A 57,671-nucleotide genomic window follows, 5' to 3' on the forward strand; every position below is an offset into this window, starting at 1 on the left:
CCGTCCATGAAGGACTGAAATGGCTTTTGCCACAACTGTTTTTACACCGAGTTCCTTCAGTAAAATAGCAGTGAGAATACTGGTCTGGATATCAGCCCCAATGGCAACAACACAGCAGTCAAAATTACGGATGCCCAGGGAGCGCAGCACTTCCTCATCAGTTGAATCCGCGACGACGGCATGGGTGACCAATTCACTCATGTCTTGGACGACTTCTTCATTTTTATCGATACCCAGCACTTCATAACCAAGCTCCATTAATTCCTGTGCCAGACTGGAGCCAAAGCGCCCTAGCCCAATTACCGCAAACTGCTGTGTTTTCATTGTTCTTCACGAACCCCTTATCCAATAATCATTTTGCCTTCCGGATACCTGTACAATTCTTTACCCTTTTTCTGTCCGAGTGCATACGCGAGCGTAATTGGTCCAAGACGTCCCGCAAACATGGTGAAACAGATCAAAAGCTTGCCGATCGTGGTCAGCTTCAGTGTAAGCCCCATAGATAAACCAACGGTACCGAAGGCGGATGTCGTCTCAAATAATATCATCAAAAAACTGCTGTCTTCCGTCGTACTAAGCACCATCGTAACGGCAATAATGAGCAACAGGGCAAGCAGTGTAATCGTCAGTGCTTTGAAAATCCGTTCCTGTAGGAGCCGATATCTGAAAAAGACGATATCTTCCCGTCCACGCATCATGGCATAGACAGCTCCGGCCATAATCATGAATGTGGTTGTTTTAATGCCGCCTCCAGTAGAACCGGGGGAAGCACCAATAAACATTAATATAATGATGAAAAATTGCGTTGCCTGTCTCAGGCCAGCAATGTCTACCGTATTCGCCCCTGCTGTTCTTGGGGAAACCGACTGAAAGAACGAACCGAGAATTTTACCACCCCAGTTCAAACCACCCAGTGTCCGGGGATTGCTGAATTCAAAAACAAAAATAACCAGTGCGCCAAATACGATTAACAAACCTGTCGTCAGCAATACCACTTTGGAATGCAGCGAAAGCTTCTTCGTCCTCCGATACTCCACCAGATCAGATAGAACAACAAAACCGATACCGCCTGCAATAATCAGGAACATGGCAGTAAAATTCACGAGCGGATCATACACATACCCGGTTAAGCTGCGGAATTCCCCGAACATATCAAACCCAGCATTGTTAAACATGGAGATGGCATGCCAATATCCATAATAGATGGCCTGCCCCATTGGCATATCAAACGACCACCGAATGGCGAACAACGTGCCACATATGCCTTCCAATATGAGGGAGTAGATCACAACTTTGCGAATAAGACGGACAATCCCCTCCATCGTACTCTGGTTCATCGCTTCCTGCAAAATCAACCGCTCACGCAGAGAGATCCGCCGTTTGAATGCAATCGCCACCAGTGTCGACATCGTCATAAAGCCAAGACCGCCAATTTGAATCAGGATTGCAATTATAATCTGACCCAACGTCGAAAAATGAGTACCTGTATCCACCACAACCAGCCCCGTTACACAGACTGCAGAAGTCGCAGTGAAGAGTGCATCAATAAAAGGAAGGCTGACTCCGCTTCGACTGGATGTCGGGAGCATCAACAGAAGTGTCCCGAGCAATATAATACCCGCGAACCCTAGGACCAGAATTCGGGGTGGCGATAGACGCATCCATTGAACATTCATTTTCACTTGAGTATCATCCACCTCTGCCAAAAAGAAAATGACCCCACGACGTGGAGCCTTTCTCCGAAGTGCTTTTCCATATCACTTGACGGAATAGCCAAGCCCTTTGAAAGCCCTATTTCGGAGCGTAAACATGTATGATTTTCGCTGTAATACATATACATTAGGTTGGAATGCCTTTTATACCTTCTATTCGTTCCCTTGTTAGCCTAAAGACATGCGGAATATTGGACATTTGATTCAAAATTATAAGCGCTGCGACGTTTGTACACAAAACGATTTTTGTGTAAATAGCATCGAATTCCGTCAAAAAGGGAAAAACTCAGATATGGCGACGGATAGATCAGATTGTTTCGATCATTTTCATTCGTTTTCATGCATTTGCACCACTTCTCGTTTCGCCATTGGCATTCGGGGCTTGGGCTGTGCTATCTTTACTTTAATATCCACATTAATAAAGGAGGAACAATATTAAATGAATCCCTTAGGGCAGCCTTTGGTACTCAAAGCTAACTTCAAGCGTTTAGGGTTGCTTGCGGCGATTGGTCTGATTCTGTTTTTCGTTTTTCAAATCTTTCCTGCCACCTCATCGCAAACGACTGATATCCAGTCTACTTCCTTCATAAGCAAGGAGAAAGCGGCGGAGTCGGCACGATCTTTTGCAGCTTCTCTACCTGATTATACCCTTCCGACGGATACCGGAAACGAGCTGGTGACGTACCAAACCCATTCCGATATTTATGGGTATATGGCCAAAACCAAACAGTTAGAAACCTATAACAAGAAATGGGAAACAACCTATCCTTACGATGTGTACCGCGTTCGTTTGCCCGATCAGGACAAAGGCGGTTATTTGAATGTTGACGTACATATGAGAACAGGAAAAGTTGTCGGTTTCAAGCGCGAACTGCCTTCTTCCCTGTATGCATCCATTGAGGCTGAGCAGGACAAAAGCAAAGTGAATGCTGCCCAACGTTTAGCTGAAGATAACCTTTCTCTAAATGAAAAAGAGCAGCTTGCCGCTAGCGTCCTTGGCGAATTCGGGTATACTGTACCGAAACTTCAACTGGACACCCGTGAAGAAGAAGCGGGGCTGCAATACACAGATAATGAAAAGCAAATTGGAGATTCCAAGCTGGAACTGAATTTTACGTTTGAAAACGGAGCCGTTCGCTCCTTCGAATCGGTCTTCTCAGTCCCTGACTCCCATACTGACTATGTAGAAAATCAGACTCGGCAAGCCAACTGGATGACTTACGGCGGTTATGCTTTCCTGACCTTTGTGCTTGGCGTGCTCGCGATCATCTACAGTATTCTGACGAGGGCAAACACGTCGTTCAAACGCGGAATCGTTCTGTCCTTGGTATACTTTGCGGCTTCCGTGATTGGCACACTGAACATGATCCCGCTCTTTCAGGCGCAGGGGCTATCTAATTTTATGCTGACCTTCCTGATGGTGATGCAAGCTGGGATAACGCTGGTTATGAGTGCAACCATCTATCTGTCGCTCGTTGCCGGTGACGGCATGTGGCGCAAAATCGGTCTGAATCCTTGGCCTCGGGCCAAAGAACCCGGATACGGCAAATATGTACTGCACAGTATGTATACAGGCTACTTATGGGCGTTGATTCTACTGGGTGTGCAATCCGTACTGTTCTTTATTCTGGAGCGCAGTATTGGAAGCTGGTCAACAACATCGGCTGACCAGTCCACATACAACATGAGTTATGCCTGGATCTTCCCGATTATGGCTTGGATGGCCGGGATCGGTGAGGAAACGGTCTATCGCCTGTTCGGGATTCGCATGATGCAGAAGGTGGTACGAAATACGTTCATCGCCTGCCTTATCCCAACATTGATCTGGGCTCTGGGACACACCCTGTACCCGATCTATCCGGTGATCACACGTCCAATAGAGCTTACTGTCATCGGACTTTTGTTCAGTCTGATCATGCTGCGCCACGGCTTCATCGCCGTTGTATTCGCGCATGTTATCTTTGACAGCCTGTTGATGGGGCTAAGCCTGATCTTCATGGGTGATGCACTGAACATTTCCGCAGGACTCTTCTGGATTGTGCTTCCGGCCATCGTTGGTTATGTCATCTATAAGATGAATCCAAAACAAAAAGAGAAGCCGTATGTCACGACTCCTCATCACGAAGTGCTGCAATAATCTGATTCGCAAGCTTGTCACCAATAGATAGAGGCCGGAAGTCTTCGACGCTGGCCTCTTTTATTTTGCGTAAAGAGCCAAAATGCTTCAGCAGCAGCTTGCGCCGCTTTTCTCCGATCCCCGGAATGGCATCCAGACGGGAAGTCACCATCGATTTACCACGTTGCTCGCGGTGGAACGAAATCGCAAAACGGTGGACCTCTTCCTGAATCCGCTGCAACAGGTAGAACTCCTGACTGTCACGCGGCAAGGAGATGACTTCCGGCGGGTTGCCGATCATCAATTGTGAGGTCTTGTGCTTCGCATCCTTCACCAGACCACATACCGGAATAAACAGGCCCAATTCATTCTCCAAAATGTCCACGGCTGCCGAAATTTGCCCTTTACCTCCATCGACCACGATCAGGTCAGGCTGGGTTAAGTTTTCCTTCAACACCCGTTCGTAACGACGACGGATGACCTCTCGCATCGTTTCATAATCATCTGGACCTTCAACAGAACGGACCTTGTACTTCCGATATTCCTTCTTATCCGGTTTTCCATCGGTAAATACGATCATGGCAGATACCGGGTTCGTACCCTGGATGTTCGAGTTATCAAACGCTTCGATACGGTGAAGCTGATCCAGTCCAATAAAACGTCCCAGTCCTTCAGCAGCTTTCGATGTCCGTTCTTCATTCCGCTCAATCAGGCGGAACTTCTCTTCCAGTGCCACACGTGCGTTATCCACGGCCATCGTGATCATCTGGCGTTTCAATCCACGCTGCGGAATGTGGACTTTGATTTCCAGCCATTCCTGCAATGCTGCTGCGACTTGAGAAGGATCTTCAAGACCTGGGGGCTGTTTATCAGCCGATACATCTTCCTGAGCAACAGCGTCTTCCTGGATAACCATCGTAGCTTCTTCCGCTTCTGCTTCGGGTTGGCTATCACCATAAGATGCACGGGCCTCGGCAACACGTAGCTCAACCACAGAATCTTGCGCCAATCGCGTTGTCTCTTCTGACTCGGCTGTCACCGCCGCAGGTACCGCTCCAGCAGCATCGGATATATCATCCGCACCACCGTCATCAGCTGCCATATCTTTTGGCATTTCCGGCAGTAAGATCTCCTGTGGCAACGCTGGATTATCACTGTAGTACTGGGTCACGTAAGACATAAAGTCACTGTATGCCTCACCGTAAAATGGAAACGTTGATACATGTCGTTCAATCATTTTCCCCTGACGCATATATAGAATCTGGACACACATCCAGCCTTTATCAATGGCAAAACCAAACACATCGCGGTCTCTGGCATCCGCCATCGTAATTTTCTGTTTTTCCATCATCGCATCAATGGCAATGACCTGATCCCGAAGTTCCTTGGCACGTTCAAAATATAGATCCTCAGCCGCTTCCTGCATTTTGCGCTGTAAATCCTTCTTGATTTCCTCATGGCCTCCACTCAGAAAAGAACTGATCTCCTGGGAGATCTCATCATACTGCTCCTTGCCCACTTCTTGCACACAGGGAGCGAGGCACTGTCCCATATGATAATACAGGCATACTTCCTTCGGCATCACACCGCATTTGCGTAACGGATACATCCGGTCAAGCAGCTTTTTCGTTTGGTGTGCCGCATATGAATTCGGATAAGGTCCGAAGTATTTGGCTTTATCTTTGAGCACCCGCCGGGTCACTTCGAGTCGAGGATGCTTTTCATTCGTAATTTTAAGGTAAGGAAATGTCTTATCATCCTTGAGCAACACGTTATACCGCGGCATATGTTTCTTGATCAGGTTACACTCCAGAATGAGTGCTTCCATATTGCTGCCGGTAACGATATATTCGAAATCACGGATTTCGGACACCAGGCGCTGTGTCTTCCCATTATGACTGCCGATAAAATATGATCTTACGCGATTCTTCAGCACTTTGGCTTTACCTACATAGATAATAGTACCTTCACTATTTTTCATCAGGTAACAGCCGGACATGTCAGGCAGCAAAGCCAGCTTGTGGCGAATCTGCTCTAGTGCCTTCTCCTGCTCCTGCACGTTTGTAATGAATTCATCCATAATTCGGTGGGTCCTCCTTCCCGATTACTGAGAAAGCTGATAGCTTCACCTTACATGAGGCTTTCCGATGACAGAATGACCTTTCGATCGCTGTTATCCCCAGATTTCTTTGATTCTTTTCTTATAACGTATAAATCCGGGGATAGGGCATGCTTCCGAAGTAGCTTTCTTTCAGAAAGCTTTTAGGCGACCACTTCGTTTCTACAAGTCATTTCTGCCCTCTCCGTTGTTCATGTAAATTTCAGTTTCACCTTATAATAAATAGTATATCTTATATTGTCCTATATGAAAGTATTCGACGCAAAACGCCCCCGGCGCATAACCGGAGGCGTATGTGAAATCTTGGTTAATTATTGGTGTTTTTCGATAATTCCTTTGAGAGCATCTTTTGAGTTCAGACCAACCACTTTATCAACCGGTTGACCATCTTTGAAGAAGATCAATGTTGGAATGCTCATTACGCCGAAGCGGGAAGCGGATTCCGGATTTTCGTCCACATTGACTTTAGCAATTTTCACTGCATCGCCAACTTCGGTGGACAGCTCTTCCAAGATTGGAGCGAGCATTTTACAAGGACCACACCAAGGCGCCCAGAAATCAACAAGAACCGTTCCTTCGCCTTCGACTTCAGCGTTGAAGGATTGATCGGATACGTTAACAATAGCCATGAAATTGTCCTCCTTATATATACTTACGGTTTATTTTAACCTGTAACGTCGCGAACGACACTTCCAGTATAACACAGCAACTCTAATGTTGTGAAATGAACGCATCAATGTTCATCTTCCCAACATCAAATCTTCACAATTGGGGAACTAGCGGGTTCACTGCAAAATCTTTACAAACGCTTTCTTTTCCAAGTATACTAAAATTACTCCGGGCTTCAGTTCCCTGTAAGGGCAAGCTGTTATCCCCATAAGGAGGCAATACCATGGATGCAAATGTGCGGATCAACGACCCGCGTGAACATGTGAACGAGGAACCCCGTAACGATCTGTTTGATCTGATTGCGGGTGTTGCTGGCATGGCCGGCCTGATGACGGTTATCTTTTTCGGAATGGTGATTTTCAAATTTATCACCGAATAGGATCTTCAGGCTGCACGCAGGCCAGAAAAGCCCGGTTTTCGCGACATTGCGAAAGCCAGGCTTTTTTTGGGACTATATGAGTAAAAAATAGATCAGATCGGTAACATAAATAGAAATTAACGTTTACCCCGTTGATTCTCACCTCGAACCGAGATGACATCAACAAACGGACGAATCCGGTCCATCAAACGCTGGCCTTTGTTCATTTCCTCGCCGTCCCTGCTGGTGAAGCTAAGATGTTTCTCCAGCCCATCCAAGTTGTAATTAGACGTGTAGAATGTAGGTTTGCGATTCATACGGTAATTCAGAATGGAACCCATCACATGATCTCGAACCCATGGGTTCAGATTCTCTGCCCCAATATCATCAAAGATGAGTAGATCACAGCTTTTCAGAATATCCGTCGTTTCCTTCAGCTTGTTTCCTTCACTAATCATGGATTTCAGATCCTCCACAAAATCAGGCATATAGATAATAACACCTGTGTGGCCCACAACCGCGAGTTCATGCAGCAGATAACACATCAGAAACGTCTTGCCCGTTCCAAATGATCCTTCCAAAAACAGTCCTTGCGGAGACAATCCATTCTCCTTGGTGTCGTTAATATAACGCAGAACCTGGTTCACCGCCGGAGCACGCATCCGATCCTTGCCCATAATTTCCACATCGTTATATCCTGCATTGAGCGCACGCTCGTCCACATAGAAGCTGCGGATTCTTTGCTTGATAACATGCTCATTCTGCCGGGCGATATGTTTGGAACAAGGTGCTTTTTTATCTATAATTTCGGGTTTACCGTTAAAATGCTCTACTTCCAGTTTGCAAAAGTGACCCTGGAAATCGTTAGGACAGTTGTCGAGCCCCGGACAGTTCGCACAGTTCTTCGAATCTTTGGCATACTGATACAGCTTGCTCAGATCGGTAATAAGCTGTGCATCTTTCAGTTCAGGATGACCTGCGCGGAATTCGCGTACGTACGGATCTTCCATCAATTCCGCCGCAATCCGCCGCGACTGTTCACGAAAGGAAGGATTCAGCTGCTGAAGCAGTCCTCCCAAGGATTCCATGGCTTCAAGCCCCCTTAATAGTTTCAATATAGAATGAACAATTGAATTTTACGATGACCATCATGATGGCAGGGTAACCTTCGATCGCTTGTAATTCTACTGTTCATTCTATATAAACTTGAGGAATAACTCAACATTTTCAGCTGGAAAAAGCATTATCCATTCCATGACAGTGCGCAGAACTTCGGTTAGACATTACACAAAAAATATATCCGATCACGCTTGGAATATTAACGACGTAACCCCACCGTAACAATCTCACAAGGTCCCGCTTGAAGAGCCCATTCTTTGCTGATTAAGGCAGTGGAAGATCCATTTATCATCGAAGAATTCAGTTTACCTGTCTCTTCTTCCAGAATGTTGCTCTGATATGCATCTTCCAATGCTTGCGGGATGGACTCAGAAGCAGCAAACTTCAACTCAGTCGTATTCGACCCCATATTATACCAACGCAACATCAGATCACCCGAATCTTCGTTCACCTTCAGTGAAGAAAACGCAAGACCGTCCCCTTGCCACTCAAAAGGTGTGTTGCTTGGCGTCAGGAATCCCGGGTGTACGTTCGTCTGAGCCAAAGTCCATGGAATCTGGAACTGATAAGCTTCAATGTACGCTCCGGATGTTGCTCCGTTCCCGTCATGAGGGATAATCTCCAGTTGGAAGGAATGCTCGCCAAGACACTGAGCTTCCGGTGTCGGGAACAATCCCCAGTCTCCAAGCTCTCCCACGGCACGAAGCAATGTCACCGCAATCGTATTCCGTCCATCCTCAAGAACCTCATATTCATTCAGACCGAGATTGGCTACAACCAACCCGGCCTGATCCTCGCTCACATCAACAAAACTTTGCTGATGCTGGGTGTTGCTCGGATTCTGCCATTCCGGTGCAGGCGTATTATCGCGAGTAGCAATTTCGAACATCGAGTCAACGTGATGAACAGCAGCTGTCAGATCCGTCGGGAAGAGTGCCCGCACCCGATGATCCTTCGCCTGATTGTTGAAGGTTGTTTCGAGCTTGATGCCTTTTCCACTGCGGCTTAACGACACAATGGTTCGGATCTTGAGCGTAACCATTTGTTTGGAACGTTGAGCTTTACGATGCGGATAATAGATAAGTTCCCGCTGCTCACGATCAAGCGTTTCGTCGGCGGATTCAGGAATCTCCCAATGATGAACAATTTCGTACGAAGCTCTGTAAGGCGCATCTTCGATAACTCGAATTTCTGCCCGAAGATCCTTCGTAGTCAGTGCTACTTCGTTCTCCGGTTGCTTGAACATGTACTCATTGCCGATATCACCGACATTTTCATACACGCCAAGATCTTTATACGTTCGGCCTGTCCGTTTATCCGTAAGTGCAAAAGATCCATTGTCTGCAATATTTACGATAAAATATTCATTTTCCATGCCACGTTCACCACGCAGCAGTGTATTTGAATTCGCGGCATTGCTGTCCATGCGAACCAAGGCATACGTCTTCAGGCCAAGTGCAGGCACATTCTCTGCTTCAAACGTAATGCTGACCCGACGGCAGCTATATGGCTGACGGAATCGATCATCCGGCAGATCATAGCCGAATTGCAGACCCAGATCCTCTACCGTACACGGAACTGGTTTGCCTTCTTCATCCACCAATATACGACCTGACAGGTCGATGGCATTCATTTTGGCTGCCATATCTTCCAATGAGAAACCGTCGCGGAAGTACAAACGGGCCGCATCCAGTTCAATCTGAACCACACCGCTGCGCTCCCATCCCGAAGTGTTAAACACAACCACAGGCCGGGCTTCATCACCATATCGTTCAAAGGTTGAAGTATCCACAGCTGCAGCGATTTGGCTGGTGCTATCCTCAATCAGGGCCTCAGCGACATGACGGCTCTTATCAAACCGTGTGACCATCTCGCGATGTACTTCGTCTACGCTACAGCCACAGATGCTGTCATGCGGATGATTCTGCATCAACGTTTTCCAGGCATAGGTAAACTGATCATGCGGATATGAATGACCCAGCAAATGCGCGAACGAAGCCAGTGGCTCAGCCACTTTTTCCAACATGGCTTGGCCCAGTTGGTTCATCTGTTTCAGATAAACGCGTGCGGAAGCCGTGTTGACCAGAGTGCCCCAGCCATCAGTACGCTGGCTGCGCAGCTCTCCTTTTACAACAGACAACTCCTGAACCGCAGATGCTTTCAACGCTGACAGATAATCCGGGAAGTTGGAGTGAACAAACTCGATATCGGGATACAATTGTTCAGCCATACGGATGGCTTCAGGCAGATCCTTCTGGATCGGCTGGTGATCACATCCATTCATGTACAGCAATTCATTGGTCGAAGCATATTTCTCCGCGTCAGCCAGCTTGGTTTCCCAGAACTTCCGAGCTGAAGCTTCGTCCACCGGAACCTCATTCCCGTTAGAGTACCAGTTGGCAAATAAAACACCGAGCACTTTAGATCCATCCGGACCTTCCCACATTAGCTCTGAGAAACTGGATTCGTATCCATCGTCAGACACCATGTTGTTGAAGCCCGTTGGCTTCACGCCTCGCCCAAAAAAGACATTATCGATGCCCGATTGCAGCATAAGCTGCGGTGTCTGTCCTACAAGTCCGAACGTATCTGGGAAGTATCCGATCTTTGAAGGTGTTCCGTAACGTTTGGCATCCCGATGTCCAACCTGCATATTACGTACGTTTGCTTCACCACTGGTCAGGAAGGCATCCTGCAAAATATACCAAGGCCCAATGACAATCCGGCCATCACGAATATGCTTCTCCAACCGTTCCTTCTGCTCAGGTCTAACCTGAAGATAGTCATCGATGATGATCGTCTGGCCGTCCAGGTAAAAGCTTTTAAAATCTGGCCCCTGATCGAGCTGATCCAGCAAGGCATCCACCAGTTGCACCAATCGCATATGATGCTTCTCATACGGCAAATACCATTCCCGATCCCAGTGCGTGTGAGAAATAATATGCGCTCTTTTCGATTTGCTTGTTGGTTTGGTCATTGTATTATTCCCCCTCTACCTCTTGTTGTACAATCTCTACTTCATCCGGACGATATACGGCTTGCAGCTGTCCGGCATCATCTGTGGCAAACAGCACCGAGCGATTTTTCTCCAACAGGAACGTATATATGACTCCCGTACGTGTATCTCTGACTTTCACCTCATGATTCAAAGCGAACTCCGATACAAATACGTACAGATTCCCTTTCGGGAAGCTCAGCTTCCGGCCATAAATCCCTGCCAGATCACCGCCAGATATCCATTCCAGTTCATTTTTAATACCAGCCACTTCTGACGCATATCGATACAGGTCAGCCAGCGGCTCATCCCGGCCATTCAGCTCCAGCGGCAGCGGGCTCCAGATCAACTTGCCTTTGCCTAATGGCAGTACTTCTACTTCATCAGGTGTATGATTCTCCGCATGAAGCAACGTTTCCTTTGCCACCTCGGCAATCCGGCGACGACCATACGTGACGCGGTGATTCACCCCGTTAATATTCAGCATTTCTTCTCGCTGTACGTTGCCCAGACTGCGCTGGCCAACAAGATGATCTGCTCGATCACTTCTCTTCCAATAAGCATCCAACCCGAGCGGGCCAGTAATAAGCAGCGTAGCTCCTTCATTCTCCGCGAAGTTGAATAGCTCACTTAAGGCATCACTGTCCATGTTGTGCGGACTCGGAACCATGATCAGCTTCGGTGGTTGCTGCTTCAATGCTTCCAGATGATACTCGGATACAGCCAGGAATGGCTGCTTCAGCTCATAAGCCATCACACGGGTCAATTTTGTAGTTGCATCGTAAGCCAGGGAACGGTTCGAGAAATCGTTGGAATACGGGAAGACCACCGCAATCTCCTCCAGCTCGCGATCGGTAAACAAGTCCCGAATCTGCTCCATGAATCGGCCAAAATCGTAAGACACATCGGCTTCAGGTTTTTCCGTACCATCCGCTCTCAGCGCTCCAATATGAGATTCATTGGCATTATCCATATAGAAGTTTGTATTCCAGATCCATTGCACTGCTCCTGCACCGCCTGTTGAGAAGGCATAGGCGTATTTGCGCTCCAGAATGCTGTGAAGCTCTTCCTCTGTACGTTTGGCCCGGCCATCCGGGGTTTCCACATACATGATGCCTGTCTCCTGAATGAGATTGGGTTTATGTGGTGTTTTGGCGAAAATGCCATCCCAGATCAGGTCATCGTTGAGCCACCAGGAATGCACGGTTGTATAATCCACTTCACGCTCGTAGAAGAACGGTGAAGGGCGCTGTGCTCCGAGAGCTTCATCCTGCCCTACGGTAACCAAATGATGGGGAACAAGATCCTTGATCGTGCCTACAAGCTCTCTCGCCCAAACATTATGCATCTCCATCGAGAAGAGACAGTAATCAAGCCAGCGTGTTCCTTTTTTAGCCTTGTGCATGTCCTGTACATCGAAATTGATCTCTTCCGGTTCAGGAATGACTGCTGCGGTGAAGTCAGGGAGCTGTTTAGGTGACATGTTCCATGCCTCCTGCAACGCTTCAATCGTCTGATGCCGCTGCTGAAGCCACTCGATAAACGCCTGCTGCTCATACGAATCTCTTGCCGAACGTGGCCCATCGGAGAATATGCGCACAGGATCAAACATCGACGGTTCATTAATCAAGTCCCAGTCCACATGTGTGGAATGTCTGTGACGACTAACAATGCTGCGAATGAAGCGTTTCTGTGCATCTACGCTCTGCGGGTCCAAATATGGATTTGTTCCTTCCCACGTCTCGGGTGTAAAGGAGAAAAAGGTGAACGTCACTTGAAGGCCGTGCCGTTTTGCCGTTAACAGGAACGCATCAATAGCACGCAGTACATCCTCAGACATATGACCATCCACCTGCATCATGTTGCGATAGGCAGTCCAGATTCCGGTCCGAATCCAGTTAATGCCGGCCTTCGCCATCTGTGCCATATCCCGATCCCATACATCCGCATTAGGAAGGAACAGGAATTTCCGTGCCACATCAGAGGTCATGTAGGTCATACCAACCACAGGCAATGGACGACCGTCTTTGATAAAATAATCTCTGCTGCGTGTAATGACTTCCCCTTCTGCCAACAAAGCTGCGTCCTGACCCCAGAAGCCTTGCCGCAGTATGCGAACTTCGCCATCCGGTGCCTGAACACGACCCACGATTCGGTACAGCCCGCTCTCGATTGAAACCGGAAGAAGAATGCGTTCAAAACGCTGTTCGCCGGAAAGTTCCAGCTCCAGTTGATGATTCCATACCTTCTCTACCGTGCTGTTTGTGCGATCTTCCCGTTCAACGGTTAAATCAAACGTCCACAGCTCCGGCTCACTTCGTCTGCTTCCCGCACGCTGTAGAATTTGAGTTTGGAGGATCAGTGAAGCTCGTTCACCCAATTCATACGAAGCATAGTTCGGCTTCAGAGATAGCTCGGTCACACCTTTGGCGCAATACTGCGCCCAGTTCACGATTTCGGCTGCTCCGTTCTGATCCCAGAAGGTAGCCGTCAAAGGCAGATGCACAAACAGCCAGCGCGAACCGGCAAACGTACTGCGGGAGTTTTCCCATAATACGATTGGGGCAGCGATGTTGCGACCATCCTTGCTGCGGCCGCGGAGCAGCGGAGAAATCTGCGTGCTCATCGGACCTGAGGAACCCATCTGATGTGGCAAATCGCTTGTTTTGGTTGTATGAGGTACCAGATTCCACGTATCCGCATTCTCGAACAGTCTCTCTTTGCCTGCAAGGAGTGGAATATCTTCTGAGGAAGTTAGTGAATCCACTTTGGCTGCGGATACCTTTAACGCCTCATGAATGTAAAGTTCCTGGTGATACGCCGTTTGTTCCGACTCGGAAATCCATGCCCCATTCTCCTGACGAACAGGACGTTTGAATGGTGCGCTACCAATGCTGATCAGACTTCCCCCCTGATGAAGAAAAGCTGCGATTTCGGTCCAAGCGGATTTAGGAAAATAAGGCGCATGCAGGTTCACGAAACACCCTTCACCTGCCGCTGTGCTCAAAGCCGAAGCCAATTCATCCGCGCCCACAACGATGATCTCTTCCGATGCTTTCCATGAATCAAGAGCACCTTGCGTTGGCAAAGTACCCTCCACTGGAAACGTTGGATCAGAGAAAATAATCAACTTGGTTCTCTTCACCTGTGCGCTACTCATAGCAAACCATCCTTCATGGATTTATAGACCAACTGGGAGAACAGGCTGTTGGACCAAGCAAACCATTTTCTCGTAAAAATCGTCGGATCATCGGCATGGAAACCTTCATGCATATATCCTGTATCCGCATCCGTTGCTTCCAGCATCCGAATGATTTCGAGCTTCTCTTCAGCAGACTGGGCCGTCAATCCTTGCATGGACAGACCCATATGCCAGATGTAATCCGGCGGTGTATGCGGGCTGCCGATTCCTTTGGCAACTTTGCCTTCATAATAGAACGGATTCTCTTTGCTGAGCGCAAAACGTCTCGTATTCTGATAGATCGGATCATCCGCTGTGACGTAGCCAAGATAAGGAATGGACATCAGTCCCGGTGTACCCGCATCATCCATCAGGCAGTAGTTGCCGAAACCATCCGTCTCATAGGCATAGATCGGGCCAAACTCGGGATGACGGTAAATACCGTACAGCTGAATACCATGATCTACTTCGGCTTCCAGATCCTTAAGCTCCTGTAGGAACTCCATATCCCGGAATACCCACTCCGCGAACTCCTGCATCTGACGCAGGGCAACCACGGCAAACATATTGCCTGGAATGTTGTAGTGGAAATCACACGCATCATCACTGGAACGGAAACCGGACCAGATCATGCCTGTGTAATTGACGGGCATACCTCGTCCGTTATTGCGAATTGAATCCGTAGCAATGCCGTTATTGCGGGTAAAGCTGTATGGTGACTTCTCCATGTGATGCTGCTCCACCCGGAACAAATCCACGATTTTGCGCATGGCGGCTTTGAAGCTGGAATCGAAAATATCGGTCAGTTCGGTTTCTTTCCAATATAAATAAGCGAGACGCACAACAAAGCACAAGGAATCAATCTCGAATTTGCGCTCCCACACCCAAGGTGACATCTCGGTCACGTCGGTGGTGTTCCAGTGCCAATCATTGGCTGTCTCGTTGAAGGCGTTGGCATACGGATCAATATGAACGTACTGGATGTGGCGCTTAATCAGACCACCAATAATGCGTTGCAGGTCTTGATCTTCCTTGGCAAATGGAATGTAATGCACCACTTGCTCCACAGAATCCCTTAGCCATGAAGCTGGAATATCGCCAGTGATGACAAATGTTGTGCCGTCGTCCATTAATTTAGTTGTTGTTTCAATCGTATTCGGGAAACAGTTCTTAAATAGTTGAAGCAGCTTCGGTCGATGTGACAGCTTCTGCTCTGCTTCTTTCATTACAGCCTGTACAGCTTGTGGCAATGCAACAGGTGGCATCGGTATTTTGGGTAGTCTGAATTGTTCCATGAATGAGTGCACTCCTTAAACAAATTGAATGGTGTAGCCGTAGCAAGATAAACTCATTAACTGTACACTGGACACTACGATTGCAGTACCATCTTCCGATCGCTGTTATCCCCAGATTTTTTTGATTCCCTTCTCCAATGGGAAAATCCGGGGATAGCGTATGCTTCCGATGTAGCTTTCTTTCAGAAAGCTTTTAGGCGAACACTTCGTTTCTCCATCTGGTTCTGCACTCTCCGTTGTCGTGTACATGTTTTAGTTCATCTTACATAGCTCAATATATTTCAAAAAGGTTTACCGTAATAGCACGGTTTTTATTTCGTAAGGTTTAAAAGATAATGTAATCTGACCATTGGTGGTATCCAAAGGCTCGCCTGCTTCTTCCAAAGCATTGGAGAGATAAGCTTGCTCAAATGCATGCGGCCATTGCAGCGTCACTCGTTCACGTGTGCCCGAAGACTCATAGAAACGGAGTACTGTACCGTTTCCTGCCTCTGCCGGTTTGACCGTATCCAAGATGACATGGTTGCTATCGAATTCAATCCATGATCCAGTTGCCGGGCGTACGCCTGCGTTCTGGTCCACCTGATGCACAGGCACTTCATGGTTTAATTCGGCTGCCTGACGTACCGTATGTGCACTTCTCCAGTCGCCTTCATGTGGATACAGGGAATAGGTGAAGTCATGTTCTCCAATATCCGCAGTCCGGTCAGGCCATCTCGGTGCACGCAACAAGGAAAGGCGAATCGTGCTTCCCTGTACGTCGTATCCATATTTGCAATCATTGAGCAGACTGACGCCATATCCGTGCTCGGCGACATCTGCGAAGCGGTGTCCGCACACTTCATACTGAGCTTGCTCCCAACTCGTGTTACGATGAGTTGGACGCTCCAATGCACCGAATGGAATTTCATAGGTCGCTTTGGAACTCACTACATCGATTGGGAAGCCCACTTTGAGCAATTTATGATCTTCATTCCAGCTTACATGGGTCTTGAAATCGATCCGTCGATTGTCATGATAGAACACCATATCCTGTGTTATCACAGACTGGTGAAGCTTCCACTGAAAACGAAGTACATCCTTCGTAGTACCTGCCAGAACCAGTTTTTTCTCCAAGAGTTCCACTTCTCCAGCAATCTGAGCCTCATAACGACTGTCGATATCCCAGGCATCCCAGAGCGTCGGACGGTCATGGAAAAAGTGAAATTGATTGCCGCGCTCACCTGGCTTCAGAATCTCGCGTTCTGCTGTCTTGTCCCACAAGCGGGATATCTCGCCACGCTCGCTGAACTGAACATGGTAATGCGCGGTTTCCCATGTATCTGTAAAGTTCTTTTGCCCGGCAATGCTCGCCATTTCCCGTACATTCGTTTCCCTTGCATTTTCCGGTACGAGCCAAATCGTCTTATGACCAAACGCTGGAATATCCGTCACCAGAACCGAAATTTGGCCATCTTCCTGATCCATGCGCAAACGCTGACCTTCTTCATCTATAACGTAACGATCCAATCCATCTTGCATTTGAAGTTGAACGACTTCACTTCGATTCCAACCAAGGCTGTTGAACACAACATAAGGAACAGAACCCTCTGGCCCCTGCGTGTTAATCCCCCTCGTTAATGCAGCAACACCTTGATTCAGTCCTGCTCTACCCAATTCGAATACCCGAATATACTCCTCATCCGACGTTACATAGGATTCCGTTATGGCCGAACCAGGGATAATATCATGGAATTGATTCAGTAAAATCAGCTTCCATCCATCATGCAACGCCAAACGCACTTCAGCATCCTGCTGCGGCTCCATATCCGGTAAGGCAAGTGTGTTCCAGAGCTCCGCTTCGCGATAAAGCACCTCAGCCTTCCGGTTGTTGCGCTTATTGCGACCATGGGTCGTATAGGTACCCCGGTGAAGCTCCAAATACAAGTCGCCATGCCACTTCGGAAGATCAGGCTGCGCCTTCTCGATTCCGTCAAAAAAGGCACAGGCGGTACTATAACCATTCTTCGGTTGGCCCACCATCAACTCAGAACGATCCACGTACTCCAACATCTCTCGCGTCACGCCGCCGCCACCATCGCCATGCCCGTACAGAAGCATATGCTCAGGATGCGCCGCCTTCTCGCGGTAAGACTGCCAATGATCATGAATGTCCTTCGGCAGCGTATGCTCGTTAACACCATGATTGAGATAAGACAGGATGGACGTGCCATCAATACCTACCCAGTGGAAAAGGTCATATGGAAATACGTTCGTATCATTCCATCCGAGCTTGGTCGTCATGAAGTACTCCACATTGCCATGCTTCAAAATCTGAGGCAGGGAAGCACAATAACCAAATGTATCTGGCAGCCATTCAATCTGTGATGTTTTGCCGAACTCCTCCATATAGAAGCGTTGACCATATAACATCTGACGAATCAGGGATTCCCCACTCGGAATGTTCAGATCCGGCTCAACCCACATCCCGCCAACCAGTTCCCAGCGTCCTTCGGCAATGCGCTTCTTCACCCGTTCATATAGCTCGGGATCATGTTCCTTCAGAAAAGCGTACAACAAAGGCTGGCTCTGGGAATAAACATACTCCGGGTATTCATTCATGAGTGCATCCACCGTGGAGAATGTACGACTGGTCTTGCGCACCGTCTCACGTACAGGCCACAGCCAGGCAATGTCAATGTGCGATTGCCCCACCATATGCTCCAAGCCTTCGGCGTTTCCACCAATCTCTCGCACTTCATGGATCAATCCTTCTTCGATACTGTGGATGCCATTCCCCTGCTTGACAGCGTCTTCTGTCAGACCTACGAATTGATCCATCGCCCGATAGATCGCTTCCAACAGTCGCACACGGCGAAAATCACTTTCCGGCAGCAGCACTGCGGAATCACGCACAATCGTGACCGTGTACATCAGGCTGCGGACAGGTTCATTCGGTCGCACCAACAAACTGCTAATTGATGTAATCGGCGGCTGAATAACCGCTTGTTGGTTCAGTGGATCTACAGGCTCGGGTACCGGATCGAATAACTCAATCTCAAGTTCAGGCTGAGCCCCTACTCGGGAAGGGTCGAGTGTTACATACGTATGATTACGATCCAGCCCCTGATAGGAATGTCCATTCACCCGAAGCAAGCCTTCCCCACCGGATTCAAATACAAGTCCGTAAGGTTCTTTCTGCCAGGAGGCAGGTACATCCAACCGTGTCCGGAAGAAATAGGTCGTTCCCTGATCACTCGGGAAACGATTCAACCCCTCGCCTTCTGGATAAGCCTTCTGATCTTCATATTGTCCTGGCACTTTATAATAAGCGCGGGTGATGTCCCAGCTGCGCAGCTCCATTTGCTCCAACCACTGACGTTCGGACAACTCGCGAATAAATCGTCTGATGCGTTCCAATTCCTTACGCCTCCTCTACCGTCAGCTCGGCGAACTGCGTATCTTTCACATGTCTTCCGATATGAATATGGAATTGTCCTGGTTCAACGACAGGCGTGAGATCACGACCGATATATTGCAGCTGCTCCGCTCCAATATGGAAGGCTACCGTCTTCGTCTCTCCAGGTTCCAAATTCACTTTTTCAAACCCCTTCAGCTCTTTAGCTGGACGTGCCACCCGGCTAACCACGTCGGATACATACATCTGAATGACTTCTGCACCTCTGCAAGACCCTGTATTGGTGACTTCCACTGATACGGTGACTGTCTCGTTGGCCGTCATCGATTCTGTACTTAGCTTCGGCTCACTGTAATCAAAAGTAGTATAGCTAAGCCCATATCCGAATGGATAACGAGGCTCCAGATCCTCTTCCAAATAACGCTTGCCGCGTGAACGTTTGCCATTATAGTAAATCGGTAATTGACCCACATGCTTCGGAATGGATACCGTCAGTTTACCGGACGGATTCACTTCGCCGAACAAAATGTCCGCAATGGCATGCCCACCCTCTTGACCTGGGTACCATGCTTCCAGAATGGCATCGGCATGTTCATCCACCCATGGCTCGGTGATCGGGCGACCGTTGATATAAACAATGACAAGTGTTTTGCCAAGCTTGTGGATCTCCTGAATCAGCTCCAGCTGGACTCCGGCGAGTCCAAGTGTCATGCGGTCAATGCCTTCTCCACACTCCATGTCATTCCATGAGTTATCGGACACATTGGAAGCACCTGTCTTCAGATCGATCGTTCCTTCACCAAAATCACGGGCACTCGAGCCGCCAACGACCATGATGACCGTATCGGCCTGACGTGCAGTTTCTATTGCGTGCTCGAACCCTTCTCTCGAATCACCCTTGATGCGACATCCCGGTGCATAGAAAACCTGATTTTCACTATTCGAATGTCCAGCTGAGCCATCTCCTTCGTGCCCACTCTCACTTACAGCAAGCTTACTGCGGATGCCATCCAGCACCGTAGCCACTTTGGACTTCGGTTGGGGGGAAGTATAATCGCCCAACTGGTTGTAGGCTTGGTCTGCATTAGGACCAATGACAGCAATTCGGCCCGCTGTTGCCGTCGACAGAGGTAACGTTGCAGCTTCATTTTTGAGCAATACCACACCTTCTGCAGCCAATTGGCGTGCCAGTTGAATATGCTCTTCACTGCCAATGACTTCTGCCGCTCGATCGGCATCCACATAAGGCTGCTCAAATAATCCCAGCTTGAATTTCAGTGCCAGCACACGGCGGACAGCTTGATCCAGTACATGCATTTCAAGTTTGCCTTCCGAGATCGCTTGCACCAGATATTGTCCAAACATCTCACCGGACATTTCCATATCAATACCAGCCTGAATGGCCTGTACGGATGCTTCCAATCCATCTGCCGCCACATCATGCCCACTTGCGAGCATGTTGATGGCTCCGCAGTCCGTAATCACCAGACCGTCAAAGCCCCAGTCTTTTCGCAGAACGTCATCCAGCAGTTCCGTATTAACCGTACACGGGATACCGTCGATTTCGTTATAAGCCGGCATAATGGATTGAGCGCCTGCTTCAACAGCTTTGCGGAACGGATACAGATCTACTTCCAGCAGCTCACGCCAGCCCATATGCACCGGTCCCGCATTGCGTCCACCTTCCGAGCTGCCATAACCGACAAAGTGTTTCAGTGTAGCCGCTACCGCATCCTCTTGGTCCAAACGCTCGCCCTGAAGTCCTTGCACGGAAGCAACAGCTAGCTCACCAATGAGATACGGGTCTTCACCAAAGCATTCCTCGGTACGCCCCCAGCGTGGATCACGTACAACATCCAGCACCGGAGAATACGTTACTGCACCCCCTTGAGCACGCGTCTCGCGAGCGACCGCCCGGCACATGTCACGGTACAGATCCACGTTCCAAGTACTTCCTAAGAGCAGGGGAACTGGATAGACCGTACCGTCAATCGCCATATGTCCGTGAGAGCATTCCTCTCCGATCAGAATGGGAATCCCCAGTCTGGAGTGCTCTACAGCATGGCGCTGAATAAGGTTTACTGCTTCTGCCCCTTCTCTGGCAGACAGTCCATTTTCAAGCGTAACACCCGTCCATGGATCTGCACGAAGTGCACCGTACAGGGAGCCTACGCCCCCGTTTTCCACCTGCTGCTTAAAGGATTCATTCAGCGTAATGTTCCCTTGATTATTGGTATATGTCTGCCAACCAAAAGGCTGGATGAGTTGACCCGCCTTTTCCTCCGTCGTCATTAAGCCCAGCAGATGTTCTACTCGCTCTTCCACGGATTTACTTTTGTCCTTATATATCATCATCCTTCGATACCTCCACCCTATAGAAGTGATTCGGTTACTCTTTGACAGCTCCGACCGTCAGACCCTGTACAAAGTAACGCTGGAAGAACGGATAAGCGAAAATAATCGGCAATGTAGCGAGAACCACCATGGCCATCCGTGAAGTATCCTGCGGGATGGATTGCATCGCCGCCAGACTCATCGAGCTGTTCGCCGAGTTCTGCTGGATGAACTGGATGCTGGACTCGATCCGCATCAGCATTGATTGCAGCGGTACGAGGTTGGGGTTATCGATATATAACAGCGCATTGAACCAATCGTTCCAGTAACCGAGCGTACTGAACAATCCGATTGTCGCCAGCCCTGGCAACGATAATGGAATAACAATCTTCATAAACGTATAGAATTCTCCGGCTCCATCAATTTTCGCGGATTCAATGACTGCATCCGGCACACTGGTTGAATAGAACGTACGCAGGATCATGATATAGAAGGCATTCATTGCAAGCGGCAGAACCAGTGCCCATATGCTATCTTTTAAATGAAGAAGTTGGGATACGACCATATAGGTCGGAATCATCCCGCCGTTGAACAACATGGTCAGAATGGCAAATATGGAGAAAAATCTCCGATAACGGAAACTCTTGCGGGAAATTGCATAAGCATACAGCGACATTAGAATCAGACTTATGATGGTACCCAGCACTGTCACCAGAATGGTTACCCCATAAGCACGCAGCAGCGTGTCTCCACTCTGCCACACAAACTGATAGGCTGCGAGACTCCATTCCTTCGGAATCAGTCGATACCCGTCACGGGCCAGTGCTTTCTCGTCCGTGAACGAGATGATAACTACAAACACGAAAGGAAATACACAGATTAAAGCGAATAGTCCGGCCAAAATATTCATAATGACGTTCCAACCATTGGATACATGATGGAAGTCGCGTTTTTTTACGATTTGAGCCACAGTGGTTCACTCCTTTCCCTTGTCCTAGAATAGGCTGCTATCTTTATCGATTTTGCGTACAACATAGTTGGAAATGATAACAAGCACGAAGCCTACAACGGATTGATACAATCCGGCAGCGGTACTCATGCCAATCTCACCACTTGTTTTCAAGCCACGATACACATAGGTATCAATAACATTGGTAACGGCATACAACGTACCCGAATCCCTTGGAACCTGATAGAAGAGACCAAAGTCGGCATAGAAGATGCGACCCACAGCCAGCAACGTCATAATAATAATGATAGGTGAGAGCAAAGGAATCGTAATGTTGCGGATCTGCTGCCATTTATTGGCGCCATCGATCATCGCTGCCTCATACAGCGACCGATCAATCCCCAGAATGGAAGCGAGATAGACAATGCTGTTGTACCCGATCGTTTTCCACAAAGCTACAAACACCAGGATATACGGCCAATACTTCGCTTCCGAATACCACTGAATCGGTTCCACACCGAACCACCCAATAATCTGGTTCAACATCCCCCGGTCCATGCTCAGGAAGCTGAACGCGAAATAACCGACAATAACCCAGGATAGGAAATACGGCAGGAACATACCTGTTTGATACAATTTGGCTAATCGTTTATTGACCAGCTCCGAGAGCAGAATTGCCAAACCTACAGCGAATACCAGCCCCAGAATAATAATGGCAAGGTTATAAAAAAGCGTGTTTCGAGTAATGAGCCAAGCATCGTTAGTGCTGAACAGGAATTTAAAGTTATCCCAACCCACCCATTCGCTCTTCATCAGACTGGCCCAGAAGCCTTCGCGGCTGAAACGATATTGTTTGAATGCTGCTACTGTACCAACCAATGGCAAGTAGGAAAAGAAGAAGAACCAGATGGCGCCTGGCAGCACCATGAACAGCATGACTCGGTTTCTAATCAGATTTTTCAAAAATGCGGTCATATGAAGATCCTCCTTCAGGCTTGAATGAAAAAGGATCGGGCGCAACAAGCAGCGGCCCGATCCCTGAATTTACCCTTACTTATTTGCCGCTCTCCAGGCATCAAGCTGGGTTTGGGCTTCAGCCATCACTTTTTCAAGTCCGGCTTGATTGAACTTCTCAATCACTTGCTCCAAATTGTTCTCTGGGTCCAGCGTACCTGTCATCAATGCGGCCCAGTATTGCTCTTTGACATTCTGCACAGCTGTCAGTTCCGACGACACCTTACTTGAGTCAAAGTTAAAGCTCAGAATTGGGGAATTTACACCCTCTGCATTAAACTTCTTAAACTCATCCCATTTGTTATCCGGGTCATTGTTGTTCAGATACAACAACATGTTGTTACCGAGGGAGTAAGAAGGCATATCGTAGTTCTTGGATTCAGCGAGATTTTCCATGTGCGTGTCATCCACTTTTTTGTAGTGAACGCCTTCAATACCGGAATCAACCATATTGCGCAGGACTGGATCTGTATTCAACAGGTTCAGAAACTCCATTGCTTTCTCCGGATATTCGGAGTTAGCCGAGATGGCCATGATCGAACCTTGTACAGACGTGTTAGTGATGATCGCATCACTAGCTGGTGTGGAAACTACCGGATATCCGTAACTTGCCGACCATTGGTTGTCTGCAAGCGGTTGAGTCTGTGCACGATCCAGGAACCAGTTGCCTGATGTAGTCAGGTCATTGGTAGAGCCTGTTGTTGCTGCCTCTGCAGATACATAACCAGCTTTATAGTATTTGCTCATCGTTTTGAGTGCTGCTTTCATTTCCGGAGTATCCAGAATGTTCACGATCTTGTAATCCGTTGTATCCAGTTTGATCGCCATTGGCAAATTCTGAATGACATAGTCATAAGGAACATAAGGAACGAAGTTTTTATCCATTCCAAATGGAGTCACGCTTGGCTCATTTTCCTTGATTGTTTTGAGCAAAGGCTCCAGACTGTCCAACGTACGGATATTGGAGATGTCCATTTTGTATTTATCTAGCAGCGTTTTGTTGAAACGCCATACCTCTTGTTGAGGCAGCTCCTTGTTGGCCGGAATTCCGTAATTGTGTCCGTCTACTTTCGAACCACTCAGGAATGCAGGATCAATCGTTTTAATAAGGTCCTGACCATATTTAGGGAGCAAGTCATCCAGTTCCAGGAATGCACCCTTTCTGGCATTTTGAACATAATCGAATCCGCCGGAAGAGGTGAACAGGATGTCCATTGGCTCGCCGGATGCTACGTTAACTTGCATTTTTTGCGGATAGTCACCCCAGTCAACCATTTTCATCGTTACTGTGGCATTGATTTTTTCTTTCGTGTACTTGCTGACTTCTTCCATCACTTTATTAACATCTTTCTGAGGGGTACCAATGGTGTACCAGATCAGCTCGACAGGAGCTTCTCCTGCTTCCCCTGATTCTGAAGCATCCTTGCTTCCTCCACAGGCGCTAAGAACGAGTGTAACCGCCATCAATAATGCAAGTACGAGAGAAAAACTTTTTCTTTGTTTACTCATTTCCTTGATCCTCCCTTTTCGTGTTCCCTTTAGCTCTACAAACTAACTGCTTTAACCTTATCGAATGAAAGCATTTTCAAAAAGAAGATAAACTTAATATTTCGAGGTACAAATTAAAGAGAAATCTGTACTGATTCATTAATTTGTACCTATTTGAATAAATCGCTTACATCAAAAAGACATGCTGAGTAACATTTGGCATCAACTCCATTGCATGCCCTCCTGTCCCCAGAATGTCTCATTCATTTCAGTCCACTGGTCCAATCGGTGATCCACTGAACATTATCCAAAAACCTTAAAATCGGTAGGTGAAATTCCCACATACTTGCGGAACTGTTTATAGAAATATCCGGTCTCCCAGTACCCGACATTCCTTGCAATCTCATGTACTTTCAGATTCGAATTGCGCAGCTGTTCCTTGGCACGTTCAATCCGGTATTTATTGATATATTCGGCAAAAGTCTCCCCGGTCTCCTTGTGGAACAGTTGTCCCAAATATACTGGATGAAGATGATAGTGAGCACCCAGCAGCTTCAGGGAAAGCTCTTCTGCGTAATGTTTGTCAATATGTTGAAGCACCTGGTTGACGATCGGATTCTTTAAATCCTGAAGCAGAGACTGAATCGTCTCCGTACCAACCTGCTGCAACGCCTGCACGAGTTCATCAAACGTTCCGCTGTCCAATACAAGGCGAAGTCCACGTTGGTAAATAGCCGATTCATCCGAATGTTTGATGCCCTCCAATTCCATCTTGAAGCGAATGACCACTTCCAGTGCGATGTTCTGCAACTCAGCCGGAGTAACCCCGTCGCGGTGCTGTTCAAAATCGACCCGAATCCGCTCCGCAAGCAGCTCTGCATTACGGGATAGAATGAGCTTCGCGTACTCCTTCCAATCGATCGAGAAGGAAGAAGCAGAGCTTCCACCCTTCTCCAATATGGCATGATCGATCACTTTGAGATCGGGATAGATCATCACATACTGGAGCGCCTTTTTCGCCTCCTGATAGCTTGTCGGCGCATGGTGAAGTCCACGTATCAGACTTCCTACCCCAATCAGAACAGCAGGATGTGTCTCACATAGCGCAGCGGATAATGCCTGAAGGCACTCCATAAACTTCTCTTTCTCGTCCTCGCCTGCATGCACATTGGCAACGATGACGATGTCCCCATCGATGTCATGAAATATATTCACATAGGACTTATCCTTCAGCATGTCCTCCACTCGCTCGAACATGCCGGATACTTCCCCTTTAGTTCGCAGGATAGCTACTGCAACATCGGGTGCATCCAGCGAAAGGTTCAAGAACTGAGCCCGTTCCTCGAATTCCGTGGCGGCAATCTGTCCCGTCAACCATCGGTGAAGAATGTTGTCTTTCAGAATCTGAACACCATAAGCATCATCCGTTTGAGGAGACAACGCATGGTCCAGCTTGGAAGCCGTATTGCGAAGCGTCGACTCCAGCTCTTCCACATTGATCGGTTTGAGCAGGTAATTTTCGATGCCTAGCTGCATGCCCTCTTTCAAATATTCAAACTCATTAAAACCACTTAAAATAATCACCTTGATCTCAGGCTGCAACTGCCTTGCTTCCCGAATCAGATCCAGACCATTCATGAATGGCATCGATATATCCGTGATCAGAATGTCCACAGGCTGCGCAGACAAGGCGTTTAATGCGGCCTGTCCATTGCCGGCATGACTTACAATTTCCATATCAAACGACGACCAATCCAAAATATCGTACAATCCTTCAATGATGAACGGTTCATCATCCACAATAAATACCTTGTACATATTAAAAACCTGTCCCTTCTGTATGAGGATAACGAACCCTGATCAGGGTTCCTTCTCCGAGTGTACTTTCTATCGTGATGCCGAATTCCGGTCCATACAGGAAACGCAAACGGGTGTGTACGCTGCGCAGTCCGAACATTTTACCCGACTCTTCCGGACGTTCCAGTTCTTCTAAAATTTCAGTCAGGCGCTCAGGATCAATGCCTTTACCGTTATCTCTAACCTCTACCTGCAAAGCGTCGCCCAGTTCTTCAACAACAATCGCTAATTGATTATCCGAACGTTCTGTCTGAATGCCGTGCACCACATAGTTCTCAATAATTGGCTGTAGGGACAGCTTAACCACCGGATGCTGATTATGCACAGGGTCCAACTGAATCGTGTACATGAAAATATCCTTATACCGGATTCGGAACAATTCCAGATACAGACGGCAAGCTTCCATCTCATCCTTGAGCGTATAATTTTTCTTCTGTTGAACAAGGCTCTTGAATAACACGGATAAACTGTAGATCATCTCCCCGACATCCTTCGCCCCCTGCGAAATTGCCCTCATTCGGATGACCTCCAACGTGTTATAGAGAAAGTGAGGATTAATCCGTGCCTGGAGAGCGACCAGTTCTGTCTCCTTTTGTTTGATCTCGGCTTTGTAGACGCGTTCAATATATTGATTAAGTTCATCCAGCATATCGTTGAAACTGTGTGAGATCTGTCCAAGCTCATCATCACGGGCATCATCGATGCGTGCTGTCAGGTTGCCGTATTTCACCCTTTGGGTGAAACGAATGATTCTGCGGGTGCGTTTGGCAAAATTAATAATGAAAAACGCCGGAACCAACACTGCAAACAGGATACATATGATGCTAATCGAAACGATTGTGTTGCGTGTACCCGCATAGGCCTCAGCCATCTCATCCACAGGAACCGTGCCAACGACCACATAGCCCTGATCCGCCGAGACAAACTTGTTCACATACATATTTCGCTCCTTTTTCATCGAGTCCATATCCGTCTGATCAAACAGGGAATCGGCCACATTGATATAGGGGTACTTCTTGCCGTAATAGTTACTGTTGGAATCGAACAATACTGTACCTTTGGCTGACAGCACCACAATTTCTCCCTTGAGATTACTTTCGTAACTATCCAAAGCGTTGCCAATACCTGCTGAGTCAAAGAAAACAAGGAACTGACCCAAATTTCGAAGGGTCTGTGTATCGTTGATAGGCACCCGAATCGCATACAGCGCCGGGTCCCATTGATCAATTTCTTTACGAATCCAATAGTTTGGTGCGCTGATATTCGGTGTCTCCATCGCCATCACGTCAGGAATATAGGAATGAGCCACATTGGTGTTCAGCTTTCTGAACTGCTTATGTTGATTGAAGGAGGACAGATCCTGCCGCTCGGCACTATATAACATCACTTGATTGATATCCGAATTGCGATCCATGATATTTTGAAAATGTTTCAGTACATCAGCTGAATAATCATCCTGATTCGCATAATAGCCATTCGTCAGATGCTGTACATACTCGGCGTACGTGTGGTTCATCAGATAGGTGATATTGGCTGATAAGGCCTCATTCTGATGCATGTCCCTCACCATGTTTTGCACCGATTCATACTGCTGATGAATATATCGGTCAACACTCTCCATGGCCGCTTTCTGGATCGCCAGTTCTCGGCGAATTGTGGCATCGGACACCGACAGGAAAATGATATAGGATAAGGTAATAATCGTTACAATTGAGATCATGGAGAAGATGAACAGCATCTTCATAAACATATTATTTTTAAAGAATTTTTTGTAAACGCTAACAATTTTCAAGTCACATGTTCCCCCCGATGCTGTTTTCCTGTCTAAAGTATATCATTTGCCTTCTAACATTAACTTGTCACCTCGAACTTTTCTTTAGTTTATACCTTCCTTTCTTTAATTTCTCCCTATTTGAAAATGCTTTCATGCCCTATCGTTAACCATAAGTTTATTTTTGTGTAAAAGAATACCTTACATTCATTCGACTTGAAGGAGGAACAACATGACACGCAAACACAAACCCAAAGGCCTTATCCCCAAAGTAACCGCAATGGTTCTCACTTCGGCTCTGCTTGGACAAGTCATTGCCTCATCCGTTTATGCAGGAGACACGCTTCCTTACACAGGTGACAGCGCCAAGGGAGTAAATCAGCCTTATCAGCATGGCTACACCGCTGCCCAGATTCTGAATTGGACACCCAAAAGTGATATCCATGGTGATCTGCTTCGTGCTCATGTACCTTTGCAACCACGTAACGATGCCTTTGCGGCCACGCAGGCTTATCCCGAAATCAGCCCGGACACCAAGCTGTTTACGATGAGTGGCGATTATGGCAACTCATTCTTCGATAGCACCCCTTACACGAATGAATTCAGCGAGTACCTCTTTAATTATTGGCAGTACACAGACTATTATAGCTATTGGCATGGTATGGCTTCTGCTGGCGTGCCTGAGGAATTGTATGACCCCAATAAGGAATGGACGGAAAAGTACTTTGAGTTTGGCATTTTGAACATTCCGAATCCGGCTTACACCAATGCTGCACACAAAAACGGTGTCCGTTCCATCGCCAACATCTTCTTCTCAGACAATGATCGTGGACCACAAACCTACAAGCAGATGCTTGTGCAGGATGAAAAAGGGAATTTCCCTGTTGCTGCAAAGCTGGTCGAGATGGCAAAGTATTATAATTACGACGGATACTTCTTCAATCAGGAAGAGGTTGCCAAAGGCGTTGCACCTGAAGACATCGCTTCCTACAAGAAATTCATGAAATATTTAAAAAACGAAGGACTATATGTTCAGTGGTATGACTCCACCATCAATACAACGGGCAAAATTCAATACCAGAACCAGTTTAACGGACTCAACAGTCCTTTTGTGCAAGATTCTGCTTTAGGCAGAGTCTCGGATTCGATCTTCCTGAATTACGTGTGGAACCATGACATGCTGCATGATTCACGCGATCATGCCATTGGTTTGGGACTTGACCCACTGGAAACGGTATTTGCCGGTGTCGAAGGTGGGAATGACCAGTTTGGCCGTTGGAAGCAGCTCTACGATCTGCGTAACAATCTGGACGAGAACGGTCAACCGATGAACAGTATTGCAACACTTGGTGCTGACTTTACCCATAATGCCCTGGATGAAGAAATGGGCGATGGCAGCACGAATCATAGAGCCGATGATGAGTACCAATGGATGACCTTTGTGCGTGACCGCGCTTGGTGGTCAGGTCCAAATCAGGACCCAACTAACGCACGCCGTACGGCATCCGTCGATCTGTCCGATGTGTATGCTTCGGGTGCAAAGTGGGACGGCATCGCCGCTTATCTCACCGAACGCTCCGTTATTCACGGCTCCAATTTTGTGACCAATTTCAATACAGGCCACGGTCTGAATTATTATGAAGGAGGAACCGTCTCCAATGCAACCGAATGGTCCAATATTAATATTCAGGATATCCCAGTCACCTGGCAGTGGTGGATGGATAGTCAAGGTGACAAACTCACTGTTGATTTTGACTATGGTCCAACCTATGAAAAAGGTGCTCGTTATACGTATGATTCCGTTGGTGCGTTCACTGGCGGCAGTTCTCTTGTGGTGAACGGAAGTCTAAATGCGGACAATTTCCTACGTCTGTACAAGACGGATCTGTCGATCAACGCCCAATCCAAACTGGAACTCACCTATAATAAACCGTCTGTCAACGACGCTTCCTCCATGTATGTCGGACTGATATTTGAGGATGAACCAACCAAAGTAGTCAAAGTCAAAGTGCCAGATTCAGGTCAGCACACGGCAGGCTGGAAGACTACTTCACTCGATCTAAGTGCACACCAAGGGAAGACCGTCGCAGCTTTTGGTCTATCCTTCGACCCTAATGGTACTACGATTGAAAAATATCAGATGAACATTGGTGAAATTCGTATATCCGACGGTTCTGCCGCCAAACCGAATGCTCCAACCGGATTCCATATTACCAAAGCACTGACCAACACCGATGAGTTGGTTGTCGAATGGGATATCGAGGACTATTCAAAGGTTAAGCAATATAATCTGTATGAGAACGGCGCTTATGTCGGCGGCGTGTATGACTCCACATTTTATATTAAAACGCTCAAACATCCCGCTGGCGAATTGTCCATTCGTGCTGTAGGCGCAGATGGTACCGAGAGTGAAGCAACCGTCCTGTCCTATGATCTGAATGCAGCTGTTCAGGACATTGATGTGAAATTCAAGAACAATGGCGATGCTATTGTCAGTTGGAAAAACCCGAAGAAGAACCCAGGTAAAGAGCCGATCCAGCTTACACTCCAAACGGAGTACACGAAGGAACCTTTCACCAAGACACTTCAGGTCAAAAAAGGAAAACAGTCTGCCATTCTGACAGGCCTTCCGACCAATGGTGAACATTACGTCCTGGATATTGCCATTGGCAAACAGAATCCAGTCACTACGACCGGACAACTGGCAGATACTCAGATTACACCATATGCCAAGGAAAAGGTTACGGTAAAGGATGGAAAGTATACCCTCGCATTGCCTGATTTGGAGGATTGGTACAAAATCTATGTCTATGAAAATGAGGTACCACGCGAATTCGGAGTAACTTACGTTTCGCAGAAATTCCCTTATATCATTCGGGGCAGAACGAAGCTGGGTGAACTGACCTTCACGCCTTCGTCTAGTACCAGCTCCCTGAAGCTCGTTATCGAAGATTATGCTGGCAATAAAGCAACGACGATTCTGCGATAAAAGAATCACAAGAAATCAATTCAGCCCTTTCGCTTCCTCACAGGAAGTCGGAAGGGCTGAATTTATGTTTGGCACTTTTAATTTAACCCTACAATACGCCGTTCATCCCACCAAATATCCGACCTAAAACATTAAAATAGATCATAATAAATGACAATATAACTGCTATCGATAGAATGGATAAAAATTGTTTTTTATTTATCGGTATGATCAGCAACAACACAACAATCATGATTAAATATATTATCATAAGGACTGGAATTAAATTGTAATGAGTGTGAATGGGTAAGTAAGCGTGACGTAATTGAAACCCTTCTGACAGTAATAATGTAATGGGGAGAGCTGCAACAACATTAGATAACAGCCCATTCCCACGTGCATACCACATAATATAAGCACAGATCGGAGATACCACCGCGCATATTCCCCAAAAAACCATAGCTCTTTCTGGATAAAAATGTAGAAATAACACGGTGTAAACATAATACACGGTCAGCATTGATCCAAAAAAGATGAATATTTTTACTGCCGCCAATTTTGGAGAATAGCTAAAAACCGCTATTATCGCTGCAACAAATATCCATACGCCCAGACGTCCACCAATATCATCAAATATAGGATTGATTCCCGGAGCATCAACAATTTTGGCTGCAACCCCCATGATAACTCCGATCAGCATGGCATACCCTATCGATACACCTCTTTGTTTTGTGGTTGATTCGCTCTTCACTCTAATCTGATTCATTTACCCTTGAACTTTCTGCTGTTCCAACAAATAAAATATATAATCGGTTGGCACACCGCTATAACCCTGCTGTCTCAACATCGCCGTCACATTGCCCCGATGATACGTCCCGTGGTTGACAACATGCTGTAGGATGTCGGAAAAACGTGTTTCCATTTTAACGTATTTCGGATGCTCAATCGTCATCTTCTTGTCCGGTTCAGGCGTATTCCGCAGTAAATCGCGGAAACGTTCAGCAACGCTGCCAAACAGCTCCTGCATCTCATTCACAGTTTTACCCTGCGCTTCCTCTGTCCAGCCCGACATTTTCGGGAAAATCTCCTCGTTCGGAACTTCCGCGAGCACGAGCATATAGAGCTGTTCGAACAAGTACATGTGTGCACATGTTTGTGATACAGATGGGAACACGCTCGTCACTTCCGCATGGAATACCTCCTCCGGGAGTTGCTCCAGGTGTGCAAACAATCGATCGTTTGCCCAAACATGATAGTCATACTGTTGGTATGGTTGTTGAAGCATCGATAAATTCACCTTTCCCTTCTTCGCATGGTTTGGCTGCCGCTGCTGTGTCCTTATCATATAACAAGTTCGCTGACAAATGTTGTCAGCAAACTTCAATTCGGATCGTTTTCATAATGTTTGGCGATACCGTATGCCTTTTCCTGAATCCGCCGCTTCAACTCCAGTGGTTCGCGGATGCGAATGGCCGTGCCGAACGTCAGGAGATATGTTGGAAGGTACTTGTTCATCGTCGGAGCATCGATCAGAAACCGTGCCTCCCGATCGGTTCGTTCCGTCAAATAGTGGCGCAGATGCCAGTGGTTGCAAACCGCATTAAGCGTGTCAGGCTGTCCCTCGATACGGATAACGGTTAACGGCCCATCTGCCTCCCGTCTCTGGTTGGACTGCTCACAGAAAAACGCGGACGCAGAGAAAGACTCCGGCTTGTCAAACCTCGCTTCGGTTGACTCCAGCTGTTCGATTCGTTCGACGCGAAACGTCCGCATCGCCTGCGACCGATGGCAGAACGCGACAGCGTACCATTCATTTCGGTCATATGCTAGCCCATATGGATCGACTTCACGTTCGTCAGCCTGCTCCGCATTCGCTTTACGATAGACCATACGGACCGTTCGCCCGTCTTTCGTCGCTTGTTCCAAGTCCCGCAACAACGGAACTACAGAAGGTGCACGCGCTGAAGAAACGACGTCCAAGCTGCTCTGCTGGCGAGACAGATCGTGGCGCTGCTCCTCGTGCAGTCCGTTCTCCACCTTCTTCAACGCATACTCCAGCTCCTGCACATACGGATAACCAGCACCTTGGGCAAATTTAAACGCATCCACAAGTGCCTTCAACTCTACAGAGTTGAAGAACAATGGCGTTTCCTTAAAACTCTCCAGAATACGAATACCGCCATCATGGCCCGATTCCGCAACGACCGGCACGCCACTTGCGCATAATGCGTCGATATATCGGTACACGGTGCGGACGCTAATCTCCAAATTGTCTGCGATCTGAGCGGCGGTGAGCTTTCTTCCGGATCGCAGCATCCAAAGCATGGACAGCATGTTATCCCATTTCGCCATCGGGAGTCCCCCTCTTTTCTTGAAAGAATAAAAGGCGAGTCTCCTTTAATTTAGGTGACTCGCCTTTTGGATGTATATTATGAAAATTATGAAGTTCCCTTTTGTTTGCTTGCCTGCATCTGCTGGGCAAACCTCATCATCTCTTCAAACTCTTCTTCGGATACGGCATCGCCGTCGGCGCCTATGTCTTGTACAATCGGAATTTCGGGTTTGGCTTTGGTTCCTTTGCCGTATGTACGGGAACGGGTTCCAGCTGCACCAGCAGCCTGTTTGCCTTTGACCTTAGCTTGGTCACGAATGTATTGTACCGCCTTCTCATAGGAATTCACCTGCTTGAGCAGCATGTTGGAGGCAATAGCCTCAACAAAGTTACGGTTAATTCTTTGCTCACCGCCGGATACAAGCAATGCCATCAAATAATGAATCAGCACATTGATCACTTCACCAGGCAACTTGTAACTGAGGTCGATCTTCTCAAAAATGTCCACCAGGTTGTCCGGTACGGCACCAGGGAAGAACGTCTGAAGCAATCGTGTGTAAGGCTCATTACGCAGCATCATATTGTATTGATGAATATCACACTTGGTCGAAAATTGCGGAGGCACTTCGACGTAGTATTCCATCTGTACCACATGTTCGACAGGCGGTTCACCGGAATCCTCTTTATGCTCAGGCTCCTCCATATGCTGTCTGAGAGCAACAACCTTCGCTGCCTGCACCGTCTGCTGCTCATGTCGCTTCTTGGTCTGTCTGAACTGCAGGCTTGCCTTGTGTTGAAGATCATCCAGCACCAGCTGCCCCTGTGGGTTAAAGATATCATCTTCATCCAACAAACGACATACATCCTGTACGCTGAGATTGAACTTGTTCACCACATAATTCACAATGCCGAGCTGTTCGTGATCGAACCGCAATTGCTCCACATGACGGCGATTGACCGACTCACGCGGAAAACGCAATATAATGTCGGCATAATTCAGGCTGTTCTCTTCGGCCGCACCACTTATCCCGCTGCGCTGGGCCGAAGTCGAAACTTCCGACAACGCTTGTTCCAGTTCATAATCAATGACATGGGTATTCAATTCAAATATATCGTAAAAAGGAACGGAAATATTCTCTTTATTCGCTGCTGGGTAAGGCGCGTCACCGCTCTCTATCGCCGAAAAACCGGAACGTAGTGAGAGTACGGCGAACTTGCCGATTTTGTCACGAAGCAACAGTGTCAAATGCTGTGTACGGAAAAATTCTGCCGGAGAGAGCGGAGGTTGCAGCTCATATTCATAAATGTAATCGTCATTTTCCGGAATATACAGCCGAGAAGTCTGAAGCAAACCAACGGCTTCAAGCTTGGATGCCTGCTCCACCAAATACTTGCGCCCTTTCTCGCTGGGCTCGAGTCCCAACGTCATGAACAGCCTCCGTTGCTGTTCAAGCGGGGAGTAACCGACCTGTTCACCGGGAAGATGCTGAAATAGCAGTCGATACAAGCCTATCGCAAAGGCACCTACCATTGGCTGATACGCTCCGGTGAGCATGCGGTCATCCAGGGCACTAAGTCCAAACTCCCTGTATACGCAGTAGCGATGATGTTCAGTATAATGGTGCAAATTCTTCATGCGCATAGCTTGATCTCCTTCTCCCCAAAAGTATGTTTATCTATTCTATCATAAATGTCCGATCCTCAAATGCTCAAAAACAGGTAAAAAACGGACCTGTTCTCGCTCCGTTTCGTCCTAGGTCGACAGCATTCACGTTTTCGCAGAGTTGCTAGATTACTATAAAAGCTACAGCCTTAGAACACAAGTAAACATATGGAGAAATGTTATCCAGATATATATGAGACATGTCCGCATTATCATGCACAATTTTTTGATGCATGCCAAAAAGCCTTCCCTTTGCACTCGTAAGCGTTTACGACAAAGGCAAGACCTTTACGGAAAATGCAGTCCAGCGTTTGCTGCCAAATTGGCTAGCCGATTAAAACATTTTGTACCCACCCAGACGAAGTTTGCGAATGGCCCAGCCACTGATGACCGCTCCAGCAAGTCCAGCTACGCCCGTCATATAGTCTACAATATGGAAAGAACCCAAATGCGACATCAACGAAGCCGTATGATCCCATAAGGAATACACGACGACAGGCAGAATGACAATAATGAACAGATAGGAAGGAAACCAGGTTGTCTTCATCAGCATATTCAGAATGAAACCGATACCAAACATCATAACGAAAAATAACACCATTAATACCAGCACAGGTATAAACTGCATCGGGTGACGTTCACCTCTTCTTTCACTGACTCGGTTTCTCTTACTACGGATAGTAGATAGTGTACCGCAAAAAATGTGGCGAAGCAACGAACTTTCTGGACAAATTTCCCTATATTCACCTTCTCTTCATTTGCCCTTCTGCTTCCTGTTGGGATACAATGAAGACGATAAAGTACTCAACCGTCCCTTACCGGGATTTGGAAATATAACCTGCAGGAGGAATCAATTCAATGAACGAAGCCGCATCAACACTGGAGGGCTGGTACGCCCTGCACGACTTCCGCTCGATTAACTGGGCCGCCTGGAAAGCAGCCGATGATGAGGAACGCGCCGTAGCACTGGACGAGCTTCAGGCATTCTGGAAGGAATGGAAAGCAGTAGAGGATTCATCCAAAGGAAGCACTGTCGTTTATACCGTTGTGGGACAGAAGGCTGACCTTGTCATGATGCACTTGCGTGAAACGCTGGAAGATTTGAAAGCCGTTGAGAACGCGTTCAACAAAACAATGTTTGCCCAATACACCACCAAATCATATTCTTATGTCAGTGTAGTGGAATTGAGCAATTATCTTGGCAAAGAGGGCGAAGACCCTATGCAGAACCCGGAAATTATCGCCCGTCTCAAACCGGTTCTGCCACAGCGGCAATACATCTGCTTCTACCCGATGAACAAAAAACGCGAGCTGAACGACAACTGGTACATGCTGTCGATGGACGAGCGTCGTACGATGATGCGCAGCCACGGCATGATTGGTCGCAGTTACGCTGGCAAAGTGAAACAAATCATTACCGGTTCCGTTGGTTTCGACGACTGGGAATGGGGCGTTACGTTGTTTGCGGATGATGCACTTCAGTTCAAGAAGCTCGTTTACGAGATGCGTTTTGATGAAGTCAGTGCCCGTTATGGCGAATTCGGCTCTTTCTATGTAGGAAGCCTGCTGAACGAAGGAACATTGGAAGAGATGCTCAAGCTGTAAATCGGATAAATTACAAAAAGCACCGCGATACCTCCATTAAGGAGAGGATCAGCGGTGCTTTTACTTTTTCGAATGAATATGAAATGTTCAATAATAAATGGATGACTCATGATCTTTGGGATAACGTGAATGCTTAATCCTGATCCTCTTCATCAACCGCTTTCAGAGATTCCAAAAACTCAGCCGTTGCCCGGTCACGGTCACGTCCCTTCTCCTTAAGCCGCTCAATGGCAGGCAAAATGAGAATATCAACTTCCTTCTGAACGATATAAGCCAGATCATACTGATCCTGTTCCTCCAGATAACCGCCAACCTGCATCAGGGCGTTGTAACGATCCAGTTCTTCGCGTGTGAGTAATCCTCTGACCTGAACACTGCAATGTCTCATCCAAAAAACCGCCCTTTCTTCAGTACCAAAGGAATGCCACCGATGATAAACAAGTACCGGAGATCCACCAGTTTTTTCAGCTGAGCAGCCTTCCATCCCTTGTATTTCTTACCGCCTACAACGGCGATAGCTTCACCTTTGCCTAGTGACGCAACCGTACCTTTACTTGTAAACACAAAAGGTTGAGGCTGCTTTTTGCGGATGGCAGCGACAACGTTTTTGGCACAGTTAACACCTTGCTGCATCGCAATCTGAGCTGTTGGTGGATATGGGCGCCCTTCGTTGTTGAACACGAGGGAATTGTCACCGATGACATAGACGTGCTCATGCCCTGGGGCACGAAGGAATTCATCGACCTTCACCCGTCCGCGCATCACTTCAAGACCTGCCTGCTCAAGCAGAGCATTCCCACGAATACCGCCGGTCCATACGACCGTTGCTGCATCGAGTTTTTCTCCTTCACCCACAATGACTCCGTCTGGCAGACATTGTTTGATCGGAACACCGATTTTAAAAGTAACACCTTTTTTCTTCAACACGTTCATTGCATGCTCAACCAGTTCTGGATCAAAGCCCGGCAGAGCTGAAGGCGCTGCTTCCACATTATAGATGTGCACATTTTTGGGATTCACGTCGAATTCCTTGCAAAGCTGAGGAATGCGATCCGCAAGTTCAGCCACGAATTCGACACCACTGAAGCCAGCCCCACCCACAACAAAACGAATGCGGTTACGTTTATTATCGTTTTTGTACATAGCAAACTGATATTCGATATGCTCGCGAATCATTCTGACCGAGTTAATGCTGCGAATTGTCATCGCATGATCGAGCATGCCTGGAATACCGAAGGTCTCCGGTTCCCCACCCAATCCAATAATCAGATAATCATAGGATAACGTGCCATCCTCCAGAATAATCTTCCGATCCTGCAGGCGGATCTCTTTCACCGAGGATTTGACCAGATCAATCTTGAACTCGTCAATCAGCTTCGAAATCGGGACCCTTGCATGTTCAATGGTATCTGTGCCGGCTGCCGGCATATGTAGATGTGTAGTGATATAATGATAATCATGCCGGTTCACCAATGTGACATCGGCCTCGTTATAGTTCAATTCCTTCTGCAGCCGCTGGGCTGTCAGAATCCCGCCATAGCCCGCGCCGAGGATGACGATTTTGGGAATACTGCTCATGTCTATACCCCTTCCGGTTTCGTTGCATCAGCCATTCGATTGTTTTGTTGTAAAAAGGCTCTTACTTACCCATATTGATGAGGTCTTATCCATTATGACGACAAATGTTAACTTCGCGAATTTATTTGAACTTTTTGCATGCAAGTTATCGATTAAAATTGTGAAATTATACACAAGATTCAACAAAACGCGGGTATTGTCTTCACATTACAAATTGGGGCTAAATTAGACAAAAAAACACATAGTACAGGTCAAGGATATCTGTATTTCTGGCAAATATCAAGGTTTTTTTTGTTATTTTTCATAACCTTTCATTTCCAATTTCATCCTATTCTCACCTGATCTTCATCTATTGTTCCCAGATTCATCAAACTGCCAACTTTGCAACCCAGTTTACACCGTTTATAATGAGAAAGACAGTTCAGCAACAAACGCTGGTTACCATACGTACCCGGCTTTATTATTTCTGTTAACTACCTATTAAAATAAGAAAGGTGTTGTTGATTCTTGACTGCACAAACTGCCGGTCATGACATGACCGATTTACTTATTATTGGTGGCGGCCCTGCGGGTCTGTTCGCCGCGTTTTACGGAGGGATGCGTCAGGCATCTGTTACTCTGGTTGAAAGTATGCCACAACTTGGTGGACAACTTGCCGCCCTCTATCCCGAAAAATTCATCTATGATGTAGCCGGGTTCCCGAAAGTTACCGCTCAGGAGCTGGTGAATAACTTGGTGGAGCAAATGAGCCATTTTAACCCGAACATTCGTCTTGAGGAAAAGGTTGTATCCGTAGAGAAATTAGAAGAACGTCACTTCGTCGTAAAAACCGATGTGAATGAGTATCACGCCAAAGCCGTAATTATCACTGCAGGTGTGGGTGCATTCGAACCCCGTCGTCTGGAGCTTGAGGGTGCGGCCAAATTCGAAAAAACCAATCTGCACTACTTCATCAGTGACCTGAATGCCTTTGCAGGCAAAAAAGTACTGATCAGCGGTGGCGGTGACTCCGCTGTAGACTGGGCGCTTATGCTTGAGCCAATCGCTGAGCAAGTAACCCTGATTCATCGCCGCGACAAATTCCGCGCGCATGAGCACAGTGTCGAAAACCTGATGAATTCCAAGGTGAACATCGTTACACCTACCGAAATTACGGAGCTTCATGGTGAGGACAGCATTACCAAAGTTACTTTGGCTCACGTTAAAACCAAGGAAACACAGGAAATTGAAGTCGATGATGTAATCGTCAATTTCGGCTTTGTCTCTTCCCTGGGACCTATTGCAGAATGGGGCATCGAAATTGATAGCAATTCCATCGTGGTCGATTCCCGCATGGAAACTTCGATTCCGGGTATCTATGCTGCCGGAGATATTACAACTTATCCAGGCAAGCTGAAGCTGATTGCTGTCGGATTCGGTGAAGCACCAACCGCAGTGAACAATGCCAAGGTTTACTTCGACCCAGACGCTAAGTTGTCCCCGGGACACAGCAGTAACATGAAGCGCTAATTCCTTATGGAATCAAATAGAACATAAAAGACACAAAAAAGGGTATCTTACTCCTGAATGAATTGAACATCAGGAGGGATACCCTTGTCTTATATATGCCCGCTGTGTAACGGTCTGGTTGTACCGGAGCAGGCTTGTCCCCACTGCCTTCAGGGACTGTCAGAATGCGGCAAATTGGACGATTACACCGGACCATACAGCCCCTACGTCATTCACACTTCCTCTGACACGGCAGACGAAGCCGAAAACGTTTGCAATCATATGATGTACTGTCACCATTGTCAGACAAGCACGCTATGGCCTGTCAATCTATGGGACATGTCCGGAAACCTGTAGCATTGCCTGCAATGAGGATCTCTAGTGAAGAATGGCAGATACGTCGGTACCCAGTTTGCGCTTATGGATTTCTGCCAACAGCAGTGCGATGAAATCTCGTTCGAGATCCAACTCAATCGCCTTATGGTAGGAATCCAACAACATCTCATCGGATAACATAGCCATTTCCCGCCACAACCTTTCCTTTTTTTTCCTCAAAACTATCATATCAGAGATTTATAAAGAGAACAAGCGTTCTTGTTATCCACAACGTTATGTGGAAATCCTGTGTATAGTTTGTTGATAAATGGTAAAAATGTTGATTGATCAACGTGGATAGTGTGGACAGTATTTATACACAGGATCGTAGCTTACCGAACAGAACGATTATCAGAGCATTTTTTTTAGAATAAATTCATAGTTTCAAGAGTTGATGCGAGTAAATTACCCTTAATTGTTAAATTTCAAACGTTTTCCATCTAGTTTCCTACTATATTACTATCGGATTTTCTTTGGATTTTTTTAGCTTTTTTAACCATTTTCATTGCGGTCTGGTGTTCACTTCCAAAATCCATATCTTGCCTGAATGATCCAGTCCATAATCGAAGCCGAGCTGCCCCACACCTTGGAACTGACTTTCCATGATATGTGTACAGGTGAGTGTCAGTGAACGCATCTCGCGACGTTTATGTTTACCGGAAATATGAGGTAAGGACAGAGCGAGCGCTCTCCTACCGGACAGCATCGTCCCTCCTTTGCTAAGATTGGTCACGACAAGTCCCGGACGAGCGAGCCGTCCCACCATAGAACGAAATACCCAGCCTCTTTCCGTCTTGACAACTTTGACTCTGTAATCGATTGGTCTGCCTTGAATGGTTGCGAGATGAATGCCTTGTTGAATAAGGTATCTCCGTCTGGCTTTTACACGGATTAGGGAGCGGTACATCTGATCAAACTGAGTAAATGAACGGGTTATCTTCATATGAGTATAACGATAGGCTCCTCCGCTTGCTGATACTCTAATGACACCGTAACCTCCACCACCGACAATAGGTTTGATATACACCATTCCATAATGACTAAGCATGTTTAGCAGATTCCCCGAGTTGAACGCCTTCGTCTGTGGAATGTGGACAGCAGCTACCGGATATTTTAACAGCGCCGCTGTCTTCAGCCATTTGCTTGCAAGCTGTCTCGACATGGGTTGATCTCCTTTCGTGAACAATAGTCCTTCCTTATACATACTCAACAGAAGCCGTGCTTTCTTGGATGTCTGTCCAAGGCTGGGGCCCCTTTTCCGTTGATATAGTCCATCAGCTTGGTTCAAGGCCGGAACAGGCGCCTGGTTTGCTTTTCAAACGCATCAATCTATCGTATGCTACTAAGGAATGGTTTGGAGAGGCTTAAATATGAGGATCTAAGGAGCGTTCAGAAGACATGGAATCATTTTTCAAATCACTGTATGGCGTAGCCTATTTTGCAATTTCTATCGTTCTGGTAGCCATTACGGTACTTCTATTCGTTACAGGTATTCGACTGTTTATGAAGAAAAGCAATCGCGGTTTTGCTGTAAGTTGTATTCTGTTTGCCTGCTTTATCGTCTTCATCATTGTGGTCATGCTGACCACGCCCTTCTCCTCGACGCCTCCGGGTTCACCGGAAGCCATGGCTGCCTTGCTAAAAGTCGGGTAGATTAACCTCTGTAGAAGGAGATGCTTATGACACATAACGAAATACTCGGAATCATCGATATCGGCTCCAATTCCATTCGTCTGGTTATTTATGAACTCGACCAGGATGGAGCCTATCGCATCATTCATGAAGACAAATATGCCGCTCGTCTAAGCAATGTGGTTGAACAAGACGGAACCATCCTGCGACATTCACTGGATAAGGCCATTACGATTTTGCGACAATTCAGGGCTACTTGCGAAGCATATCAAACCAAGCTTATCCGGGCTGCAGCTACGGCTGCCATTCGGAATGCAGGTAATGCCCCAGAAATTATAGGTTGGTTGGAAGCCGAGACGGGACTTACCATCGAATGTGTATCCGGTGATCAGGAAGCCTATTACGGTTTCCTAGGTGTCACTCAATCGATTGATCTGGCGGATGGTTATGTCGTGGATATTGGCGGCGGCAGTACCGAGATCACTGTATTCCGTAATCGAAAAAGACTGCACAGCATCTCTCTGCCTATTGGTGCGGTTAACTCTCATGCCCGTTATGGTGGGGAAGATCAGTGGACTGAGGCAAATGCGGCTGCACTATGTAATGAAGTTATACAGGCATTAAGCGATCAGGATTGGGTTACACAGCATCCCGGACTACCTCTCATTGGACTTGGTGGCACCATGCGTACACTGGCCAAAGTGGAGCAGAAGAGAACACAATACTCACTACCGGTTACGCATCATTATGAAATCGGTGCAGAAGAGATGGAAAATATCGCTCGTTCTTTGCCACATCTAACCTCGGCACAACGCAAGAAAGTACCCGGACTTGCCAAGGATCGTGCCGACATTATTGTTCCAGGTGTACTCATATTGCGGACGGTCTTCCGAATCATCCAAGGGGATCGTTATGTCGTGAGCGGAGCGGGATTACGCGATGGTTTGCTAAGGGATCTCCTTGCTGAAGGTAAGCCAGTCGTGCCAGATGCGCTGCGGGACAGCATTCGCAACTTCATTCATTTTGGTCCACCCATTCCGGAGAAACGTCTGAATCGGATTCATCATGATGCACTTACTCTGTATACTGCCCTACAAGGTAATGCTCCCGATCCAGCGGATGCCCGAATTCTGTATACGGTCTCCATGCTGCACATGGCTGGAAAACAGATTAACTACTTCCGGTATCCCCAGCACTCGGCTTATTGGATCATGAATGCAAGCATCTACGGACTATCTCACCGGGAGACCATCCTGAGTGCTGTTGCAGCCGATTATCATCCCAAAAAAAGAACGCCCCAGCTGCTGCATAAGCACAAGGACATTCTCAAGGATTCGGACGAACGGCATGCCCATCGTTTGGGCTCTCTGCTGCGCGTGACTGAAGCGATTAATCGATCTGAAAGTATAACCGCCATAAAGGCGGCAAAAGAAAACGACTCGCTGCAGATACAATTCATCTGTACAGCCGAGCCGTTACTGGAACTCAGTGGCCTTGACGATGCCGTCAAGGATTTACAGGAAGCTTGGGGAGTTACGTTAACGCACTCCATTCAGCAGGCTTCCAGGGAATAATGCCCATCGCCTCCGTCTGACTTCTCAGCGGGGGCTTTTCATTTTGTACAAAAACATAATTGCCGCCAGGCATAAGCTCTCTTGCCTTCACATTATCCATGAGCGACAGATTCAATATATCTACCAGCATCTTCTTCAACTCCGGATCAAACACGGGACACATCAGTTCTATTCTCCGCTTCAAATTACGGGTCATCCAGTCTGCGCTGGATAGATACACATCCGGATTCCCGCTATTTTCAAAATAAAACAGTCTGGAGTGTTCCAGAAACCGGTCCACGATGCTGATCACCCGAATATTCTCACTAAGCCCCTCTACCCCGGGACGCAAGCAGCATACACCGCGCACGATCAGATCGATCTGTACTCCAGCTTGAGATGCCAGATACAATTCATCAATGATATCCTGATGGGATAAGGAATTGATTTTGGCAATAATCCTGGACGGTCTTCCCTTGAAGGCATGCTCCCTTTCCCGACGAATGAGCGCGAACAGTTCATCCTTCATGCCGTCAGGGGCGACGCGGAATGCTTGCAACGCTTTGGGTCCTGAATATCCGGTAATCTCATTAAACAATTCCGATGCATCCTCACCAATGATGGGATTGGAGGTAAACAGTCCTACATCGGTGTATATTTTGGCCGTACTTTCATTATAGTTACCTGTTCCAACATGCACGTACCTTCTCAGACCACTCTGTTCCCTGCGTACGACGAGAATAATCTTGGCATGAGTCTTTAATCCGACCAATCCATATACGACATGACAACCTGACTTCTCCAGCGTGCGGGCCCATGCAATATTCCGTTCTTCATCAAATCTGGCTTTTAATTCAACAACAACCGTCACCTGTTTGCCGCTCTCAGCTGCATGAGCCAGTGCGGGGATGAGACGGGAATCCCCATTCACCCGATATAACGTCATCTTGATCGCCATCACACGCGGATCTTCCGAAGCTTCCACAATAAAGTCCGTTACCGGTTCGAACGATTCGTATGGATGATGCACGAGCACGTCCCGTTTACGCAGCAGTTCAAAGTGACTTTCCCGAGGAAGGAACTCCAGAGGATACACAGGCTGTACCGGACTATATTTCAAATGAGAGAAGCCTTCCAGACTATCTACAAACCCGGCCAGAAAGCTCAAATCCAGTGGTCCATCGATCTCATACATAGGGTCTTGAATATCAAACTCTTCCTGCAACTCTAGCAACGCATCCGGGCGGAAATCCTTACAAATTTCCAGTCTTACCGGTGCTCCCCGGCGTCTGCGTCGCAGCTCCTTCTCAATCGCCTCAAGCAAATCCTCAGCTTCTTCTTCATTAATAGAAAGATCCGCATTGCGGGTCACTCTGAATTCCTGTACAGCCAGCGGCACATATCCGCTGAATAAGGTATGAATATGATGTTTGATGAGATCTTCAATCAGAATGAACGTTTTCTTTTTACTATTCGCCCTTAAAGGCGCCTGAACTACGCGCGGCAGATTGGAAGGCACCTGAACGATAGCCAAAAATGGCTCGCCCTCCTGCTCTTCTTCCTTCTGCAGCATCACGGACAGATATACAGATTTATTGTGTACCAGTGGGAATGGCCGGCTCGAATCGATAGCCATCGGTGTTAAAACCGGGAAAATGATCTCATGAAAATACTGGTCCATTGCTCGCTGTTGGGTCATATTCAGATCGGTATATTCCTGGAAATTCACGCCTTTCTTGGCGAGAAGACGAATGAGCTCCCGATAGGTTTTATATTGCTCGGCGACCATGGTCCCCGTTCGTTTAATCAATCTACGGTACAATCCGGCAGGGGTGTAGCCCGTAAAATCCTTTTGCGTAAATCCAGCCTTGATCTTCTCTTTCGTCTCCGCTACCCTTACACTTACGAACTCGTCCAGATTACTGGCGACAATACCAAGAAACCTCATGCGTTCCAGCAGAGGTGTTGTTGGATCTTGTGCCTCCTGGAGCACACGGCGATTGAATTCTACCCAACTTAAATCACGGTTAACGTAGTTACCTGTTTTGACATCTCTATGCATGTATGGCCTCCGAATTTGTTACATATCTATTCTTGGTTAGATGTTATGAACTAATTGTACTATTCGTGATTGGCTACAAGCGTCAGCGTAGTGTAAACGCTATGTAAAATTTATGTAAATGATACCTCATGACGATAACTTTTTCCATCCCTTTACAAAGAGCAGGAGACAGAGTAAAGTGATTTACAGTGTAAAATGTCCGGTTGCTGTCCACATTCTAAAATTGTTTTTGTTAAAGGAGTATATAATGAAATCGAATAAACCTAGAACGTTACAAAAAAATATAGAGTTTTTCACGGCTGCACTATCCCAATGCACGGTAACCGCATGGCAGGAAGATCCAGCTGGCGTATATTGTGAAGTAGGTCGCGGCATCGTAGAGCAGATCAGCGAAGACAGCGTGAGAATTCGCAACGATAACGGTACAAAGAGTCATTATGATCGGGATATCACGATGTTCCAAACCGAAAAATAAATTTTTCGTAAATATGAAAAAAAGACTAGCTTTCCGTAAAAGAGTGATGTATACTCTTGGCACAAGGAAAGGAGGTGCGTCAACATATCTAATCACATGTTGAACGTGTCCCTTACCCAATCCACTAGCTCAAATTAACTGATTCTGGTGGAGGCGCGGGATACGGATCAAGGTTTCAAAAAGCGCCACGGGTAGAAAAGCCGTCTTCGGACGGCTTTTTGTTTTGTCTTTTTTGGGGAGAGGTTGAAAAAACAACCAAAATATTGGAAATGGACCCTGTAGCTGAGTAAACAATGCTCGCTATAATTAGGTTGCAACTCAACCCATATTCGAGGAGGCATATTGCAATGTTCAAAAATGTAAGGGGTTTCAAAACATCCATCGCTCTGGTCTTTGTTTTGTTATTCACCTCCATTATGCTGCCCGCAGGCCAGCATGCCAGTGCAGCACCGAGCTTCGCCAAAGGAGCCGACATCAGTTGGGTGCCCGGGATGGAAGCGCAAGGCTACAAATGGAAAGACAAAAACGGCGTACAGCGTGATATTATTGATATTTTGAAAAATGATTACCAGATCAACTCCGTTCGTATTCGTGTCTTTGTTAATCCTTCGAACGATTATGGTAACGGTTACATGAACAAAGATCGTGCAGCTGCGCTGGCCCTGCGTGCCAAAAATGCAGGCATGAGTGTCATGCTGACGCTGCATTACAGTGATTCCTGGGCTGATCCGGGTCAACAAACGAAACCTGCAGCCTGGAAAAACTACACGTTCCAGCAGCTGATGGATGCTGTATGGAATCACACGCGTGAAGTTATGACGGCCATGCAGAGCAAAGGCGTAACCCCGGACTGGGTACAAATCGGTAACGAAACAAGCAACGGTATGTTATGGGAAGATGGAAAAGCATCCACCAACATGAAAAATTATGCGTGGCTGGTGAATACGGGCCATAATGCCGTAAAATCCATCAGCACCAGCACCAAAACAATTGTTCATTTGGCGGGCGGAGATGATAATGCCCTCTATGTATGGAATATCGGTGGTCTGATCGATAATGGTGCCAACTTTGACATGATTGCCATGTCCCTCTATCCTTCCGCTTCCGGCTGGAACACGGCTGTTACCAATGCTGTGAACAATGCCAAGGATCTGATCAACCGGTATGGTAAGGAGATTATCGTATCGGAAATCGGGATGGATAATACGCAACCGGCAGCCGGTAAAAGTTTTGTCGCAGCGATGAAAACGCAATTCCGCAACCTGCCAAACAGCAAAGGTAAAGGCGTATTCTATTGGGAGCCTGAAGCAACGCCGGGCTACAACGGTGGTTACAGCAAAGGTGCATGGCAGTCTAACGGCTTGCCGACCGTAATGTTGGAAGGATTTATCGACTAAACACGGAGATAAGTGACTGGTGAGCAGTAGGTGGCCGTTACGGGTACGGATCGTTCTTCTGATCGCTGTTATCCCCGGATTTTTTTGAATGTCCTATTTCATAGGACAAAATCCGGGGATAAAGGCGAACGCTACCGCTTCTTCAGAATCGATTCCGTCCCTCCACTACGCTCGCTGCTTATGAGACACTTCTAAAATGTGTTTAGTAGGAATTTGGGGTAGTAAAAAGAAAAGGCGCTGCTTCCGTTGGGGAGTAGCGCCTTTTTTTGAGAGTTGTAGTGAGTTGTTTGGGTTGGATGCTTTAAGCTAGGCTAGGTGGTTTGCTTCTTCAACTCAGTTAGATCGAATTCGTTGAATAGGTTTCATGTTAATTAGGAACGCTTGATGAATCTGAACGTAAATAGTCTTATCGCTCATATACTTATATAATATAAGATATAGAATTCAGACAGCACATGTGCAACCTTATTTCAAAGGTGGGGAATATATGGGATTTTTAAAAGAACTGGGTCAGTTTGCTGGAGAAGTTACCGGAAAAGTACTCGGCGGCACTGTCCGAGTGGCTGGAGAACTTACAGGCAGTCCATTCATTAAAGAAATTGGTAATGGCGTAGAAAAAGCTACGACTAATACAGGGAAAACCGTAGGACAACTTGCCAGCGGTACATATGATATGGCGAGTGGTGTGATCAGAAAAGACAACACAACTTTAGACGCCGGACTTGCCGATATTGGAGGAGCTGTTTCCAATACAGCTAAAGGCGTAGTGGTATCAGCTAAGTATGTGTATAACGGTGGCAAAGATGTTGTTGTCGGCATGAAAGACGAGGACATGGAGAGAGTTAAGCTCGGGGCCAAGAATCTAATTGCCGCTGCGGCAGTCACTACATTGGCTGTAGGACTCGTTGAGGTTGTAGATGGTGTTGAAAGTATGGAGTCGGCAGAGTCCGTAGAATTGATAGAAAATCCAAATACAGATGACGTTACACCTTCCTAGCATCGAGGATTTTAGAGCTTCAACTTCATACGAAAAAAATGGACGCTAATCAGTATAATGATTGGCGTCCATTTTTCATCTTCAAGTTCAATTCAATTACTTCGCTTCGCCTACAACCGTAAAGCGTTCATTCTTATGCTGCGGGTTTTCGATCTCATCGACCAAAGCGATGGCATAGTCAGCATAGCTGATGTAACTGTTTCCTTCGCTGTTCACCAGAATCAGATCTTTACCAGACTCGTACTTGCCTGTTCGTACACCCTCTGGATTAAAGAATCCCGCCGGGCTCAGGAACGTCCATTGGATACCTGAAGAAGCTTGCAGATCCTGCAAGTTTTTACCCTGGTTGGTCGCTGTTGCTTTGTATGCATCAGGGAATCCAGGGGAGTCTACAACACGCAAGGTTTGAGTTTCATCTGTGAACAGACTGCCTGCACCACCAACAACGATCAAACGAGTATTCGGCGCCTCTTTCAGAATGTTAATCAAGGCTTGTCCTGCTTCCACATGCAGATTCTCTTTACCGGCTGGAGCACCGAAAGCATTGACGATCACGTCGAATGATTTGGCATCCTCTGCCGTGAGGTCGAATACATCTTTTTCAAGTACGTTCAGACTTTTATCTTCCACTTTGGATGCATTACGAACGATCGCAGTCACTTCATGCCCTCTATCCAACGCTTCTTTCAAAATCAAATTCCCTGCTTTGCCTGTCGCGCCAATGATTCCAATCTTCATCATAATCTCTCCTTTGTGATTAGGCTCTGTTAAATTTCATAATGTAACTATATTAGTTACAACATAACTTGTCAACTTCACCTCTCTATAAAAAAGCGTCCAGGTGCCCTCTTAATATGAACAACCAAAATACATACCAAACCACCACGCAAAAAAAAGACCTCCATAACGTGATTAGTACAAGACTAATCCGCTATAGAGGCCGCAATTCACAAATATTAACAATCTTTATCCGGTACGCCTGCTTCTTCTCTCGTCCGGAAGGATGAGCCACAGCCGCATGTTGCCACTGCGTTCGGGTTGTGAATGGTGAAACCACCGGACATGCCGGATTCTTCAAAATCAATTTCCAGTCCATTCAAATATTTCAGGTTTTCCTTCTCTACAACAACCTTCATATTCTGAATATCCATATAGAGGTCCTCATCGGACTCTTTATCGTCAAAGCCCATGGCGTACGAAAATCCGGTACAACCGCCCGGTGCTACGCCAAGACGCAAGAACATACCAGGTGTCTCTTGCTGTGCAAGCATTTCTTTCAATCTGTCTGCAGCCGTTTCGCTGATGCTAATCATGCCAGGTCACTCTCCTTTTTCATATAAAATCATGTTCAAAAAGGGCGCTTTTCAGTACCAAGAAGATGGGATGAAGATAGAAATGGAGTAGCGGAGCGTAGGCAAAACTACGTGAGCAACGGACATTTCGGCTGAATCCCATATTCGACGCTGAGATGCCGCTAGGCATCCTTCGTAATCAAAAGTGTACTTTTTGAACAACCTTTCGTTAACTCTTCTTTAAATTATACTCCACCCCGTCAAGGGGCTCAAGTCATCTTTGCCTGTTTCCGCGTTCCCCCTTAACTCCTTTTTCTTCCCAGTGTATTGAACCCCCGGGACACGAGGTTTATAATGAGTAGGTGATCGCTTTGAAATGTCGATATTTTGTCATGACTTATTCAGGCGATGGTCATATATAGAGTTGTAATTTTTTTCACATTTCGAGACTGTACGCAGTCCCCAATGCATATAGAGTCACAAGACTCATTTTGATGAAAAATCAGCTTTACGTACGCAGCACAGGCTGCACCGGGTAAATAAGAGTTAGTTTATATAAGAAGCGGCAGATGACCGCATCTTTTCTATGTAGTTCTGTAAGTAAGTCCTACACACAACTCGATTCCGGTTAAGAATAGGAGGATACAAAATGTCTACATTGGTAACACCGTTCACAGACAAAAGAATGGCTGAAATCGTTGAGAAAGTGCAGAACGGCGTAAGGCTGACCGTAGAAGACGGCGTTTATCTGTATGAAACGGATGATCTGCTGACTTTGGGCCAACTGGCCAATGAGGCCAACCTGCGTAAGAATGGCAAGAAAGTTTATTTTATTGAAAACATGAGCCTTTATTTTACCAACGTATGCGAAGCCCACTGTGCTTTCTGTAACTTCCGCAAAGATCAGGGCGAAGATGGCTCTTACACGTTGTCCGGTCAAGAAATGATCGATTACGTAGAACAGCATATTCACCCAGGTGTACGCGAGTTCCATATTGTAGGCGGACATAACAACCATGTTCCTTTTCAATATTATGTCGATTCCTTGCGTGCTTTAAACGAGAAATATCCGGACGTTACGTTGAAAGCCTACACGGCTGCCGAGATTGATTTCTTCACCCGCATCAGCGGACTAAGCATCAAGGAAGTACTACAAGAACTGCAAAAAGCAGGTCTGAAATCACTGACTGGTGGCGGCGCTGAGATCCTGTCCGATGAATACCGCAAAAAAATGCGTGTAAACAAAGCGAACGTTGACCGTTATCTGGAAGTGCACCGTACTGCTCATCATTTGGGCATGCGTACCCATACCACGATGCTTTATGGATCCATTGAGTCCTATGAGGATCGCGTGAACCATATGGTACAAATTCGTGAACTGCAAGATGAGACCAACGGATTCATGGTATTTATCCCGCTCTCCATGCAGCCGAAAAGCAAAAACGCCAGCATCATGCGTCGTAACTCCGCATACGAAGATCTCAAAACGATTGCGATCAGCCGTCTGATGCTGGATAACATCGATCATATCAAAGCATACTTCATCAACATCGGTCCACAGCTGACTCAAGTCGCCCTTGGATTCGGTGCTTCGGATGCACACGGAACTATCGTTCGCGAACGGATTAGTCATGCAGCAGGCGCACTAACGCCTGAAGGCCTCACCCGCAAAGAGCTTATATGGTTAATTAAGGGTGCTGGACGTATTCCGGTTGAACGTGATACGTTCTACAATGAAATTCAAGTGTACGAATAGCATGTAGTATGAGCATCATTCCCATAAGCGACTTTCATTCAACTCGGGAGCGTTTGGCATGGAGTGGTGCGGATTACAGAAACATATCTGTAATTTTAAATGCCCATTTTCAATCATTTCAAATCCAGATTAAAAAAACAGGAGCAGCTATGTTATTGCATAGCTGCTCCACAGGTTACAGCCCCGTTCACACGGGACTGATGCAGAAAGGAAGCCGAGTCATGAAAAATTTCGTCATTCTCGGAGGCGGCTACGGTGGCCTCACGATTATCAAGGAACTTCTGGAAGGCAAGATCCCGTCAGATACACAAATCGTGTTGGTGGACCGCAGTCCCTTCCAAGGATTGAAAACTGAATATTACGCACTCGCAGCAGGGACCGTATCCGATTATGACCTGCGTATCCAATTTCCAGTCAGCGACAAAGTCACTTATCGTTACGGAGAAGTAACTTCGATTGACTTGGAACAGCGTCAGATTGAATTTGAAGGACAGGACCCTTTGGAGTATGACAAGCTCGTGATTGGACTTGGATGTACAGACCGATTCCACAATACGCCGGGAGCCGAGGAATATAGCTGTACAATTCAAAGCTTTAGCAAAACACGGGAAACCTACCTACGTCTTAACGAAGTCAAAGCTTATGGTAACGTGCATATCGTCGGCGGTGGATTGAGCGGCGTCGAGATCGCTGCCGAGCTTCGTGAGAGCAGACCGGATCTGAACATCAGCATCCTGGACCGTGGTGAACGTGTATTATCCGCTTTTCCGCAGCGCTTGTCCGCTTATGTTCATGAATGGTTTGGTGAACATCAGGTCGAGACACGTGGGCATATTGCCATTTCCCGACTTGAACCGAACGCCATTTTCAACCGGGATGAAGAAATTCTGACGGATGCGGTAGTCTGGACTGCCGGCATTCAGCCCGTAAAAGTCGTACAGGATCTCGATGTGACCAAGGATCCACAAGGTCGTGTCGTACTGAACGAATATTATCAAATTCCAGAATATACCGATGTTTATGTAGTAGGTGACTGTGCCAGCGTGCCTTATGCACCAAGCGGTCAGGCTGCCGAAGTACAGGGTGAACAAATCGCCCATATTCAGCATGCCCTCTGGAAAGGCGAAAAGCCCAATCCGCAGCCACTCAAGCTTCGTGGCACACTCGGTGCACTCGGCAAGAAGGCTGGATTTGGGCTGATGGGCAAAACGTCCATGATGGGACGTGTGCCACGTATTCTAAAAAGCGGCGTGCTCTGGATGTCCAAGCGTCATCTCGGTTAATCGAGATCCAGCTCATCCCAGGCATCGGCTTCGGCAATTTTGGCCAATATAGCGTTATATAAATCCTCCACTTTGTCGGTGATGACAAGCTCGCCATTCACCAGTGCAAATGGAGTCATGTAACATTGGCCGCAGTTGCTGAGGCAGCCGTATTCTATCACATCATAGTCTGGATTTTCTTCCAGTTGATCCATGACTTCATCTGTGCCAAAATGCATATTATTGGCACAAAATTCAATAATCGGTCTCATGTAGGTTCACCTGCTTTGTTTGACCATTTTAATTTGTGGCCAATTGTAATATACTATAGTGAGGAAAGGAGTTGAAAAAAATGAGCGAAAACGCACAAAGCACCATGTATGATGAGGTATCTGAAGTGCTTGACAAACTTCGTCCGTTCCTGCAACGCGATGGCGGTGACGTGGAACTGGTCGACGTGGAGGACGGCATTATTAAGCTGAAACTGGTCGGTGCCTGCGGTAGCTGCCCAAGCTCCACCATTACCTTAAAAGCCGGGATTGAACGCGCCCTTCTCGAAGAAGTTGAGGGTGTTGAAGAAGTCGTACAAGTATTCTAATCAATCCTTCACGAAATAAACCTCAAGAGCCTTTCGCTTCACATGAAGCGGAGGGCTCTTTTTTTGTGCTATGCATCCTCACGCTGTATGTTAGGACGAATCGGGTCAAGTCCTCCAGATACATCCATAATGTTACCTGTTATAAAATCGGAATGATCCAGACACAGATAGGTAATCACCCGTGCAATATCTTCACCGCTTCCAGGACGTCCTCTCGGCGTTTCCTCGTCGGTTATACCTGCCATCTCATCAATCGTTTTCTCTTTGTTGGCACCGCGAATATCACCTGGACAGACCATATTAACCGTAATGCCGTAGGGAGCTTCCTCCACAGCAAGTGTCTTTGTAAATGAAACCAGACCTACCTTCGCAGCAGCATAAACCGCCCGATGAGGCCATGACCTCGCTTCTCCTGCATGACTGAAGCCAAAATGTATAATTCGTCCCCACTGCTTGCGCCGCATCTCCGGCAATACACGCTGATCCAGCAGCATCGGTCCAAGCAGATTTCCTTGCACAAGCATCTGAACCTCATCTTCGGAATACTCGGCAAACAGTCGACGTTCACGGACAAAAGGACCCGCGTTGTTCACGAGAATATCAATGCTGCCCAGTTTCTCTTCGACCTGAGCAACGAGCATAGTGATCTCTTCTGTCTTGGAAATATCGGCCTGAATGGCAATACACCGCACACCCTTGGCTATGATCTGAGTCTGTAACGCCTCAGCTTCCGTACGGCTATGTACGTAATTGAGAGCAATATGGCAACCCTGATCCGCCAGACTGAGAGCCGTCATTTTACCAAGACCTTTGGCACTTCCCGTTATGAGGGCAATCTTTCCCTTCACGTTCATCCCCCTCTTCAAAGAGCAGTCACTCATTCAGTATAAAAGATTTATCATCCCCCCACAACTCGTGTTTCCCACCAATCTGTACCATTTGCAAAAAAGTGTAAATTAAGGACTAAATACTTATCTTTCAAACCACTGAAATAAAATGAATTAGGTCTTTTGTAGGAAAATTAACCCTTTATCTCCAGAATTCCCTTGTCTGGTCTGGATGCCTATGTTAATGTCGATAAGTCCTTATTTTCTTATGAATATAACGACACAATACATATGTTCATGTAAATGACAACATTGCATGACACCTTCGAAAGGAATACAGCGTAAATGAAAAGATGGTTAGCCTCTCTACTCGCAATTTTGCTTATCGCCTCATTTCAAGCTCCATTCTCGACCACAGCATCTGCAGAAAGTGAAAGCAATAGCTCCACCGAAGATTATCAATGGATTGATGGGCCTTCAGACGTAGTCCTTGATAACAAAGCAACATTAAACGTAGCTGAAAATCTCTCCTATCTCGATGCAGCTAACACCCAAAGGTTCCTGGAAGACACGGACTCCTTCCCCAATGGAACGGAAATTGGAAGTATCTATGGCGCCGGCGAAAACTCCAACTGGTATGTTATCTTTGAATATAACGATACCGGTCATGTCGATGATAGTGAGAAAGACGATCTGGATGCCGATGAACTGCTCGATAGCTATAAAAGAGGTACAGAAGATCAAAATGAGAAAACAACACCCGAAAATCAATTGTTTATCACCGGATGGGAAATTGAGCCCACCTATGACAGCAGCAAACATCAATTGATCTATTCTCTTGGTCTTGAGGATGCAGAGCGGGAAAAACTCGTCAATTATAATGTGAATGTACTCACCCGCGAAGGATACATCGGTGTTATCCTCGTTACGGATAGTGCCAATTTTGAAGAAAATCGCAAACAGTTTGAAAGCTCCGTGCTTAACCAGCTCAACGTGATCAAAGGAAATACCTATGAAGAGTTTGATGCATCCGTAGACAAAAAATCAGAACTTGGCCTGACCAGTCTGATTCTCGGTGGTGCTGGTGTAGCTGTAGCTAAGAAAGTTGGATTATTGCTTTTACTTAAGAAAGGATGGTTTGTCATCGTGGCCGCTATTGTTGGTGCTTTCGGATGGATTCGTCGCAAGCTGACCGGCCGCAAAAAAGATGCTGACCCAGGAGATCAGAATTCGCTATCTCCTGCAGAGGAAGCTTACCAACAGCATGCTGCTGGACAGGAGTCCGCAGGCTCTGATAGCCAACAGACAGATGGACATTCAGATACTGATCCGAATAAACGTTAAGCTTATAAGTAAAGCACTTATAGTATTCCTACATCGAAGTGCTCTTACCTCAAAACGTTCTCTTTAACATGATGTACAAAACAGAAAGCCCTGCATTCTCCATAAAGAGAATGCAGGGCTTTCTTTAGTAGTTCCATAACAAGTGGAGCCGAGTATACAATATATTTTCAGCTTAATCGTTCAGCTTAAAACGCCGGTTCTACAGCACCTTGATAACGATCTTTGATGAATGTTTTAACCTCTTCGGAATGCAGGGCTGCAGCCAGTTTTTGGATGGCATCTGCATCTTTGTTATCTTCACGGGATACGAGAATGTTTGCATAAGGGTTACCTTGCAGGTCCTCGATCAACAGCGCATCCTTCTCTGGGTTCAGATTGGCTTCCAGCGCGTAGTTGGCGTTGATGAATACCAGATCTGCTTCATCCAGTTGACGAGGCATCATGGCTGCATCCAGCTCGATGATATTCAGATTTTTCGGATTGGCTGTAATATCCTGAATCGTAGAAGTGATATTTGTGTTGTCTTTCAGCGTGATAAGTCCTTCTTTTGCAAGCAACAACAGTCCACGACCGCCGTTGGATGGGTCATTAGGAATGGCTACTTTTGCGCCGTCTTTCAACTCATCCAATGATTTGATTTTTTTGGAATAGCCAGCAAATGGCTCAACATGCACAGGTGTTACAGCAACGAGATGGAAACCACGTTCTTTGTTCTCTGTATCCAGGTAAGGTTGGTGTTGGAAAAAGTTCGCATCCAGTTGTTTATCTTCAAGCTGTTGGTTCGGTTGAACATAGTCATTGAAAGTCACGATTTGCAAGCGAATGCCTTCAGCTTCGAGTTCAGGCTTGATGCTTTCCAAAATTTCTGCATGTGGTGTAGGGGATGCTCCCACTTTCAATTCTACGGTGCGCGGTGCGCCTCCAGCATTATCAGCGCCGCTGTCGGAATCCTTGTTGTTTCCGCAAGCCGCTAGAACCGCAATCAGCATAATACTAAGTAGAGCAAAAGACCATTTTTTCATGTGTAAAACCCCTTCTCCAATAAATTTTTTTGCATTTTGCCCCAAATCGATACCGAATCAGGTAAATGCTATATATGTGTTATTTCCTGGTGAACCATTTAACCAAACGATCGCCAGCCATCTGAAGCACTTGCACCAAAATGATCATAAATACAACGGATATAATCATAATTTCATTCTGATAACGGAAGTATCCGTAGTTGATTGCCAATGTTCCCAGACCTCCACCACCAACCATCCCCGCCATCGCCGTGTAGGAAACTAAGGTAACGATTGTAATGGTGATACCAGCTATCAGACCCGGCAATGCCTCTGGCAGAAGCACACGCCGTACAATCTGTCCGGTTGAAGCTCCCATCGCCTGTGCGGCTTCAATGACGCCACGATCCACTTCACGCAGTGTAGTTTCCACCAACCGGGCAAAGTATGGAGCTGCGGCAATGACGAGTGGTGGTATAACGCCCAGTACTCCTGTAGCAGTGCCAACCAGTGAACGCGTAAACGGAATGAGTGCAACAATCAAAATGATAAATGGCACTGATCGCAGAATATTTACAATAAACGATAGTATCGTGTACACCACTTGAGATTGAATCGAAGTCGACCTTGCCGTCATAAACAGCAATACGCCTAGCGGCAAACCAATGATTATCGTGAATAGGCCCGATGCTCCGAGGATTTGCAGTGTTTCAATTGAAGCCTTACCGATTTCTTCCCAACGCACTGTTGAAAAATCCATTTAACGAAGCACCTCCACATCAAGTCCCTGATCCACTAATTCTTTAATGGTGAGATTGATCTCATCTGACTGCCCCTCAAACCGAACGGTCAGCTGTCCATAGGGAACTTGTTTGATCGTTGAAATGGTGCCTTGCAAAATGGCGAAATCCACTCCTGTTTTACGAACCGTTCTGGACAAAATCGCCTCATAGGTTTTATTGCCCAAGAAGGATATTTTCACAAGCTTAGAAGATCCATCCTTCTGTAATGAGACATCTGCACTCGCCAGAGCGGTCTCTTCTAATGCAATTCCCACCTCATGGTCCCGCATCATAAAGTCACGCGTAATGG

At 46.9% G+C, this 57,671-nt stretch carries 47 protein-coding genes (2 of these 47 cut by a window edge); 15 read left to right on the top strand and 32 right to left on the bottom strand.

Annotated features, from left to right (window positions below):
• Together AC4PM4_RS26145 and AC4PM4_RS26150 are read right to left on the bottom strand one after the other, a co-directional pair.
• Positions 1–324, bottom strand: partial view of a potassium channel family protein gene (locus AC4PM4_RS26145; protein WP_491614878.1) — the 5' portion only. It extends 348 nt beyond the left edge of the window; only the first 324 of its 672 coding nucleotides appear in the window; its start codon is at positions 322–324; its stop codon lies off the left edge, out of view.
• Between the two features lie 17 nt (positions 325–341).
• Positions 342–1,676, bottom strand: a complete 1,335-nt coding sequence (locus tag AC4PM4_RS26150; protein ID WP_063566174.1) for a TrkH family potassium uptake protein — start codon at positions 1,674–1,676, stop codon at positions 342–344.
• A gap of 475 nt (positions 1,677–2,151) precedes the next feature.
• Here AC4PM4_RS26150 and AC4PM4_RS26155 point away from each other — a divergent pair, with 475 nt between their 5' ends.
• A complete protein-coding gene (locus AC4PM4_RS26155; protein WP_063566091.1) occupies positions 2,152–3,849 on the top strand; it encodes a CPBP family intramembrane glutamic endopeptidase in 1,698 nt (565 codons plus the stop codon).
• On the opposite strand, the gene uvrC is transcribed toward AC4PM4_RS26155, so the two are convergent.
• Both uvrC and trxA read right to left on the bottom strand, forming a co-directional pair.
• Positions 3,818–5,908: an excinuclease ABC subunit UvrC gene (gene uvrC, locus AC4PM4_RS26160; RefSeq protein ID WP_072735472.1), complete on the bottom strand. Its 2,091-nt coding sequence runs from the start codon at positions 5,906–5,908 to the stop codon at positions 3,818–3,820. The genes AC4PM4_RS26155 and uvrC overlap by 32 nt on opposite strands.
• Positions 5,909–6,258: 350 nt before the next feature.
• Complete coding sequence (gene trxA, locus AC4PM4_RS26165) at positions 6,259–6,576, bottom strand: thioredoxin (RefSeq protein ID WP_036605788.1); 318 nt, start codon at positions 6,574–6,576, stop codon at positions 6,259–6,261.
• 263 nt (positions 6,577–6,839) lie between these two features.
• On the opposite strand from trxA, the gene AC4PM4_RS26170 reads away from it, so the two are divergent.
• Entirely contained in the window at positions 6,840–6,995 is a 156-nt protein-coding gene (locus tag AC4PM4_RS26170) for a YqzM family protein (RefSeq protein ID WP_090810527.1), read from the top strand.
• A gap of 116 nt (positions 6,996–7,111) precedes the next feature.
• Here AC4PM4_RS26170 and dnaI read toward each other — a convergent pair whose 3' ends face one another.
• The 11 genes from dnaI to AC4PM4_RS26225 form a co-directional block, all read right to left on the bottom strand.
• Entirely contained in the window at positions 7,112–8,062 is a 951-nt protein-coding gene (gene dnaI / locus AC4PM4_RS26175) for a primosomal protein DnaI (RefSeq protein WP_053783224.1), read from the bottom strand.
• Between the two features lie 230 nt (positions 8,063–8,292).
• Positions 8,293–11,070: an alpha-mannosidase gene (locus tag AC4PM4_RS26180; protein WP_072735473.1), complete on the bottom strand. Its 2,778-nt coding sequence runs from the start codon at positions 11,068–11,070 to the stop codon at positions 8,293–8,295.
• A 4-nt stretch (positions 11,071–11,074) separates the two neighbouring features.
• Entirely contained in the window at positions 11,075–14,248 is a 3,174-nt protein-coding gene (locus tag AC4PM4_RS26185) for a beta-galactosidase (protein ID WP_491614882.1), read from the bottom strand.
• Entirely contained in the window at positions 14,245–15,564 is a 1,320-nt protein-coding gene (locus AC4PM4_RS26190; RefSeq protein ID WP_063566095.1) for a glycoside hydrolase family 125 protein, read from the bottom strand. The genes AC4PM4_RS26185 and AC4PM4_RS26190 overlap by 4 nt, the downstream gene beginning before the upstream one ends.
• Positions 15,565–15,855: 291 nt before the next feature.
• Complete coding sequence (locus AC4PM4_RS26195; RefSeq protein ID WP_491614884.1) at positions 15,856–18,963, bottom strand: alpha-mannosidase; 3,108 nt, start codon at positions 18,961–18,963, stop codon at positions 15,856–15,858.
• A gap of 4 nt (positions 18,964–18,967) precedes the next feature.
• Positions 18,968–21,316: a glycoside hydrolase family 3 N-terminal domain-containing protein gene (locus tag AC4PM4_RS26200; protein ID WP_491614886.1), complete on the bottom strand. Its 2,349-nt coding sequence runs from the start codon at positions 21,314–21,316 to the stop codon at positions 18,968–18,970.
• Positions 21,317–21,350: 34 nt separating this feature from the next.
• Complete coding sequence (locus AC4PM4_RS26205; protein ID WP_205525065.1) at positions 21,351–22,205, bottom strand: carbohydrate ABC transporter permease; 855 nt, start codon at positions 22,203–22,205, stop codon at positions 21,351–21,353.
• A gap of 84 nt (positions 22,206–22,289) precedes the next feature.
• Positions 22,290–23,219, bottom strand: coding sequence for an ABC transporter permease (locus AC4PM4_RS26210; RefSeq protein WP_063566098.1), 930 nt, complete (start codon positions 23,217–23,219; stop codon positions 22,290–22,292).
• A 75-nt stretch (positions 23,220–23,294) separates the two neighbouring features.
• Positions 23,295–24,767, bottom strand: a complete 1,473-nt coding sequence (locus AC4PM4_RS26215; protein ID WP_063566099.1) for an ABC transporter substrate-binding protein — start codon at positions 24,765–24,767, stop codon at positions 23,295–23,297.
• A gap of 282 nt (positions 24,768–25,049) precedes the next feature.
• The gene (locus AC4PM4_RS26220) at positions 25,050–26,564 is read right to left on the bottom strand and encodes a response regulator (protein ID WP_491614888.1); all 1,515 of its coding nucleotides are present in this window, start codon (positions 26,562–26,564) and stop codon (positions 25,050–25,052) included.
• Position 26,565: 1 nt separating this feature from the next.
• Entirely contained in the window at positions 26,566–28,395 is a 1,830-nt protein-coding gene (locus tag AC4PM4_RS26225; protein WP_488732132.1) for a sensor histidine kinase, read from the bottom strand.
• A gap of 211 nt (positions 28,396–28,606) precedes the next feature.
• Between AC4PM4_RS26225 and AC4PM4_RS26230 the strand changes: the two genes are divergently transcribed.
• Positions 28,607–31,363, top strand: coding sequence for an endo-beta-N-acetylglucosaminidase (locus AC4PM4_RS26230; protein WP_491614890.1), 2,757 nt, complete (start codon positions 28,607–28,609; stop codon positions 31,361–31,363).
• A gap of 88 nt (positions 31,364–31,451) precedes the next feature.
• Here AC4PM4_RS26230 and AC4PM4_RS26235 read toward each other — a convergent pair whose 3' ends face one another.
• The 5 genes from AC4PM4_RS26235 to AC4PM4_RS26255 form a co-directional block, all read right to left on the bottom strand.
• Positions 31,452–32,093: a hypothetical protein gene (locus tag AC4PM4_RS26235; RefSeq protein ID WP_491614891.1), complete on the bottom strand. Its 642-nt coding sequence runs from the start codon at positions 32,091–32,093 to the stop codon at positions 31,452–31,454.
• Between the two features lie 15 nt (positions 32,094–32,108).
• Positions 32,109–32,627 (bottom strand): DinB family protein, encoded by a 519-nt coding sequence (locus AC4PM4_RS26240; protein WP_064635720.1) that lies wholly within the window; start codon positions 32,625–32,627, stop codon positions 32,109–32,111.
• A gap of 95 nt (positions 32,628–32,722) precedes the next feature.
• On the bottom strand, positions 32,723–33,694 hold the full coding sequence (locus AC4PM4_RS26245; protein ID WP_064635719.1) for a helix-turn-helix transcriptional regulator: 972 nt from the start codon (positions 33,692–33,694) through the stop codon (positions 32,723–32,725).
• 86 nt (positions 33,695–33,780) lie between these two features.
• Positions 33,781–35,316 carry a replication initiation and membrane attachment family protein gene (locus AC4PM4_RS26250; protein WP_063566106.1) on the bottom strand — a complete coding sequence of 512 codons (1,536 nt, stop codon included), beginning with the start codon at positions 35,314–35,316 and terminating at the stop codon, positions 33,781–33,783.
• Between the two features lie 355 nt (positions 35,317–35,671).
• Entirely contained in the window at positions 35,672–35,965 is a 294-nt protein-coding gene (locus tag AC4PM4_RS26255; RefSeq protein WP_053783239.1) for a YuiB family protein, read from the bottom strand.
• A 230-nt stretch (positions 35,966–36,195) separates the two neighbouring features.
• On the opposite strand from AC4PM4_RS26255, the gene hemQ reads away from it, so the two are divergent.
• Positions 36,196–36,942, top strand: coding sequence for a hydrogen peroxide-dependent heme synthase (gene hemQ, locus AC4PM4_RS26260; RefSeq protein WP_063566107.1), 747 nt, complete (start codon positions 36,196–36,198; stop codon positions 36,940–36,942).
• A gap of 133 nt (positions 36,943–37,075) precedes the next feature.
• Here hemQ and AC4PM4_RS26265 read toward each other — a convergent pair whose 3' ends face one another.
• Positions 37,076–37,330 carry a hypothetical protein gene (locus AC4PM4_RS26265; protein ID WP_024632648.1) on the bottom strand — a complete coding sequence of 85 codons (255 nt, stop codon included), beginning with the start codon at positions 37,328–37,330 and terminating at the stop codon, positions 37,076–37,078.
• Complete coding sequence (locus AC4PM4_RS26270; RefSeq protein WP_024632649.1) at positions 37,327–38,520, bottom strand: NAD(P)/FAD-dependent oxidoreductase; 1,194 nt, start codon at positions 38,518–38,520, stop codon at positions 37,327–37,329. Before AC4PM4_RS26270 ends, AC4PM4_RS26265 begins: the two co-directional genes overlap by 4 nt.
• A gap of 534 nt (positions 38,521–39,054) precedes the next feature.
• On the opposite strand from AC4PM4_RS26270, the gene AC4PM4_RS26275 reads away from it, so the two are divergent.
• Both AC4PM4_RS26275 and AC4PM4_RS26280 read left to right on the top strand, forming a co-directional pair.
• Positions 39,055–40,029, top strand: coding sequence for an NAD(P)/FAD-dependent oxidoreductase (locus AC4PM4_RS26275; protein ID WP_211754064.1), 975 nt, complete (start codon positions 39,055–39,057; stop codon positions 40,027–40,029).
• A gap of 84 nt (positions 40,030–40,113) precedes the next feature.
• Positions 40,114–40,365 (top strand): hypothetical protein, encoded by a 252-nt coding sequence (locus AC4PM4_RS26280; RefSeq protein ID WP_072735483.1) that lies wholly within the window; start codon positions 40,114–40,116, stop codon positions 40,363–40,365.
• A 21-nt stretch (positions 40,366–40,386) separates the two neighbouring features.
• On the opposite strand, the gene AC4PM4_RS26285 is transcribed toward AC4PM4_RS26280, so the two are convergent.
• Together AC4PM4_RS26285 and AC4PM4_RS26290 are read right to left on the bottom strand one after the other, a co-directional pair.
• Positions 40,387–40,530 (bottom strand): sporulation histidine kinase inhibitor Sda, encoded by a 144-nt coding sequence (locus AC4PM4_RS26285; protein ID WP_024632651.1) that lies wholly within the window; start codon positions 40,528–40,530, stop codon positions 40,387–40,389.
• A gap of 355 nt (positions 40,531–40,885) precedes the next feature.
• Entirely contained in the window at positions 40,886–41,545 is a 660-nt protein-coding gene (locus AC4PM4_RS26290; protein ID WP_090954680.1) for a YheC/YheD family protein, read from the bottom strand.
• Between the two features lie 236 nt (positions 41,546–41,781).
• On the opposite strand from AC4PM4_RS26290, the gene AC4PM4_RS26295 reads away from it, so the two are divergent.
• Positions 41,782–42,036, top strand: a complete 255-nt coding sequence (locus AC4PM4_RS26295) for a hypothetical protein (protein ID WP_063566109.1) — start codon at positions 41,782–41,784, stop codon at positions 42,034–42,036.
• A gap of 26 nt (positions 42,037–42,062) precedes the next feature.
• Positions 42,063–43,589 (top strand): Ppx/GppA phosphatase family protein, encoded by a 1,527-nt coding sequence (locus AC4PM4_RS26300; RefSeq protein WP_090954681.1) that lies wholly within the window; start codon positions 42,063–42,065, stop codon positions 43,587–43,589.
• On the opposite strand, the gene ppk1 is transcribed toward AC4PM4_RS26300, so the two are convergent.
• Complete coding sequence (gene ppk1 / locus AC4PM4_RS26305; protein WP_063566111.1) at positions 43,549–45,630, bottom strand: polyphosphate kinase 1; 2,082 nt, start codon at positions 45,628–45,630, stop codon at positions 43,549–43,551. The two genes, AC4PM4_RS26300 and ppk1, sit on opposite strands and share 41 nt — an antisense overlap.
• Positions 45,631–45,877: 247 nt before the next feature.
• Between ppk1 and AC4PM4_RS26310 the strand changes: the two genes are divergently transcribed.
• The 3 genes from AC4PM4_RS26310 to AC4PM4_RS26320 all read left to right on the top strand — a co-directional run bounded on the left by AC4PM4_RS26310 (position 45,878) and on the right by AC4PM4_RS26320 (position 48,499).
• Positions 45,878–46,105: a hypothetical protein gene (locus AC4PM4_RS26310; RefSeq protein WP_072735535.1), complete on the top strand. Its 228-nt coding sequence runs from the start codon at positions 45,878–45,880 to the stop codon at positions 46,103–46,105.
• A 416-nt stretch (positions 46,106–46,521) separates the two neighbouring features.
• Entirely contained in the window at positions 46,522–47,502 is a 981-nt protein-coding gene (locus AC4PM4_RS26315) for a glycoside hydrolase family 53 protein (RefSeq protein ID WP_231952713.1), read from the top strand.
• Between the two features lie 487 nt (positions 47,503–47,989).
• Entirely contained in the window at positions 47,990–48,499 is a 510-nt protein-coding gene (locus AC4PM4_RS26320; RefSeq protein WP_491614896.1) for a hypothetical protein, read from the top strand.
• A gap of 96 nt (positions 48,500–48,595) precedes the next feature.
• Here the strand turns inward: AC4PM4_RS26320 and AC4PM4_RS26325 are convergent, their stop codons facing one another.
• The gene (locus AC4PM4_RS26325) at positions 48,596–49,237 is read right to left on the bottom strand and encodes an NAD(P)-dependent oxidoreductase (RefSeq protein WP_079696673.1); all 642 of its coding nucleotides are present in this window, start codon (positions 49,235–49,237) and stop codon (positions 48,596–48,598) included.
• Positions 49,238–49,455: 218 nt separating this feature from the next.
• Positions 49,456–49,812 (bottom strand): HesB/IscA family protein, encoded by a 357-nt coding sequence (locus AC4PM4_RS26330; protein WP_064635713.1) that lies wholly within the window; start codon positions 49,810–49,812, stop codon positions 49,456–49,458.
• A gap of 628 nt (positions 49,813–50,440) precedes the next feature.
• On the opposite strand from AC4PM4_RS26330, the gene mqnE reads away from it, so the two are divergent.
• Both mqnE and AC4PM4_RS26340 read left to right on the top strand, forming a co-directional pair.
• Positions 50,441–51,547 (top strand): aminofutalosine synthase MqnE, encoded by a 1,107-nt coding sequence (mqnE, locus tag AC4PM4_RS26335; protein WP_063566115.1) that lies wholly within the window; start codon positions 50,441–50,443, stop codon positions 51,545–51,547.
• 221 nt (positions 51,548–51,768) lie between these two features.
• Complete coding sequence (locus AC4PM4_RS26340; RefSeq protein ID WP_063566178.1) at positions 51,769–52,830, top strand: NAD(P)/FAD-dependent oxidoreductase; 1,062 nt, start codon at positions 51,769–51,771, stop codon at positions 52,828–52,830.
• Here AC4PM4_RS26340 and AC4PM4_RS26345 read toward each other — a convergent pair.
• A complete protein-coding gene (locus tag AC4PM4_RS26345) occupies positions 52,827–53,081 on the bottom strand; it encodes a YuzB family protein (RefSeq protein WP_063566116.1) in 255 nt (84 codons plus the stop codon). The two genes, AC4PM4_RS26340 and AC4PM4_RS26345, sit on opposite strands and share 4 nt — an antisense overlap.
• 80 nt (positions 53,082–53,161) lie before the next feature.
• Between AC4PM4_RS26345 and AC4PM4_RS26350 the strand changes: the two genes are divergently transcribed.
• On the top strand, positions 53,162–53,407 hold the full coding sequence (locus tag AC4PM4_RS26350) for a NifU family protein (RefSeq protein ID WP_024632664.1): 246 nt from the start codon (positions 53,162–53,164) through the stop codon (positions 53,405–53,407).
• A gap of 68 nt (positions 53,408–53,475) precedes the next feature.
• Here AC4PM4_RS26350 and AC4PM4_RS26355 read toward each other — a convergent pair whose 3' ends face one another.
• Entirely contained in the window at positions 53,476–54,255 is a 780-nt protein-coding gene (locus tag AC4PM4_RS26355; protein ID WP_072735488.1) for an SDR family oxidoreductase, read from the bottom strand.
• A gap of 324 nt (positions 54,256–54,579) precedes the next feature.
• Here AC4PM4_RS26355 and AC4PM4_RS26360 point away from each other — a divergent pair, with 324 nt between their 5' ends.
• The gene (locus tag AC4PM4_RS26360; RefSeq protein ID WP_072735489.1) at positions 54,580–55,578 is read left to right on the top strand and encodes a DUF2167 domain-containing protein; all 999 of its coding nucleotides are present in this window, start codon (positions 54,580–54,582) and stop codon (positions 55,576–55,578) included.
• A 185-nt stretch (positions 55,579–55,763) separates the two neighbouring features.
• Here AC4PM4_RS26360 and AC4PM4_RS26365 read toward each other — a convergent pair whose 3' ends face one another.
• The 3 genes from AC4PM4_RS26365 to AC4PM4_RS26375 all read right to left on the bottom strand — a co-directional run.
• Positions 55,764–56,600, bottom strand: a complete 837-nt coding sequence (locus AC4PM4_RS26365) for a MetQ/NlpA family ABC transporter substrate-binding protein (RefSeq protein WP_072735490.1) — start codon at positions 56,598–56,600, stop codon at positions 55,764–55,766.
• 79 nt (positions 56,601–56,679) lie between these two features.
• Positions 56,680–57,339 (bottom strand): methionine ABC transporter permease, encoded by a 660-nt coding sequence (locus AC4PM4_RS26370; RefSeq protein ID WP_072735491.1) that lies wholly within the window; start codon positions 57,337–57,339, stop codon positions 56,680–56,682.
• Positions 57,340–57,671: the final stretch of a methionine ABC transporter ATP-binding protein gene (locus AC4PM4_RS26375; protein ID WP_491614898.1), read on the bottom strand. Its footprint extends 703 nt past the window's final position; only the last 332 of its 1,035 coding nucleotides appear in the window; its start codon lies off the right edge, out of view; its stop codon occupies positions 57,340–57,342.

Source organism: Paenibacillus sp. MDV22-iso6 (assembly GCF_058408365.1).

Bases quoted from the DNA above. Each gene is read 5' to 3' on its own strand.
- AC4PM4_RS26330 (WP_064635713.1), bottom strand. From the start codon at position 49,812: ATGATTAGCATCAGCGAAACGGCTGCAGACAGATTGAAAGAAATGCTT.
- mqnE (WP_063566115.1), top strand. From the start codon at position 50,441: ATGTCTACATTGGTAACACCGTTCACAGACAAAAGAATGGCTGAAATC.
- AC4PM4_RS26310 (WP_072735535.1), top strand. From the start codon at position 45,878: ATGAAATCGAATAAACCTAGAACGTTACAAAAAAATATAGAGTTTTTC.
- AC4PM4_RS26150 (WP_063566174.1), bottom strand. From the start codon at position 1,676: ATGAATGTTCAATGGATGCGTCTATCGCCACCCCGAATTCTGGTCCTA.
- AC4PM4_RS26170 (WP_090810527.1), top strand. From the start codon at position 6,840: ATGGATGCAAATGTGCGGATCAACGACCCGCGTGAACATGTGAACGAG.
- AC4PM4_RS26345 (WP_063566116.1), bottom strand. From the start codon at position 53,081: ATGAGACCGATTATTGAATTTTGTGCCAATAATATGCATTTTGGCACA.
- AC4PM4_RS26290 (WP_090954680.1), bottom strand. From the start codon at position 41,545: ATGTCGAGACAGCTTGCAAGCAAATGGCTGAAGACAGCGGCGCTGTTA.
- AC4PM4_RS26185 (WP_491614882.1), bottom strand. From the start codon at position 14,248: ATGAGTAGCGCACAGGTGAAGAGAACCAAGTTGATTATTTTCTCTGAT.
- ppk1 (WP_063566111.1), bottom strand. From the start codon at position 45,630: ATGCATAGAGATGTCAAAACAGGTAACTACGTTAACCGTGATTTAAGT.
- AC4PM4_RS26270 (WP_024632649.1), bottom strand. From the start codon at position 38,520: ATGAGCAGTATTCCCAAAATCGTCATCCTCGGCGCGGGCTATGGCGGG.
- AC4PM4_RS26365 (WP_072735490.1), bottom strand. From the start codon at position 56,600: ATGAAAAAATGGTCTTTTGCTCTACTTAGTATTATGCTGATTGCGGTT.
- AC4PM4_RS26220 (WP_491614888.1), bottom strand. From the start codon at position 26,564: ATGTACAAGGTATTTATTGTGGATGATGAACCGTTCATCATTGAAGGA.
- AC4PM4_RS26325 (WP_079696673.1), bottom strand. From the start codon at position 49,237: ATGAAGATTGGAATCATTGGCGCGACAGGCAAAGCAGGGAATTTGATT.
- AC4PM4_RS26295 (WP_063566109.1), top strand. From the start codon at position 41,782: ATGGAATCATTTTTCAAATCACTGTATGGCGTAGCCTATTTTGCAATT.
- AC4PM4_RS26255 (WP_053783239.1), bottom strand. From the start codon at position 35,965: ATGCAGTTTATACCTGTGCTGGTATTAATGGTGTTATTTTTCGTTATG.
- AC4PM4_RS26180 (WP_072735473.1), bottom strand. From the start codon at position 11,070: ATGACCAAACCAACAAGCAAATCGAAAAGAGCGCATATTATTTCTCAC.
- AC4PM4_RS26245 (WP_064635719.1), bottom strand. From the start codon at position 33,694: ATGGCGAAATGGGATAACATGCTGTCCATGCTTTGGATGCTGCGATCC.
- dnaI (WP_053783224.1), bottom strand. From the start codon at position 8,062: ATGGAATCCTTGGGAGGACTGCTTCAGCAGCTGAATCCTTCCTTTCGT.
- AC4PM4_RS26320 (WP_491614896.1), top strand. From the start codon at position 47,990: ATGGGATTTTTAAAAGAACTGGGTCAGTTTGCTGGAGAAGTTACCGGA.
- AC4PM4_RS26285 (WP_024632651.1), bottom strand. From the start codon at position 40,530: ATGGCTATGTTATCCGATGAGATGTTGTTGGATTCCTACCATAAGGCG.
- AC4PM4_RS26200 (WP_491614886.1), bottom strand. From the start codon at position 21,316: ATGATGATATATAAGGACAAAAGTAAATCCGTGGAAGAGCGAGTAGAA.
- AC4PM4_RS26210 (WP_063566098.1), bottom strand. From the start codon at position 23,219: ATGACCGCATTTTTGAAAAATCTGATTAGAAACCGAGTCATGCTGTTC.
- AC4PM4_RS26265 (WP_024632648.1), bottom strand. From the start codon at position 37,330: ATGAGACATTGCAGTGTTCAGGTCAGAGGATTACTCACACGCGAAGAA.
- uvrC (WP_072735472.1), bottom strand. From the start codon at position 5,908: ATGGATGAATTCATTACAAACGTGCAGGAGCAGGAGAAGGCACTAGAG.
- AC4PM4_RS26190 (WP_063566095.1), bottom strand. From the start codon at position 15,564: ATGGAACAATTCAGACTACCCAAAATACCGATGCCACCTGTTGCATTG.
- AC4PM4_RS26315 (WP_231952713.1), top strand. From the start codon at position 46,522: ATGCTGCCCGCAGGCCAGCATGCCAGTGCAGCACCGAGCTTCGCCAAA.
- AC4PM4_RS26340 (WP_063566178.1), top strand. From the start codon at position 51,769: ATGAAAAATTTCGTCATTCTCGGAGGCGGCTACGGTGGCCTCACGATT.
- hemQ (WP_063566107.1), top strand. From the start codon at position 36,196: ATGAACGAAGCCGCATCAACACTGGAGGGCTGGTACGCCCTGCACGAC.
- AC4PM4_RS26360 (WP_072735489.1), top strand. From the start codon at position 54,580: ATGAAAAGATGGTTAGCCTCTCTACTCGCAATTTTGCTTATCGCCTCA.
- AC4PM4_RS26215 (WP_063566099.1), bottom strand. From the start codon at position 24,767: ATGAGTAAACAAAGAAAAAGTTTTTCTCTCGTACTTGCATTATTGATG.
- trxA (WP_036605788.1), bottom strand. From the start codon at position 6,576: ATGGCTATTGTTAACGTATCCGATCAATCCTTCAACGCTGAAGTCGAA.
- AC4PM4_RS26250 (WP_063566106.1), bottom strand. From the start codon at position 35,316: ATGCGCATGAAGAATTTGCACCATTATACTGAACATCATCGCTACTGC.
- AC4PM4_RS26205 (WP_205525065.1), bottom strand. From the start codon at position 22,205: ATGAATATTTTGGCCGGACTATTCGCTTTAATCTGTGTATTTCCTTTC.
- AC4PM4_RS26240 (WP_064635720.1), bottom strand. From the start codon at position 32,627: ATGCTTCAACAACCATACCAACAGTATGACTATCATGTTTGGGCAAAC.
- AC4PM4_RS26350 (WP_024632664.1), top strand. From the start codon at position 53,162: ATGAGCGAAAACGCACAAAGCACCATGTATGATGAGGTATCTGAAGTG.
- AC4PM4_RS26275 (WP_211754064.1), top strand. From the start codon at position 39,055: ATGACCGATTTACTTATTATTGGTGGCGGCCCTGCGGGTCTGTTCGCC.
- AC4PM4_RS26300 (WP_090954681.1), top strand. From the start codon at position 42,063: ATGACACATAACGAAATACTCGGAATCATCGATATCGGCTCCAATTCC.
- AC4PM4_RS26230 (WP_491614890.1), top strand. From the start codon at position 28,607: ATGACACGCAAACACAAACCCAAAGGCCTTATCCCCAAAGTAACCGCA.
- AC4PM4_RS26155 (WP_063566091.1), top strand. From the start codon at position 2,152: ATGAATCCCTTAGGGCAGCCTTTGGTACTCAAAGCTAACTTCAAGCGT.
- AC4PM4_RS26370 (WP_072735491.1), bottom strand. From the start codon at position 57,339: ATGGATTTTTCAACAGTGCGTTGGGAAGAAATCGGTAAGGCTTCAATT.